This is a genomic window from Shewanella yunxiaonensis (genome assembly GCF_018223345.1).
GTDB lineage: Bacteria > Pseudomonadota > Gammaproteobacteria > Enterobacterales > Shewanellaceae > Shewanella > Shewanella yunxiaonensis.
Window position 1 is genome coordinate 1,649,803 of sequence record NZ_CP073587.1, and the last position, 57,671, is coordinate 1,707,473.

Consider the following 57,671-nt stretch of genomic DNA (forward strand, 5'->3'; position numbering starts at 1 on the left):
ACCCTGGCAGAATTAGTGCAACATCGTTGCATAGTCATTGGTACCCACCGCGACACTGAATGGCGTTTTAATGCTGGTAGTGTTCATGTTTCTGGACATATTTTATGTAACGATGGCGAAGCATGTCATGCGCTGGCACTCAGAGGGTTAGGCATCGTCATGAAGTCATATTGGGATGTCGCGGATGATTTACGCACTGGCCATTTGTTACAACTTTTGCCGCAACTGGCGGTTGCTGACGCGCCGATTAGCCTTGTTTATCCTCGAAGTCAGGATCTGGCACCGCGAGTGAAAGTTTTTATGGATTTTATACAGGAGGCCATGGCTCGGTTAGAGTCTCGTGTAAAGTCGCCCGCAGTATCAACAATCTAAGTCGCCTATTTAAAGCCCTATTTGGCAAAATCTTTACTGCAAAAATTAAGTCACGGATATATCTTGTTACCCAGAAAAATTGATACCAAGAAAGTTGGGGATAGCGGAAGTCACAGTGTAATACAGGCGACCGTATGAAACGTAGAAAATACTCAGTAAATAGCATATGTCAAAAATGATTGATTTTAATGAGTTTTTTCTAATGTCTTTAGGAGCAAAATTTATTTTATGGACACATAATATAAACTGCATGTAAGTATAATTAATTAAATTTTGCTGCTAAATTCAAAAATACATTTATTTTTATGAGATAATTAATCCCGCAAAAAATTTATTTATAAAATTTTTTACAGCGATTTTTTCTTTTATAATTTTGAAATTTAATCAAGCATTAAATATTTTTTTTGATATTGAATAAAAATGCTGTAGTGCAATGTAGTAACTACTGATTTTTACTCTATAAAATTCGCTATCTACATTTTTATTAATTGATTTTAATGAATATTTCAACATGACTTCTCTTTTTTGATTACTGGTCTGCACCTGTTTTAAATTCTGCTTATATAATAACCTTTCGCAAAAATGACATAATTAATATCATTATTTGAAATGAATGAAAATTTATCTCAATGGCGACTAAAATCCTAGATCTTCAACTTGTTCGGGAGTAAGGTAAGAACCGTTTTTTAATGATTTCGAAGGTGATGAAATCATTCTCCGTGAAATACGGAGATGTATCAGGAGGTTTTATATATGAGCTATGCAACAGTTAACCCTTATACTGGTGAACTAGTTAAAAAATTCCCAGACGCAACAGATGAACAGGTTGAGCAGGCACTGACTGATGCTCATACCGCGTTTTTGAACTGGCGTGAAACATCATTTGCCCATCGCGGTGAGATCCTGCAGCGTGCTGCTAAAATTTTGCGTGATAATAAACGTAAGTATGCAGAAGTACTGACCTTAGAAATGGGTAAAGTCATCGGCGAAGCCGAGGCTGAAGTGGAGCTGTCTGCCCAGATCCTCGAATATTATGTGAAATATGCTGAAAAGCTGCTGGCTCCGGAAAAATTACCAGTGGCGGACCCAGCAGAAGGTAATGCAACTTTGGTGCATGAACCTCTGGGTACCATTCTGGCTATCGAACCTTGGAACTTCCCTTATTACCAGATCGCCCGTATCTTGGCGCCTCAATTGTCTGCCGGTAATACGGTCATTCTGAAACACGCTTCAAATGTACCTCAGGCCGCCGCAGCGTTTGAAAGTCTGATGCGAGATGCTGGCTTACCTCATGGAGCCTTCCAAAATCTCTACGCTACCCGTTCTCAGATTGAAAAAATTATCAATGATCCACGTGTACATGGTGTGGCATTGACTGGATCTGAAGGTGCTGGTGCAATAGTTGCTGCGCAGGCCGGTAAAGCAATGAAAAAATCCACTCTGGAACTGGGCGGTGCTGATGCGTTCGTCGTTCTGGAAGATGCCGATATGCCAAAAACCGTTAAATGGGCCGTGTTTGGTCGTCATTGGAATGGTGGTCAAGTGTGCGTATCGTCTAAGCGAATGATTATCGTAAATAAAGTATATGATCAGTTCTTGAGTCAATATACTGAAGGCGTAGCCGGTTTGAAGGCGGGTGATCCGATGGACCCAACAACAACACTGGCACCTTTGTCCTCCCAGTCTGCTGCCGATGAAGTGAAAGAAAAAATTCGTCAGGCAGTCGCTCAGGGGGCAACCGCAACAGAGGTCGGCCCTAAAGTGCCAGAATCCGGAGCATTTGTGCAGCCCACCATTCTGACTAACGTAACTCCCGATAACCCAGCGTTCTACTGGGAGTTCTTCGGCCCTGTATCAATGATCCTGCGCGCTAAAGATGAAGATGATGCAGTGCGCATCGCCAATGATTCACCATTTGGTTTGGGCGGTTCAGTCTTTACCTCCGATCTGAAACGTGGTGAAAAGGTTGCCCATCGTATCTCTACTGGTATGGTATTTGTGAATCACCCAACCATGGTGAAAGCTGATTTACCGTTCGGTGGTATTCGTAATTCAGGTTATGGTCGTGAATTGTTAGGACTGGGTCTGAAAGAGTTCGTGAACCATAAATTGGTAGATGTAGTCGATATCGACGCCCCATTCTAGTGATGGACGATATTGCAGAAGGGTGGCTAAAGGCCACCCTTTTTTATGCTAGTTGTTGTTACAAAATCGATTATCGGCCGTGGCTATTTTCTTGGCATTTTCAAACCAGCCGAAACGTGCACCTGCGCGTTGATCAAATTCACCTACGTACGGTTTGATATCCAGTACTGGCGTGCCATCTAAAAGATCCAAATTACGAATGTGCAATATGTTGTTGTCAATGGACAATAGCTCAACCACAGACAGGCCAATAGGGTTTGGACGACGCGGTGAACGGGTGGCAAACAGTCCTCGCTGATTGTCATCAAGGTACGGCGTTACCTTCATCTGGAAACCGTTACATTGATGCAAGTGACACAACAGCACGATATGAGAAAATCCTTGCAGGTCTTCCAGTCCTTCGAGGAACTGAGGTAAAAGTTCGATATGTCCTTCTGCATTATTAGCGCGAGAAGGTTGCACTGGGGTGCCAGCTTGCTGAAGAAATGGGCTATGAATGATGCCTATGGGAGAATACTCAATTTTCATCCGAAAAATCCTAATGGTGGCGCGGAGAAGCTAAACGTCATCATCATGGTAATTTTTCTCCGGAACAACCGACTACATCACAAGTTATCAGGAATCATCAGTCTAATGCGAGCCATAGGCCCACAGCTATCATTAATGCCCCTGATACTCGATTCATCCAACGGATATTGTTACCGCGACTGAGAAACAGACGTAACCCTTTACCGCCGCTGGCATAGGCCATTAAACAACCAAATTCGGTGAGCATAATAATACCCACCAATGCACTTAGTTGCGGTGCTATTGCCGCATTAGCATCAATAAACGGGGGTAATAGCGAGATCATAAATGCCCAACCCTTGGGATTGGCAATGGCCGTTATAAATCCTTGAGACATTAATGCATACGGGTGCACATTTGGTAGTGTGTTGTTGTCAGCTAAATGCGCTTTTGCGCGCCACATATTGAACCCGAGCCAGATAAGATAGGCGCCGCCAAGGTATTTTAATCCTTGGAATAACTGAGGATGTTGTAACATCAATGCCGCTACTCCGAGTGCAGAGGCAACTGCAACTAAAGCGACACCTGTTAATTCTCCCAACATCATCCAAAGCGTTCGGCGAACACCTATACTCATTCCCAGTGTCATGGCCAGCGTCATGCACATGCCAGGTGTAGCTGAAACCAGAAAAAAAGTCGGAATAAATGCTGCCAGCAGTGAGTAATTTTGCATCTGCAATCGTTGTGAAAACCAAAAGAGCCACTAGTCTAAACTGGTCAGTAGTGGAAACAAGTGCTTTCAGCTTTTGTGGGGCGGGGATTGATGCATTAGCAATTATTAATGAAGATTTTAGCTGAACACGTAAATTCATCATTGTGTGTTGTGACATTTTATGTCATAACACACACGAATTTAATGCAGGACAGCGCTTATTGAACCGCTGGTCGGACAAACATGAGGGACGATAGATGAGCAAACGTTGCCATGAGGTAGATTACGAAATCCTTGGCGAAAGTATGCAGCTGGTTGAAGTCGAGCTGGACCCCGGGGAGACTGTTATTGCTGAAGCTGGTGCTATGACATACATGGAAGAGGGCATTAGTTTTGAGGCTAGAATGGGCGATGGTTCTGCACCTGAATCGGGCTTTTTTGGCAAGCTGATGGGCGCAGGCAAACGCATGTTAACTGGCGAAAGTTTGTTTATGACCCATTTCACTAACCAGGGACATGGCAAAAAGCGAGTATCATTTGCGGCGCCGTATCCAGGTACAATTCTCGCAATCGATCTGGATGATGTGGGCGGGGAGCTGATTTTGCAAAAAGACAGCTTTCTTGCGGCGGCGCTAGGCACCCATGTCAGTATGAAGTTCAATAAAAAATTGGGGGCAGGGTTCTTCGGTGGTGAAGGATTTATTCTGCAAAGTCTTAAAGGTGATGGCATGGCATTCATTCATGCTGGTGGTACTTTGATTCGTAAGGAGTTACAGGGAGAAACATTACGAGTCGACACTGGCTGTCTGGTTGGCTTCACGCCAGGTATTGACTATGACATTCAGCGGGCCGGATCTTTGAAGTCGATGTTATTTGGTGGTGAAGGCTTATTTCTGGCCACGTTGCAGGGACACGGTACTGTATGGCTACAGAGCTTGCCATTTTCCCGTATGGCAGACCGTATTATTGCCCATGCGCCATCTATGGGAGGCTCTGACAGAGGTGAGGGGTCGGTACTTGGTGGTATTGGTCGGATGCTGGATGGCCGTTAACTGAAAAACCAAAGCACCGCATAGAGGCGGTGCTTTGGGTTAGCAAGATGCGGTTAATGAGCAAGAATATCGATTATCTGACGGGTCTTTTCCTGGAGCCTAAAGAGGGTTCCGTCAATATTAACCGTTATCAGTCCATTTTTATCTAGCGGTACTACCACTTTGGCGTGACCGTAGATGTCGTTATCCAAAACATCACCCTTGTGATATTTTTTTTGCCATCCCGGTGGTAATGCTTTGCCGCTATTGGCTTTTTTTTGTAATCCTGGTGGTAAGTCATCATGTGATTTCGCTATGGCGGTAAGTGGGTTACCTAGAAATGCCAACGCAGTAGTGCCTATGATTAACGCTTTTGCCATCAAATTCATTTTTCGTCTCCCATTTTCGTTATCCTTTGCCATTCCTCGCAGGTTACTGGTTGAATACTCAGCCTTGAACCTTTTTTTTTCAAATACATTTCGGCAAATGCTGCATCTGCTTTTAGCCGTTTAAGTAATACGAGTGTGCTAAATCGATGTTGGAAGCGGATATCTACCATCAGCCAACGCGGTGTTTCAGGTGTCGATTTAGCATCATAATATTCTGAATGTAGATCCCAAGCACTATCATCGGCATACGCTTCTTTGATGACGGTTGCGATACCTACCTCAGCCGGTTATTTACAGCTGGAATGATAAAACAGAACACCATCGCCTGTTTTCATCTGATCCCGTGTCGTTTCTTGCTTGATAATTACGAATGCCGTGCCAAGCCGTGGTTTAGTTGGGGGCTTGTTGCAGATCATCGATACTGAATTCATTGGGTCCAGATTTCATCAACCCGTAATTCAACTTATATGCTCCTCGGTGATATCAATACCATTTAGCACCTTTTTACCATTGCGGACATCGGCTCTGGTTAACACCATACGGATTGTTAGTGGATTCGACAAATCCTTTATGGATGAATGTAAAATAAATGTTAATTAATCAATTGAAATGTAAATAGTAAGAGGTAAAAAGCGCCACTGCCGTGGCGCTTTTGATCGCAAATCTTAAATCTGCATCATTGTTCGAACGGCTGCGGTTTAGGCGTTTCGGCAGTAGATGGGGGCAAAATCGGCAAGGTAATATGAGGTTGATCACCGGTTAACGTTTTTAAAAATGCCACCACTTGCGCGGTTTCTTCCGGTGTGAACTGCTGACCTAACTGCACATTGGACATGGTGTTGACTGCTTCTGCCAACGACCAAACACTCCCATCGTGGAAGTAGGGATAAGTCAGCTCAATATTTCTGAGCGTTGGGACTTTAAATACCATTTTATCTGCTTCTTTGCCGGTAACGGCCTTACGACCTTCGGCAGGATTATTAGTATGAAAGGGCTTTATCAGGCCCATTTTCATATACATGGTTCCCCCCACGGCCGGGCCGTTATGGCATGCAACGCAACCGCGATTTTTGAAAATGTTATAGCCAGCCTTGGCGTCGGTGGAAATGGCTTGCTGGTCACCCGCTAAGTATTTATCAAATGGACTATTCGGGGTAACAAGTGTCTTTTCAAAGGCGGCAATGGCATCAGTAATACGAGTAATATCAATCTTATCGTTGCCATATATTTTGACGAATCGTTCACGATAACCGGGCATTGATGCAACGGTTGTTACGGCAAGTTGGTGAGTAAATCCCATCTCTTTGGGGTTGGCGATGGGGCCGCCTGCTTGCTCTTGCAAATCTTTTGCGCGACCGTCCCAGAATTGCGCCAGCATAAAATCTGCGTTGAGTACGGTAGGCGCATTAATCGGGCCTTGCTGCCAGCGATCACCAATGGAAGTGGATAATGCATCCACACCACCTGTGGAAAGATTGTGGCAGGAGTTACAAGAAATAAATCCTGATTTTGATAGTCGGGGTTCAAAGTACAACATTTTGCCCAGTTCTACTTTATCTGGGTCGGTAATTTTCACCGGCTGAATGATCTCAATGGGTTCAGCCGCATTGGCTACCTGGTTGCCGATGATGGCTGATAACGCCAACATCAATGCTTGGTATTTCATTTTCAACTCCCTTTAAACTGCCTTATGAAATGTAAGGACATGTCAGGATCATAAATCGTGACGATTGGTGAAGGAAGTGAAAAAGACCTTATGGAACAAAATAATTACCTTTATTATCAGTAAATTAATATAATTTTAAGGTTGCTACGCCTGCCGACGAATATGGCCCCCAAGTCTGTGGTGGGCCATCAAAGCATTAACGTGCGGCAACGACTGTTTTGCCGATAGGGGTAAGGCTTAATAGCGCCAGTTTCAGGTGCTGAATGCCAAAGGGGATGCCGATGATGGTGATAAAGCACCCTAATGCATGTGCAATATGACCAATAGCTAACCAGATGCCGAACAGAATAAACCACACAATGTTGCCAATCAGCCCAAGTGGCCCGGTACCAATATCTTCTCGTCCGTATAGCTCGTCACGGCTAACTTGCTCCTGACCAAAAGGCCAAAAGGTCATTTCACCAATGACAAAACAGGCTCTGCCGAAGGGAATACCAATAATGCTGATAAAACAAATCAGTCCCGCAAACCACCAGGCTAGCCCCATCACAAAGCCACCTAATACGAACCAGGCTACATTAAAGATAAATCGCAAAACGGCCATTTTTACTCGCCTCATTATTATTTAAAATATCTGATGGTAGGCTTAGCGATAAATATGCCAAAATTTAAGATATTGAATTTAATAATATTCTATACTCGCATTTTGTTCGATTGGCGAAATTCACCAATAATTAGGCTTTTGGTTACTATGGTGTTGATCGCGGCATCATCTTACAATGATGGCAAGAAAAATCTGTTTGTTATTTATGCTAATAACCCCATCTTTGCTGGCTCAGACGCCGGTACAACATATCGAGTTTGATGGTTATGATTTCTATGTGAAGCGAGATGACTTGCTGCACCCTGAATTCAGCGGCAATAAGGCCAGAAAATTTCGTTATTTTCTCGACCACGATTTCCCTGATATCCAACTGCTTATTGGGTACGGTTCGGCGCAGGCCAATTCTTTATACTCAATGGCGGCGTTAGCAAAACTCAAAGGTTGGCAGTTACACTTTTATGTGGATCATCTGCCGCAGTGGTTAGTACAACGTCCACTTGGTAATTATCGTGCGGCTCGATTGTTGGGCGCAGAGATCTTAGCGGTTGCCAATCAGTTGTCTGGCTTGTCTATGGAACAATATTTAGCACAACAGGTATTAGCTGGCACCACCAATACCTTATTCGTGCCGGAGGGCGGCCGCTGCCGTGCAGCCGAATATGGCGTAAGACTATTAGCACAGGAAATTCAACAATGGTCAGAACAACAAAAAGTTGAAGGTTTAAAAGTTTTCTTACCCTCGGGAACCGGTACAACGGCATTATATTTAGCCAAGTATTTTCATGAAATTAACAGTGATATCGAAGTGTTGACCTGTGCCGTGGTTGGCGGTGACCATTATTTATTGCAGCAATTTGCTGGTTTATCTGACGACCGCAGATGCTATCCCAGCGTAATTACGCCGACAAAAAAATATCATTTCGGCAAACTCTATCGAGAGTTCTATCAGATTTGGCAACAATTAAATAAAACGGGAATAACCTTTGAGCTTTTATACGATCCATTGGGCTGGTTAATGCTGCTTAATTATAAACGACAACATCCGCAGCGGCCGATTATGTATATTCATCAGGGCGGCTTATTAGGAAATGAATCTATGTTGCCGCGATATGTCAGAAAGTATGGTGAGTGTTAACTTAAACTAAGTGATTACGATGCAGTATTTTAAAAGTGCGTAGCGCTAATAACTGCAAATTTTTCAAATCTGCCAAGGTTGGAACTTGTTGGTCAATCATGGACTCCCAGTAACTGGCTTCTGTATCTAATAATTCCAACATTTTTTTGGAACAACCTCGGCAGTCGCCGCCACAAATGGTTGTTTCTGGCAAATCAAATGGGATTTTCAATCTGATCTCTTTTAACATCAGTGTCATTGCATCATGACAGTTAGGTTTGCTCAAAATTATTTTTGGTAATCAGTAGCAGAATGGCGTCAGTATAACGCTTTCCTGATTAGTTTAGGTGATGGTGATAAAACTTTTAGGGATTCTCCCATTTGGTCAGGCGTTCATCCTCAATGGGATCCTGCCTGAGCCAAATGTGATACTGCCCGATTGCTGATCTTTGTTATCAGTCCAATCTGCAAAAATGCTTTCGGTAGGTGAGAGGATTAATTACCGAAGGGCGATAACGCGGGGGTTATTTATTAGTACTTACAAGCCATTTCATAAATGAAATGACATCACTACGTTTATCAAAAGTTTGCATTTTTTTGCCTTTCCTGTCGGTGAAGGCAATTGAGTTTTTATTTACGGAGATTGAATCTACAGGGAAGTTTACTGTAATTTCATGTCCATCGATTTTGTATGACATAGGCCACACTCCTTTTTTACTGTAAGCCGCGGGGGCTTTTAAGTTTAACTATAGAATATCCTTAGCTTTTTTAGCGAAAGAACTCGTTGTCTGACAGATCACTCTAATCACCTTCGAAAAAAATATCAAGTATCTACCGCATTAAAGTTATTCAATATTTTTCTGTATAGATTGTCGTGCCTGTTTAAACGGACAAAGTTCAACACAACTTTATGACAGATGTGTGATACCCATAAAGGTATCGGTAAGATTATATCTGGAATGGCCCGTATTTCATGGCACTTTAACCTTAATGTTATGACAGCGTATGATGTATTAAGTTGTCCAGATAAAGATAAATAAATGTGAATGGAACCCGAGGAGCAGTATGAAGCTAAATAAGCTGGAACGTTATGTTGTGCGTCATCCTTTAAGACAATGGTTGCAACAGCGACTGGAACAACCATTATTGCTTGGTCTATTCGAACACGGTTTACCCGTAGTGGAACACGCGTTAGAAATCGGCTGCGGCTTTGGCCAGGGGATCAGCATGATCCATAAGGGGTTTGGTGCCAGCAATGTGACAGCGGTAGATTTAGACGAAGAGATGTTATCTTACTGCGCTAAGCGCTATGTTGATGTGCCATGGCTGACTTTGGCGCAGGCTGACGCAACAACATTGCCATTTGCGGATAGCAGCTTTAATTTGGTGTGTGATTTTGCAGTGTTTCACCATGTTCCCGACTGGCAGCAGGCCGTATCGGAGGTTTTCCGAGTATTACGTCCCGGCGGCTCATTTGTGATTGAAGAACTCTATCGCGCCGCAATCTGTAATCCCGTCAGTCGCCGACTGTTTGAGCATCCGCCGCAGAATCGCTTTAATCACCGGGAAATGCATGATTGTTTACGATTGGCCGGTTTTGAAATCGCTAAGAGCCATCATGTATTGGGGCTCGCAGGTGTAACATTAGCGATAAAACCCGTGGGCGCAAATGCCATCAGTTAATTTTTTAATTCAGGCTGCGGGGTTTGGGTTACCCAAATAAGTTTGTTGGGATCAATTCCCAATTGTTGAACTTGGTGTATAAAATCGGCTTTAATTTCTGGGGTGACTTGTCGTGTGCGAGACAGTAGCCACAGGTACGAGTCATTTGGTCCCATCACAATCGAATTTTGATAGTTTCCGTTGACGGGATTGTGCGGCAATAAAGCATGCACCTGATACGCGCCATAAAAAGGCCTGAAAAAACTGACTTTTAATAGACCGGTATTGCGTCCTTTCATAAAGTAGGCGATACCTTCCGCCTCTTTCCAGGTTCTCGATACTGGATTAAAGCCCCTATTGATCACCTGTAAAGCATCCCCTTTGAGATTGTAAGTGGCCGTCACATGCGTTAACCCACGCTCAAAACTGTGGTCTAAACGGGCAATTTCATACCATGTTCCAACATAGGCATCTGCCTTAAAATCGGTAACAACTGGAATTTCTTTGTCGATAATAGTGCACGCACTCAATGCTAGAACAATGATGGGTATGGATAGGTGTTTGAGCGTTCTAAACATAATTGAGCTCCATTGATTGCAAATAGGTTTCTGCTTAGCTGTGAACATACTATATACCATAAGAAAATTTGTCATGGCTCATATAAGACAATTCAGCATGTCGTTATACTACTGAGCAAATTGGTAAATTTTGCAGTTATTCAGGAACTTTCTTTCATGGCAAATATTTTGGAATCAGTGGATCAGCACACTCAGTTAGTGGGTGAAAATCGTCTGGAACTGTTGTTATTCCGCATTAATTCAACACAGTTGTTTGCCATCAATGTGTTTAAAGTAAAAGAGGTGGTTAAGTTACCGCGATTGTCACAGATGCCTGGCAGCCATCCTTGCATTTCTGGCGTTGCAAATATTCGCGGTACGTCGATACCTGTCATTAATTTGCGGCAGGCCATAGGTTTCAAGCCGATGCCGCTAGACGGTGACTCCAATCTGATTATTACCGAATATAATCGTAGTGTGCAGGGATTCCTGGTGGGCAAAGTCGAACACATTATCAATATGAACTGGAATGAGGTGATGCCTCCACCTCAAAATGCGGGGCACAACCACTATCTGACGGCGCTCACTAAGTTGCAGCAGCAAGATCGTACAGAACTGGTATCAATTATTGATGTAGAAAAAGTCCTGGCAGAGATTATTCGTTACAACGTGAAGCTGGATGCCTCCAAGTTAGATGAATCATTGTTAACACAAATGCAGGGCCGTAAGGTATTGATTGTGGATGATTCCGCTACCGCCAGACACCAGGTACGAGATACTTTGCGACAGATTGGTCTGGAAGTGATTGAAGCTTGTGATGGTCAGCAGGCATTAGATTTGCTGCGCAGTTGGTGCGACAAAGGCGGTAAGATCCCCGATGAAATACTGATGATGATCACCGATGCTGAAATGCCAAAAATGGACGGTTATCGCTTAACTCACGAGATCCGTAATGATAAACGTATGGCGTCGCTATTTATCGTACTGAATACTTCGCTGAGTGGCAGTTTCAATAATGCGATGGTGGAGAAAGTGGGATGTGATCGTTTTATCTCCAAATTCCAACCAGACTTGTTGGTTGAAACAGTACAGCAGCGTATGCGTCAGTTAGCTAAAGCGTGATCTTCGGTAAGTTCGCGGATCACCTGGCGTTTGGTCGCTTTGTCAGCGGCGATATGCAGTCGAGCAAGACGGATAGCGTATGCGAAGCGTTGCTTACCAGTGATGGCCACAATCGCGGCAACAAAATCTTTATCCAATGCCATTGCCTTGCTCACGTGTTCGATGGCCACAAATAGCGAACTGTAGTTCACCCCATCAAAAGCAAAGCCAGTCTCTGGCGTGTGATCTTCTAGTGGCACGCCATTTAATACCAAGAGCCAACCAGGAAAATTTACACGATCTCTTGCCACTTCATACATAAACCAGGCGCTGCGTTGGAAGCTTTGCAGCGTTTTACAGGTAAAGTCTGCTTGTTGCAGTTCTTCTTCCGTCCAGTTCAGACCAATTGCCAAGTGTTTGGCATAGCGTTTCATTAGTGCATCTTTCACGGCAACGCGACATTCGTATATTGATGTCAGCGGAGTTTGCTTGGCTAATTCGACACACTCTTTACAGGCCGGTACCGCTAATGAGGGATGGGAGGTATGGGGCAGTGCATGATAATCAAACTGTAGGTTACAAGGTTCGCCACAGAACCAACAATGGTGGCGAACCTCAAACGGCACATCAACTTGCGGGGATCTCATCAGTCCTCTTCAGCTTCAACATCTGCCAGTAACTGGCCGATCTCAAAGGCTTCGATTTCCTCACAGTCATCATCGCTACGCCAATCAATGCCAACTAAAACATCGTCTTGGTTAAGATCGTCAACCCAATATTCGAGAAACTCATCAACACTGATGGCTGCCGGAATAAATCCCGCCCAGTCTTCATTGCAATGACTTTGTGCCAGAGCTTGTTCTGACCATAATGGCATGACGTCGGCTTCTTCAAATTGAGCAGAGTCGCATACCAACCATTCTTCATTATCGGGATCTTGCAGCCCCCACAGCTGTTGAAACTCACTGACTTTAGCGAGAAAGCTTTGCACTACCGGACTTAATTCATTCATGAGAGATGACCTAACAAAAGTAATGGCCGTTATTATACGTTATCACCAGCACCTTCCAAGGAGAAGTTGGTAACTTGGTGCAATTGGTCAAAATCCAGCTGATCGACAGAGTTTCTTTATTTAGGGACTTAAAAAATGGACGGGGTCTGGGTAGGATGAACACAAGCACCCAACAACAGTACAAGGAGTCTGTTTGTGGTCAAAATTCTTTCCTGGTTTGCGTTAGTGTGGGCTGTTCAGGCATGTGCTGCACCCACTGCTGCCGATATTGATGCTGCCGCGGCTCGCGTCGAAGCCGATTTTCCCCAGTGTATTGCCTCTTTTTCTGCAAAAGCCCGTAGCGAAGGCGTATCCGATGACACCATCAAGACTCACTTACAGAATTTGCAGTTTGTCAGGCGCGTGATAGAGCTCGATCGGCAACAACCGGAATTTACCCAGACCTTTGCCGGTTATTTCAATCAGCGTGTGACGGATTGGCGTGTTAACAAGGGTCACGAACTGTTAGCTGAAAATCGAGTGTTTTTAAACAAGTTGATGGAAAAATATGGTGTTCCGCCGCAGTATCTATTGGCGTTTTGGGGCATGGAAACTAATTTTGGTGGCTATAAAGGTAAAATGCCGGTGTTAGACTCGCTGGCAACTTTGGCCTGTGATCATCGACGTAGTGAGTTTTTCACTACGGAATTGATGACCGCGATTAAATTGAGTCAGCGTTATGGTTTCCCAGCGTCAGAAATGCAGGGCTCTTGGGCCGGGGCGATGGGCCATACCCAATTTATGCCAAGTGCTTATGCCAGTTATGCCGTGGATGCCGACGGCGATGGCAAAGCTGACTTATGGAATAGCACTGAAGACGCGTTGGCTTCAGCCGCCAACTTCTTGCAGCATCTCGGTTGGCAACGCAATGAACGTTGGGGGCGTGAAGTTAAACTTCCTGCGAAATTTGACTACAGTTTGCTCGGACAACAAAAGTCTCTGACAGAGTGGCAACAATCGGGGATAACCCTGGCTGAAGGTGGGCAACTGCCGCAGGCTGATATGCAAGCTCGACTCTACCTACCGGCAGGTCATCAAGGCCCTGCGTTTCTTGGCTATGCGAATTTTGATGTTATCAAACGTTGGAATCGTTCGGATTTCTATGCCATTAGTGTTGGCCACTTGGCGGATCGTATTGTCGGTGCCGGCAAATTAGTAAAAGCACCACCTCAACAACCACGACTTAGCCATATACAGATCAAGGCGTTGCAGCAAAAGCTCAACGAATTGGGTTTCGATACCGGTAAGCCGGACGGTATTCTGGGCAGTAACTCCCGTAGCAGTTTACAGGCGTTTCAAAAAAGCAGAGGGCTGATTGCCGACGGTTTTCCTGATCAGAATACCTTCAAAGCACTCGGGTTATAGTGTTGCTAATCAAAATGATTGCCAATAATTGAGCATTTGGGTACCTTGATGATTGCTGGTTGAACTAGAACGAGAATGCATCATGGAACCCTTGCAAGAACTGAGTCATGGTCAGCGCCAACGACTGGCCTTTATTGATTTTTGTCTCCAGTATTTCGGACAAATAAGCCGCCAGGATCTGATCGGTAAATTTGCCACCGGACTGGCAGCGGCGACACGTGACTTTGCGCTTTATCGGGAGTTAGCACCGAGTAATATGAAGCTGGTGCATCCATCACGCCACTATCAACGATTGCCCACGTTTAACGCTTTATTTCATCACGATGCTGAGGTCGTCTTAGGTGGCTTGGCCCGCGGATTTGGTGATGGATTATCGCAGCCATTGATTCCCAGTCAGGTGTGTGTCGATGCGGCAAAGTTGATCCATCCGGACACCGAGGTTATTGCCGCGTTGATGCGAGCAATTCAACAAGGAGAAGTACTGACGGTGGATTATGTGTCGACGTCCTCTGGAGAAAGTCACCGTCAGATTGTACCGCATGCTCTGGTTAACAATGGTCAGCGCTGGCACGTGCGGGCATTTGATCGTCAATCACAGCAGTTTACCGATTTTGTCGTGACGCGGATTAAGACTGTAACCACGTATGAAGATGTTGCCAAACCGGCAGAACAACCTGCTGCCGACAGCGCCTGGGCCACTAACATTGAGTTGATACTCATCCCACATCCTGGGCTAACGCATCCCGAAGCAATTATGCTGGACTACCGGATGCAGGATGGCGAATTGCACTTGAGCACTAATGCCGCGCTGGCCGGTTATCTGCTGCGTGGCTGGAGTGTCGATTGTTCGTCCAAACATCAAATTAGCTCTGGAGTGTGTCAGTTAGCATTAAAAAATCTCGAGGTGCTGGCTACAATAGAACACTTAGCGATCGTACCTGGCGCAGGTCACTAACTGGCGAAATAGTGGTGGCACCGGCCGCTATCTGATAAGCTGCCGCGAATTTTTAACATTCTCGATACTGAGGATTTTGTATGAGTATTTCCAAGGATAAAGTCGTTCAGCTGAACTATACGCTGAAAGATGAGCAGGGCGCGGTGATTGAAAGCAACGAAGGGCAGGATGCTATCGCCTATTTACACGGGCATAACAATATGATGCCCGGCGTAGAGAAAGCCCTAGAAGGCAAAGATACTGGCGATAAATTTACCGTGACTTTGCCAGCGATTGAAACTTATGGCGAGCGTATTGCCAATGCAGAGCAGCGAGTTTCTGTTAAACATCTGATGGGCGCTAAAGTATGGAAGCCTGGGATGATCGCGGTGGTCAACACAGAACAGGGACAACGGCAGGTCACCGTACTGAAAGTTGGCAAATTTATGGTGACTGTAGATACCAATCATCCGCTGGCCGGACGTGAGTTGACTTTTGATCTCGAAGTTAAAGATGTTCGCGATGCTACTGCGGAAGAAGTCGCTCATGGTCACGCTCATGGTGATGGCGGCCATCACCATTAAGCCGTTTTGATAAAATAGCCCGGCTTTAGCACGGGCTATTTTAGCTTGTTATCCAATCTTTATTTAAACAGTGGTGCGATAACGCTGATGGTCAAAGGGTGATAAGCCGCTTTCGCTTGTTCAAAAATCTGTTTTCCCCATGCTTTTTCTGGTGAAGCCGCCAGTTTTTCATACAAGGGTTTTACCAGGCGCAAACGGCCAATTCGGTTAAGGTATTCGCCTAATGCTGGTTTGACCGCATAGTCACCGTAATCCAGTGCCAATGAGAACCAGGAGAAAGCGATTTCATCATTGCCGGTATGGCTAAAATCAAACTGCTGATCCAACTGTTGTAATTGGGCCAAGCTTAACGCATTTGCGCTGGCTTTAGCCGGCATTTGATTCAGAAAATGTAACCATTGCTGGGCATTCCAATCTTTGGTTGATAACTGATTAAGTTTTTTGCTGCCGGCGAGCCAAGCGGTTCTGGCCGCTTCAACAGGTTTGAATGAATCAGAGGTAGGGATCGGCGTTGAGGCTGGCATGCCTTCACCGTACAACCAAGTATCGATCTCCTCTTTGGCAACTGTACCCGGATAAACCGACAGGAGATGTTGCTCCAGGTAGTTCTCAAAGGTCTCAGTATCAATGCTTTGGAAGGCAAAATGCGCAAAATACTGTTTCACGAAAGCATCGAAATGTTTACGACCAAATTTTTGTTCCAGATAGACCAGAAATAGCTGACCCTTGGTATAAGGAATATCGCTAAAGGAAGTGTCTGGATCCAGCCCTTTAAGATCAGGATGTAAAGAGGTGAGTGCCACCGGCAGATCTTTTATCTCTTTCAACAATTCCCCATAGGAAATGGTGCGTTCCATTTTAGCGCGTTCAACGCCGTACAGATCTTCCACCACGCGGTTTTCTACATAGCTGGTAAAGCCTTCATTTAACCAGATATCGCGCCAGCAGGCGTTTGTAACCAGATTTCCAGACCATGAATGTGCCAGTTCGTGCGCAATTACGCTAACCAGACTGCGGTCCCCGGCAATTAATGTCGGCGTGATAAACGACAGTTTAGGGTTTTCCATACCGCCGAAGGGAAAGCTAGGCGGAAGGATCAATAAGTCATAGCGTCCCCAGCGATAATGACCATAACGCTGTTCGACGGTGTCGATCATTTTAGGCGTATCTGCGAATTCATATTGCGCCTGCTTTAACTGCTCTGGCTCCGCCCAGACACCGGAACGTGCATCGAAAGCTGCAAATTTGAGGTTACCTGCGGCGATAGCGATTAAGTATGACGGGATCGCCTGTGGCATTACAAAGCGGGTAACGGTATCACTGACCGGATGCCGGTCAGCGCTCATTAATACGGTCAACCCTTTGGGGGCGGTAATGGTCGCGGCGTAGCTAGCGCGGATAGACGGTGTATCCTGCAATGGCATCCAGCTGCGTGCGTGAATAGCTTCGTTTTGACTGAACAGAAACGGTTGCTTTTTGCCAAGTGTTTGCGCCGCCGTCAGCCATTGCAACCCACTGGCATCGGGTGAGCTTAAATGGGCGATGCGTACTTGTTGTGGCTGCAATGCTTCCGTATCTATGGTGAGTTTTTGTCCTAGTACCGGGTCTTTCGCTGCCAGTGTGAACTTAAGCGGCTGCCAGTCACCATTGCTAGTGAGCCCCTCAACTTTGGTGATCGTCAGGTCACGTGTATCAAGAATTAATGGGGCTTTGGGATGCAACCATTTGAGATCTAATGTCGTCGTGCCGCGGATCTGCTTTTGAGTGAAATCCAGCGTGAGTTGCAAGTCGATGTGGCGGGTTTGCACATCCTGGGTATTCGCATAACTGAATTCATCAGTCACTACTGCGTTAGCCAGCGGCGACAGCAAGAGAAGTGACAATGTCAGCCACACTGCGCGTGAGCGTTTTAAAGAGAATAATGACAAATCAAACATCCTTAAATAAAGAAAATACATGACGGCCTGAGGCGCGCATGCCAAATTAATGCGCCCGAGATTATACTGCGGCCAGTCAAGTTAGCCATCTGGGGGTTGTTATGATCTTGCCTGAGTTTTTGTGGCTGGTTAAAACTAAAACGTAAGGAAATATCTCGATGAATCTTAATTTTTCTACTGGTCGGATATTATTGGGACAGCATGAACTGCAGGTGCGTTTGCAAGCATCCAAAGTGGTTATGACCGTGTTGCCTGATGATATCCGACTGTTGTCAGATGCCAGATTGTTATTGGCTGATGCGGGGGCAGTTCGTTGGCAGTTGACGTTAGACGATAACGAACAACTGCAACAAATTGCCGATTTTTATGGGATAGAAGTCGAGTGAGTTCAGCTTTCTAACCGATGCCGTTGATGCGGTAGTGAAAAGTCCTGCAAAGGTCCTTTAGGAACGATGCGCGTGGGATTTATTTCGCCGTGGCTATAGTAGTAATGCTGTTTGATGTGTTCAAAATTCACCGTTTCAGCAATTCCGGGGTACTGATACAGATCGCGCACATAAGCAGATAGCTGCGGATAGTCCTGTAATCGCTGACGGTTGGTTTTGAAATGACCAAAATACACAGCATCAAAGCGGATCAAGGTTGTGAACAGACGCCAATCAGCCTCCGTAAGCTGATTGCCAGTCAAATAACGGTGTTGAGCTAAGCGTTGCTCCAACCAATCAAGAGTACTAAACAGCTGATCAAATGCTTGTTCATAAGCTTGTTGACTGGTCGCAAAGCCAGCCCGGTAGACTCCGTTGTTGATATCGCGATAAATGCGGCTATTGAGAGAATCTATTTCTGTGCGCAGAGCCTTTGGATAGAAATCCAGTGTGTTCCCGGTCAGTCCATTGAAAGCGCTGTTAAACATCCGGATAATATCCGCCGATTCGTTACTGACGATGGTATTGGTTTTCGTATCCCACAAAACGGGCACCGTTACGCGTCCAGAATAGTCAGGGGCGGCTCTAAGATATAACTGGTACAGATAATCACTGCCAAATAGTGGGTCGGCTTCGGCGCCTGCGATATGGTGTGCACTCTGGCTTTGATGGGCGCCGGCAAATTCCCAACCATTTTCAAGCATGTGAGGCTCGACGACAGTCACCGGGATAATGGCTTGCAGATCTTTTAACGCTCTAAAAATCAATGTGCGGTGGGCCCATGGACACGCGAGTGACACAAACAGATGGTAGCGATTGGCTTCAGCTTTGAACCCACTATGACCACTAGGTCCAGCACCGCCATCAGTAGTGACCCAATGCCGGAAGCGCGCATCTTCGCGTAAAAATTCTCCACCAGTGTTATCAGTATCATACCATTGATCAACCCAGCGCCCTTGTTGCAGCAACCCCATGATGTAGCCTTCATTCAAATTAAATCAGTTACAGTGTATTAAGCAGTAACTCAGATATAAAGTCGCAAAAACTACCTCTTTCATACTAATAAATAGAAAGGACTTCACTTGCAGTCCAATATTCCTTGGATTGCCATTGGTTAAAAGATAGTCAATTAATCGGCTTTCACTTGAAAAGCAGTTACCAGACCTTATTTAGTCTGTGTCGATGATGAAAGTTCATCTTAGACAATGACCGCGCCATCGGGCGGTCACTTATCCAGGGCGCGATGTATTCGGCCCGTTAATTTACATATTGCTTACGAGGATATGACTATGCGTAACTATGATTTGACCCCTCTTTATCGCAGTGCAATTGGTTTTGATCGCCTTGCCCGTTTAGCTGAGCTGGCTGCCAATAATAATGGCAATGCCGGTTATCCCCCTTATAACATTGAGCTGAAGGGCGAAAACCATTATCGCATTACTATGGCTGTAGCCGGGTTCGCGATGGAAGAGTTGGAGATTACCAGTGAAGGTGAAAAACTGGTGGTAAAAGGCACTAAGAATACTGAACAACCAGAACGTCAGTATTTGTACCAAGGTATTGCTGAACGGGGCTTTGAACGTACGTTCCAGTTGGCCGATTTTGTCACTGTAGAAGGTGCTCATCTGGAAAATGGCTTGCTGAATATTGAATTGGTCAGAGAGATCCCTGAAGCAATGAAACCGCGCAAAATTGAAATTGGTGCCATTGATAGCAAAGTGTTGGAAGGCGAAGCCACCCGTCAACAGGATGCTAAAATAGCGCAGGCACAACCTGCTGCCTAATCTGCTGTTAGATATCACAAGCCAGTCCTCGCGACTGGCTTTGTGTTTTTATCGGTGTTATTGATGCGTAACCATGTTGAATAAGAGAGACCTATGGAACAGTTGATTTGCTATAAGAGCCTACCGCTATGGCACAAGGATTCTTTGCCAGAAGATGTGATGCAGAAACACAACACAACTGAAGGGACCTGGGCGCAACTAGAGATCAAAAAAGGTCAGTTATGCCTCGAGTTACTGACCGACACTGGCGAGGTTAGTGATAGTGCTGAGTTTGATGTTAAACATCAGCCAGCATTAATCGCACCACAGCAGTGGCACCGCATTCACTCCGTGACTGATGACATTGAATGCCAATTAAATTTCTTCTGCAGTGCAGAAGATTACTATATTAAAAAGCAATACGATCTCAGCAAAACGCATTCAGAAGTGGTCGCCGCAATACCGTATTTGCAAGGTGACAAGGCGCTGGATCTGGGTTGTGGGCACGGCCGGAATAGTTTATATCTCAATCTTAAAGGCTATGATGTTACCAGCTATGACAAAAACGGCGAAAGCATCGCTTATTTGCAGCAGTTGATTGCACAAGAAGCACTGGAAGGCATTCAGGCAAGTCAGCAGGATCTGGCTGAATTGCAGATTGAAGGTGATTTCGATTTCATTCTGTCTACTGTGGTCTTTATGTTTCTCAATCCGCAGACCGTGCCAGGGCTGATCGCGCAGATGCAACAACATACTCTGCCTGGTGGTGTTAATTTGATTGTGTCAGCCATGGATACAGAAGACTTTCCCTGTTCTGTGGGTTTTCCCTTCACTTTTAAAACCAATGAATTGCTCGATTATTATGAAGGCTGGGACATCGTCAAATATAATGAAAATGTCGGTGAACTGCATAAACGCGATGAGCAGGGGAATTTCATCAAGTTACGGTTTGCAACCTTGCTGGCGCGTAAACCAGAGTAATCAAACTCAGCGTTATCAATAAAAAAACCCGCATAAAGCGGGTTTTTTTGAAGCTATCAATTACTGCTGATTTTCCATATCACCAAACTGGCCAACAAACAGCGGAGATGACAGATAACGTTCGGCGGCAGACGGCAGAATGGCGACAATGGTTTTGTCTTTGAATTCTGGTAGCGCTGCCAGACGTGCGGCAGCCACCACTGCAGCACCTGAAGAGATCCCCACCAGAATCCCTTCCTCTTTCATCAGGCGATGCGCCATGGCGATTGCGTCATCAGAGGCAACAGTTTCAACACGGTCAATCAACTCTAAATCCAAGTTGCCTGGGATAAAGCCTGCACCAATACCTTGGATTTTATGTGGACCTGGTTGCACCGGTTCGCCAGCCAGGGTCTGAGTAATTACCGGTGATTCTGCAGGTTCTACGGCAACAGCGGTGATCGCTTTGCCTTGAGTCTTTTTAATATAACGACTGATCCCAGTGATAGTGCCACCAGTACCGACGCCAGCAATGACGACATCAACTTTACCGTCAGTGTCGTTCCAGATTTCTGGGCCAGTAGTCTTTTCGTGGATTTCTGGGTTAGCAGGATTAGAAAACTGTTGCAGAATAATGTACTTATCCGGATCGGTTAAACGGATTTCCTCGGCTTTTTCAATTGCGCCCTTCATGCCCTTAGCGCCTTCAGTCAGCACCAGGTTAGCCCCAAGTGCTTTCAGCAGTTTGCGGCGTTCGAGACTCATGGTGTTAGGCATGGTCAGCGTCAGCTTATAACCACGGGCTGCCGCTACATAGGCGAGGGCGATACCGGTATTACCGGAAGTCGGTTCAATCAGTTCTTTGTCTTTGGTGAGCAAACCTCTCTTCTCAGCATCCCAAATCATATTGGCGCCGATACGGCATTTAACGCTGAAACTCGGATTGCGGGACTCCACCTTGGCAAGAATGTTGCCATTGCCGATTCGATTGAGGCGTACCAGCGGAGTATTACCAATGGTATAAGAGTTGTCTTGGAAGATTTTGCTCATAGCTTTATTAGCTCCTTAATTTGCACCTCACAAGCATAAGTCCCTTTATATCAAAGAGAAGTGAAACTTTGTTCTTCTTTATTCAATTTAGTTATTACATGATTTCATGATATTAGTGAGATAAAGAAGTCACTATGCTTGAAACTCACAGGTACGAGGCTGACATTCTGCTTGAGTATAGGATACTGCATAAAAAAAATGCTCACCGGAGTGAGCATTTCGAATACACCCTATACACTATTCTGGCGCGACTTTGGCGTTGCGGTATGTGGCTCGATAACGGTCAACCCACATAGCTGTTGCGCCACAAATGGCCACAGGCATAACGATGAAGTTCAGTACGGGGACCATTGAGAATAATGTCACCGCTACGCCAAAACTGACACTGGCCCCTTTGGTTTGCTTGAGGGCAAACTTCATGTCGTTAAACGGGACTTTATGATTATCAAACGGGTAATCGCAGTACTGGATTGCCATCATCCAGGCACTGAAGAAAAACCAGAGCACCGGAAATACCGTCTGTCCGGCAACCGGAACAAAAAATAGCAGCAGCACAATAATAGCGCGCGGCAGGTAATATTTAAGCTTCTGCCATTCGCGGCCAAATATACGAGGTAAATCCTTAACTAAATCTAAAGTGCCACCTGTATATAACGGTTTACCCGTCAATAGTTGCTCGGTTTTCTCCGCTAACAAGCCGTTAAATGGCGCAGAGATCCAATTCATCACTGAACTGAATATAAACGACAGCAGTATCAATAACGTCACAATTGCCAAAGGCCAAAGGATCACATTGAGCCAACTGAGATAATCCGGCAGGTGACTTTGGATCCAGCCAAAGACGACATCAAGTTGCTGAACTGCAAAATAGATGGCAAAGCCAAAAAGAATCAAATTTACCAATAATGGGATTAACACAAAGCGCCGTAATCCTGGACGTTTGATCAGACTAAGTCCATCCCAAAAGTAGCTGATCCCACTTTTTTTGAGGTTGAGGCTAGATGGCATAAACAAACTCCCTAAAGCATCTCGTCATAGGCCTGATTTTGAGTAACCATGCGCACGAAAACAAGCGAAAATCATCGATAAGTACATAAAAAGCGTTACAAAATGCATGTTGCTTTGTTAAAGTGAGTTTACTTTTCATAAGGGCATACTGTCGTTATCGCCTTTAATTATCTTCGTTATTTTTCAAGTGATTGGCATCGGAAATAGATGAGACTCAAACAGATAAAACTTGCGGGCTTTAAATCGTTTGTCGATGCCACCAAAATCCCTTTTCTCAATCCGCTGACGGCAGTCATTGGCCCCAATGGTTGTGGTAAATCCAACGTGATTGATGCGGTACGATGGGTGCTGGGGGAGAGCTCCGCCAAAAATCTGCGCGGTGATTCCTGGGCTGATGTGATCTTCAATGGTTCAAATGCTCGTAAGCCGGTATCGGTCGCCAGCGTGGAACTGGTGTTCGATAACACGGAAGGGCGTATCGGTGGCGCTTACGCCAGTTATGATGAATTGGCGGTGCGGCGCCAGGTCTCCCGAGACGGCGAGAATTTGTATTATCTCAATGGACAAAAATGTCGTCGTAAAGACATTACCGATATCTTTATGGGAACCGGTCTTGGTCCGCGAAGTTATGCAATTATTGGCCAGGGAACGATTTCCCGACTGATCGAATGTAAACCGCAAGAGCTTCGGGTGTTTATCGAAGAGGCCGCTGGGATCTCCCGTTATAAAGAGCGTCGGCGCGATACCGAAAACCGCATTCGCCATACCCGTGAAAATTTAGACCGTCTTGGTGACATTCGCAGCGAACTGGGTAAGCAACTGGAAAAACTCACCATCCAGGCTCAGGCAGCAAAGCGTTATCGCGAATATAAGCAACAGGAGCGCTCTCTGCATGCACAATTGCTGGTGATGCGTTATTTGGAATTGCATCAACTGGCTGAAGTCGAAAATGATGAAATCAAGCGCTTGGAAACAGAGCAGTTGCGACTGCAAACGGCAGCTGAACATCTGACATTGCAACTGACAGAATTAAAGTTACAACAGGATGATCAGGAAGATATAGAACAGCGGCAGGTTGCCGATTATTACCAGTCCAATACTGATATTGCCAAAGCTGAGCAACAGATTAAATTTCTGCGCGAACGAGATCAGCATCTGGCGAAAGAGTTGCAACGACTACTGGCTCAGCAACAACAGTTGCAGCAGGCAATGCAGATTGTGGGTGAAAAAGAGCAGCAACTTACTCAAACCGTGGCCAGTCTAAAGCCGATTCAGGAACAACTGGATGAAGCCCAGTGGGAACTGACGGGGCAGTTGGAAACGCTGGAAGAGCAATTGCAGCAAATCACCATTAAATCGCAGCAAGCATCGTCAGCGTTGAGTGAACTACGGCATCAACAGGAACTGGCCGTTACTCGAGAGCAACACTTTAAACAGCAATTAGAGCAAGACCGTCAACAACTAGTCCTGCTCACTGACAGACTTTCGCAAGAGCAGGTAAGCGATAGCACCGCACAATCTGCGCTTGCGCAGCAATTAACGGCGGCGCAACAACAACTGCAGTTAGTGCAGCAACAGTCTGAGCCACTACAACAGCAAAAAGCGTCCTCACAGGCGCAGTTTGTTGAAGCGCAACAATTCCTGCAACAGCAACAACAACAGCTATCAGCATTGCAAACTCGGCACCAAATGTTGAGTCAGTGGCTGGCAGCGCAGCAACCTCAAACCGATAACGCTGATTGGTTACAGCTATGGCAAGAGATCTCTATTGCAGCCGGGTGGGAACAAACTGTCGAGCAATGGTTGCACCCGATACTGGCTAAGGTTGTTGGTGAGGATAGCGCTCAACCTGGTTTTATTCGCACTGAACTTCGAACTTGGGGGCCAGTGTCGGCACCAGTTAATCTCAGCCCTTGGTTGGCACCGATAAAATGGGTTGAAACAACCAGTGAAGCGCAAGCGCTGCAACCCACATTAAGTGCATCTGAGATTATTCTTTGCGCTGAAGGTTCTGTGTGGGGGCGCGGCTTTAACTGGCCTTTGCTAGCGGATCAGCACTCCTTAGTGGCCATGACCAACGAACAGTCGGAATTGGTGGTCGCTATTGCCGAAGCTGAACTGAGGCTAGCGCATGCGCAAGAGGGGTTGCAGCAAGCACAAGCATTGGTAACAGCGAATGCCACTGAACAAGAACAGTGGCAACAGCAATTACAGCAGCTGCGCCTTCATCACGCCAAAGCGCAGATGGCGCTGGATAATGCCCGCGAAAGAGAAATACAACTTGCGCAGCAACGCCAGCAATTACAAGATGATAAATCTGCACTGGCAGAACGTATTGCCAGCCACGAACTCGATCTTGAAGCCTTGATTGAAAGTCAATTTGCTGCAGATGACGAACTCTATCAGAAGCAAGGGGACGAACGACGCTACAGCGAGCAGGTGGCAAGTCTGACCAGCCAACGTATCGCAGTGAAGAGTAAGCTAAGCGATATTGAACGCCAACTGCGTGATATTAACCGTCAGTTGAATGAACAGCAGACGGGACTGGCATTAATTCAACAGCAAGCGACCCAATTGCAGTCTCAGCAACAGCAATTGCAGCAACAACTGACGGAACTCCAGGAAGACCGGCAGCAACATACCCCGCAGGGGGATGCTATTGATGTGCTGGAACAACAGTTACAGCAATTACTGACGATGCAACAACAGCAGAGTCAGATACTGGAGCAGACCCGGGCGCGAATAGCCGACTTGCAAAAACAAAATGAAGCTATCACTTTAAAGCAAAAACAACAGCTTGCAGATGTTGATCACTTGACTCAATCTATCAGCACGCTAAAGTTACGTCGCGAAGGGTTAAAGGGGCAGGCTGAGAGCCAACTGGTGCAATTGCAGGAGCAGCAAATTCAGTTAGCGGAAATTGCCGATAATTTACCTGCTGACGCCACTACAGAAAAGTGGCAAGCCGAACTGGATACAGTGCGTAATCGTATCAGTCGTCTGGGGGCTATCAACCTGGCTGCGATTGATGAATTCGAACAGCAAAAAGAGCGTAAAAATTATCTTGATGAACAGGATAAGGATTTAAATCAAGCGCTGGCGAGTCTGGAAGAAGCAATACGCCGCATTGATCGTGAAACGCGTAGCCGGTTTAAGACGACCTTCGATCAGGTCAATAGTGGCTTGGGTGAGTTGTTTCCCAAAGTATTCGGTGGTGGCAGTGCCTATCTGGCGTTAACTGATGATGATTTACTGGAAACTGGTGTCACCATCATGGCGCGGCCACCTGGTAAAAAGAACAGCACAATCCACCTACTTTCCGGTGGAGAAAAGGCGTTGACCGCTTTATCATTGGTGTTTGCTATCTTCAGGCTCAATCCGGCACCATTTTGTATGTTGGATGAAGTAGATGCACCACTGGACGATGCTAACGTTGACCGCTTCTGCAGACTGTTGCAGGAGATGTCACAGAATGTACAGTTTATCTATATCAGCCATAATAAAATTACCATGGAAATGGCGGATCAGCTGATAGGGGTAACTATGCATGAGCCTGGGGTATCGCGTATTGTCGCGGTCAATATAGAAGAAGCAGTCGCCATGGCCGACGCAGGATAACAACAGGAATAACAGGTAACCAATGGAAGATTTTCGACTGGTATTGGCCGTCTTGGCAGCAATCGCCATCATCGCCGTTTTAGTCCACGGGTTCTGGTCTATTCGCAAACAGCAAGCCAAACCTTTGAAAGAGAAACCCATGGCCGGGTTTTATCGGGAGCAAGTTGCGCGTCGGGACCCAGAAGGATTTGATTCAGATGGCATCGGTGAAGTCAGAATTCGTAAAGCGTCACCGGATGATAAGCCACCAAAACTGAAATCAAATCGTGTTCGGCGTGACGTCGTTCAACCAAAAACGGCACCTCTGGAAGACGATATCATTGAGGATATTGACCACGAGGATGAGGCGTTTGAGTTATCCGCCACTGAAGCGCGCCCCAGCCGTAAAGGGAGTAAATCTCTGCGACAGGAGCCATTACTCGGTGATGAGGAGCTACTTGAACAAGAACTGCAAATGGAATTGGAGCTACCTGCTGAAGATAGCGAAGCTTTAGAACCCACTGTTGCATCAGAACAATACGATGAAGAGTTGACCGCAGATATCGCAGAGCCTGCCACCACTACCGCCAATACAGAGGTGTTTGAGCCGAAAGACGTTCTGGTGTTGCATGTTGTAGCTCGCCCCGGAAAAACGCTGAGTGGTGCTGAGTTGCTGCCTTGTTTGTTAGCGTTAAATTTTAAATACGGCGACATGCAGATTTTTCATCGTCACGAAGATCATGCTGGGCATGGTAAGGTTTTGTTTTCATTAGCTAACATGGTAAAACCAGGGATATTTGATCCCGATAATATGGAACAGTTTTCCACCCATGGAATAGTGTTGTTTATGACAATTCCATGTGCCTCAGATCCGGTGATGAGTTTTTCAATCATGCTGAATTCTGCATCACAACTGGCGGATGACCTGGACGCATTGTTGCTAGATGGTGAGCGTAATCCGTGGCAGTTATCTACTAAGAAAGAATATCTGGAACGCATTAAAGCTAACAGCTGAAGCGTTGTTGGCTGGCATTCTTAGGCGTTGATTGCGCCGTAATAAATACTCATGATACTGGCCGCAGATGCGGCCTTTATTTTCAGCGGACCTTTTTATGCAACTCACTACTGAACAAGAAATCGATCAACTGATCCGCGAGATTAACGAACACAATATCCGTTACTACGTGGATGATAATCCCTCAATTCCCGATGCTGAATATGATCGCTTGATGCGACGATTGCAGTCTTTAGAGGCCGAAAATCCGCAACTTTTGCGAGCTGATTCGCCCAGTCGCCGAGTGGGCGGCGCGGCCTTGGCCAAATTTGAGCAGGTGACACATCTCAAGCCGATGTTGAGTCTGGATAACGTGTTCGATGATGCCGAATTTTCCGCATTTCACAAACGAGTCAGTGATAGGGTTGGTGATGTGCAATATTGCTGTGAGCCGAAGTTGGATGGTCTTGCAGTGAGTATGCTTTACCGTGATGGCGTATTGGAACGTGCAGCGACGCGCGGTGATGGTGCGGTAGGTGAAGATATCACCGAAAACGTGCGGACCATTAAATCGATTCCGTTGAAGTTGTGCGGCAGTGGTTATCCGCCACTGCTGGAAGTTCGTGGCGAAGTGTTTATGCCGCGGGCAGCGTTTGATGCACTCAATGAACGGGCTCGTGTACGTAACGAAAAAGTTTTTGTGAACCCAAGAAATGCAGCGGCAGGCAGTTTGCGACAACTTGATAGTAAAATCACTGCCTCAAGATCGCTGGCTTTTTATGCTTATGCCCTAGGGGTGGTTGAACCTGAAGGGTTTGCCATGGCAGATACCCATCGCGGTCAATTGGCGCAATTGCAGCAATGGGGCTTGCCGGTAAGCAGTGAGATTAAACTGGCGGATTCATTGGCGGAAGTAGAGGCCTATTACCAGCAGATAATGGCACGGCGTCCGACACTGGCATTTGATATTGATGGTGTGGTGTTTAAGGTCAATAGCATTGCCGCCCAGCAAGCATTAGGTTTTGTTGCTAAGGCACCTCGTTGGGCCATTGCGTATAAATTTCCAGCACAGGAAGAGATGACAGTGTTGGAAGGTGTTGATTTTCAGGTGGGACGTACCGGGGCGGTGACGCCTGTGGCGCGCTTAAAGCCGGTGTTTGTCGGTGGTGTCACGGTGTCCAACGCCACATTGCATAATGCCGATGAAATAGAACGTTTAGGCGTGAAAGTGGGGGATACTGTTATTATTCGGCGCGCAGGGGATGTGATCCCTCAAGTGGTCGCTGTAGTGCTGGAAAAACGTCCCGAATATGCTGAAGCTATTCAATTCCCCCACGATTGCCCAGTGTGTGGTTCATTGGTTGAACGTATTGAAGGCGAAGCCGTTGCGCGTTGTACCGGAGGTTTGTTTTGTAAGGCTCAGCGGAAAGAGGCAATCAAGCATTTTGCATCTCGAAAGGCGATGGATATTGATGGGCTTGGCGATAAAATTGTTGAGCAGTTAATCGATAAAGAACTGATCGAAAGTCCGGCGGATCTGTTTCGTCTCAGTGTCTCTACGCTAGCATCGCTTGAACGCATGGGCATTAAATCTGCGGAAAACCTCAAAGTGGCATTGAACGCAGCTAAAACCACAACACTATCCAAGTTTTTGTATTCTTTGGGGATCCGTGAGGTTGGCGAAGCGACTGCGGCCAATCTTGCCCATCATTTTAAAACGTTAGACGCACTGCGACAGGCAAGTGTTGAACAGTTAATGGCGGTGGAAGATGTGGGCAATGTGGTGGCGCAGCACGTGGTACATTTTTTTGCACAGCCCCATAACCAACAGGTAATCGATACCTTAATTAGTGCTGATATTGGTGTGCACTGGCCTATGATTGAAACGCCAGATGAAGAAGCGCAACCGCTTAAGGGCCAGACCTGGGTCCTCACGGGGACGCTCACCCAATTTAGCCGCAGTGATGCTAAAGCCAGGTTAGAAGCGCTGGGTGCCAAGGTGGCGGGCAGCGTGTCAAAAAATACCGATTGTGTGGTTGCCGGTGAAGCCGCCGGCTCTAAGTTAACCAAAGCTACCGAGTTAGGGGTGCGGGTTATAGATGAGCAGCAATTGGTGGCGCTTCTCAATGATTGACATCCCATATTTAAGCAACTGACTTGAAAAAGCCCAGCGGCAGCGCCATGTCATCTGTTCCTGACCCCAAACACCCGGAATTGAGATGTTCAGAATAGAGGATGTTCACTGGCTTGATGATCATGGACATGTGCGTCCCCCGCTGATGTTGTACCTATTGTTGCTGTTTCTGGCGCGGGGCTGGGCAATCTTTGTGATGTCACTGACGATTGCCAGTGACCGTTCTGAACTGGTGAAATTATTCTATCCTGATCGGTCAGACTTTTTGATCGCGCTGGCGGCAGGTAGTGGTGCGGTTTTCGCGTTTTTTCTGGTTATCGCTGAACGTCGGCGTAAACCTTTATGGTTGAGACCGTTATTTGGGTCTTTGCGGCTGCTACTGGCAGTGTTGCTGACAGTAGAAGCGGTTTTGTTAGTGATACGACTTAGTCATCTCACTTTCTTATTCGACTGGCCCATGGCATTAGATGGTTTATTGCTGTTTTGGTCAGCCATTTATCTGTATCACTCTCGTCATCTAAAAGCGTATGTGGCTGATTGGCCTCTCGGGGAATAACTACCAATACAGATAGGTTTGCTCCTGAACTATTTTCATCCAAAGCATCAGCGATATCATATTTTTATTGAAAAAAGCTTCCGTATTCAATCGGTTGAACTATAGTTGTAAAATTCTCGTAATATTTACCTGATTGATATCAACACAATCGTTTGCGATAGGGGAATTAAGTGGCTAAAACCGAGGAAATCCATCTGCCAGTATCGCAGTTGCAGAAGGGTATTACGGTCAAACTACCGCTATCATGGACGGATCATCCTTTTCTGTTTAATAAAATCGAGATTACCTCGGATGCGCAGATCCAGATGATCCAAAAGTTGGGTGTGCCTTATGTTATTTTGCTATCTGGCACACTTAAATCAGCAAAGTCGGTGAATGCGCCGGCCCCGCGCGTTCAGAAAAAGTCAATTAATCAACTCACTGAACAGGAACAGCAAGCGCGTAAACATATGCGCCAGAGCCAGACGCAATTTGTCGGCTCCATTAACGGCATCCGAGGTGTTTTGGGAAAAGTGGTCAGCGATCCCGAGGGCGCAATACGAGAAGCCTCGGTGCTGGTTGAGGCAATGCTGGAACAGTTATACGGCGCTGAAAACGTTAAGCTGGCATTGGTAACCTCTGGCGAAGCTCATCCGACAGCAACGCAACATGGTGTATCAGTTGCTGCGCTATCGATGATGATTGCTAAGAATCTGCAAATGTCGAAGCCTGAAATTCGTACTATTGCAACGGGGGCTTTGTTGCATGACATCGGCAAATTTAAGGTACCTGAAGCTATTCGAAATAAGCGCGGCCCGCTGACTGTGCCAGAGAAAAATTTTATCGCAATGCATCCCAATTATGGATATGAGATGTTAAAGCGCAGTGGACTTTACGGTGATGATGTATTGGATATTGTGTTACATCATCATGAGTTTGTAGACGGCAGCGGCTATCCCAATGGGTTGAAGGGCCATGAGATTTCAAAAACCACACAAATCGTGTCATTGGTAAACGATTACGACAGTTTTCTTTGGCGGGATGAAATTGCATCACCGCAAATCGCTTTGGGGTATCTGTTTAAAACCCGATCAGAGCAACATAGCGACGAGTTGATCCAAGCACTCGTTAAAATTCTTGGAATTTATCCGCCCGGTACTCTAGTCAAGCTTACCGATAATACCTTCGCGAAAGTTGTGGTAACGACAGACGACGTTAAACATCCGCAGGTTTGGTGTTGCCAACCCGATGGCAGCAAAGGCCATTATCGCTTTTTACCGCAAGAAGACGTCAGTGTTGACAGTGTGATTAAACTAGAAGATCTCAGTGAGGGCGCACGTAAAACGCTACGGTTGAATACAGGGATTAGCTTTTATTTTTGCCATCAGTAATCATTCAAGAATCATTTTTTTTAACGTCGTCAGCATAGGAGCATCAGCGTGAAACACATTGCTGTTTTTGGTTGTGGTTGGTTTGGTCTGCCGTTGGCTAAATCGTTGCGAAGTGAGCATCTGAAGGTCACTGGTAGTAAGACGACTGCAGACGGAGTGGCATCATTACAAGCGCTGGGAATAAATGGCGTGCAGCTAGCGTTGGATGGCGATTCACGGTTGCCATCTTCTCTGCTGCAGGGCTGTGATGCTTTAGTTGTTAATATTCCACCGGGTTTACGTCGTGGTGACAGTGATTATCTGACCAAGTTAATGCCATTCGCCGCGTTGGTACGTGAAAGTCAGTTATCAAGACTGATCTTTATCAGTAGCACCGGCGCTTATCAGCAGACCGAAGGTGTACTGACCGAGACCGATCTTGTCCCGGCAACTGAAGGAAGTAGTGCAGTATTACAGCAAGCTGAGCAACTTTTTTTAGGATTAGCTTCGCCAAGTTTAACGGTAACAGTGTTGCGTTTCGCCGGACTCGTTGGCCCTGGGCGGCATCCTGGACGTTTCATGGCGGGTAGAAAAGGTCTTACGGGGCCGCGTCAACCCGTTAATCTGGTGCATCTACACGACTGTATTACCGCGACTAAGCTGGTTCTCAACGCCGATAAGCCTGGGGCCGTCTATAATCTGTCAGCTCCCTTTATTATGGATAAACAAACATTCTATTGCTTGGCGGCGGAGCAGTTAGCGTTACCATTACCTGAGTTTGTGGCAGAACAAGACGCCGCGGGTAAGCGGATCGATGGTAACCTCATCTGTGAAGAGCTTGACTTTACCTATGCATACGCCGACGCTAATGCCTTGCTGTTAGCTTGTAAAGCGTAAAAACGCCATTAAGTTTATCCATATTCATCACGAGGGGGATTAATGTCTTTTTCATCTTTGGCCAAGGTTGCAGTGGCCATTTTTATGTTAGGAATGACCACCGTTGTTGCAAAAGCTGCTGATTACAAAGAGGGTCAGGATTATGTGACCGTTGAAGGTATCCCCGAACCTAGTAAGCCAATGTTAAGAGAATTTTTCTCCTACAACTGTCCTCATTGTTATCACGAAGATCCGGTTATTCAAAAGCTTGTCTCCTTGTTAAAAGGAAAGGTTGCATTTGAACGTACACCTGTCGGCGCCCACAGACCCTCGTGGATCCTCAGCCAGGAAGCTTATTATCTGGCGCAGAAGTTCAAAATTACCGAACAGGTGCATAGCAAAATATTCGAACTTATCCATGAGCAGCATAAGCCTTTTAATACCGATGCTGACCTGAAAGCCTTTTTCGAGAGTCAAGGTATTGATAAGGATGTACTTGATAAGAATATTGGTTCTGCCGATGCGAAATTAGCGATGGAAAATTATGAGACACAAACACAACTGTCAAAAATTCGTGGTGTGCCTTCTTTGTTGGTGAATGGTAAATATCTCATTAAGACGCATATGTCTGATGCAGAAGAGCTGGCAAAGTTAATCGAATATTTAGCAAATAAAGCGGATTAATCCTACTTATCCCCTAAAAAAGGACCGGAATTTCCCGGTCTTTTTTGTATTTTTTTAAGCATTTACCTTTCGACATTGGTCTAATTTGAGCGGTGTTTTCTACTCCATTCGTTTTTTCTTATAAAACCACTTCTATTTGATTTAAATCAATTTTTAAACATTGTTACTGAGTTGTAGCACGTTGGTTAGACTAAGGTCTTGATTGTGAGCTATGTCGCGGTTGCTAGATTAAATGTGACTTAATAACGTTTAGTGATGGGGAGTCGCACAATGGGCTTTGAAAATAACGAAAAGGCACTTAGCTACTGGCGCGAGAACTTGCGTCTGGTGCTGGGATTGCTGGCTGTCTGGTTCGTCGTGTCCTATGGTTGCGGAATTTTGTTTGCAGATATGCTTAACAATATTCACTTCATGGGATTCAAGCTAGGCTTTTGGTTCGCCCAGCAAGGTTCCATTTATGTGTTCGTGGCGTTGATTTTTATCTACGCCTACAAAGCGAACGCCTTAGATAAAAAATATAACGTACACGAAGACTAAGGGGATCAGATTATGGACGTTCAAGCACTGACATTTCTGATTGTAGGGTTGTCGTTCGCGCTCTACATAGGTATTGCCATCTGGTCCAGAGCTGGCTCTACCAAAGAGTTTTACGTTGCTGGCGGTGGGGTCCCGCCGGTAATGAATGGTATGGCAACTGCCGCTGACTGGATGTCTGCTGCCTCTTTCATTTCGATGGCGGGGATCATCTCGTTTGTTGGCTATGATGGTAGCGTATATCTGATGGGGTGGACCGGTGGCTACGTACTGTTGGCGCTGTGTATTGCGCCGTATTTACGTAAGTTTGGCAAGTTTACTGTGCCTGATTTTATCGGTGAGCGTTATTACTCGCAGACTGCACGTGTGGTGGCAGTAATATGTGCCATCTTCATCTGTTTTACCTACATTGCCGGTCAGATGCGCGGCGTGGGTGTGGTATTTTCTCGCTTCCTTGAAGTGGACGTTGACACTGGCGTTTACATTGGTATGGCCGTGGTATTTTTCTACGCGGTTTTGGGCGGTATGAAAGGTATCACTTACACCCAAGTAGCACAGTATTGCGTACTGATATTCGCATTCATGGTTCCAGCAATTTTCATCTCAGTGATGATGACCGGCCATGTATTACCACAAATTGGTTTCGGTTCGACTTTGGTTGATGCAGCGGGTAATGACACTGGGGTGTATCTGCTACATAAACTGGATGGACTGTCTACCCAACTTGGCTTTAACGAATATACCGAAGGTGCCAAGAGTACCATTGATGTGTTTGCTATTACCGCCGCACTGATGGTGGGAACCGCCGGGTTGCCTCATGTAATCGTGCGCTTCTTTACTGTACCTAAGGTAAAAGATGCGCGCACTAGTACCGGTTGGGCACTGGTGTTCATTGCCATCCTCTATACCACAGTACCTGCACTGTCTGTTTTCTCTCGCGTCAATATGATCGAGACGATCAACGGCGCAGACGGACAGGGCGTCGCACACGCTACTGCACCTTCTTGGATTAAAAACTGGGAACAGACTGGACTTATCAAGTGGAACGATAAGAATGGCGACGGCAAAATGTACTACGCCAAAGGTAAAATCGATGATCCAAAGAGTGCCAATGAAATGAATGTCGACCGTGACATCATGGTGTTGGCGACGCCAGAGATCGCTAACTTACCGGCATGGGTTATCGCCTTAGTCGCGGCGGGTGGTTTGGCAGCTGCATTGTCAACATCTGCGGGTTTGTTGTTGGTTATCTCGACCTCGGTGTCCCATGATTTGCTCAAGAAAAACTTTATGCCGGATATCTCCGACAAGAAAGAACTGATGTTTGCCCGACTGGCCGCCGCAATTGGTATTGTTATTGCTGGTTACTTCGGTATTAATCCGCCTGGTTTCGTGGCAGCAGTAGTAGCCTTTGCGTTCGGTCTCGCAGCGGCATCATTATTTCCGGCCATTATCATGGGGATCTTCTCTAAGTCTATGAATAAAGAAGGTGCCATTGCCGGGATGGTGTTTGGCTTAGGGTTCACTGCGGCCTATATCATCTACTTCAAGTTTGTAAATCCAGCGGCTAACGTGTCTGACAACTGGCTGTTTGGTATTTCACCGGAAGGCATCGGCATGATTGGTATGATCATCAACTTTGTTGTGGCGATTGCTGTAAGCAAGATGACTGCTGCAGTACCAACCGACGTGCAGGAAATGGTGGATTCTATCCGCTTCCCTAAAGGGTCTGGTGGCGCGCAAAGTCACTGATAACCCCAAGGATTGAAAAAGGCGCTTCGGCGCCTTTTGTTTTATATGAACTAACCATAATCAATTGGATAGAGTTTCATCTGACGCACTTTAACGCGTTTTCTGTGGTCATTTTTTGCGTTAAAAAGTTGCGGTGAGCTGCCAGTTAAAAGGTTTTCATCAGCAGCTCGTGGTTCTTTGTTAAGCATAATGTGAAGTGACTGGTTGTTTTTTGCGCGATAAGGGTTAAATTGGGCAAGGTAACATTTACTTAACAAGGACGTGGATATGGAATTTGCAGAACACTTGCAGGTACTCTCTAAGAAAGCAATCCAAATTGGAGCTTCATTGGAAACTGAAGAGGCTACCAAAAATGCACTAGTTATGCCTTTCCTTCATAGTGTGCTCGGATATGATGTCTTTGATCCTGGAGAGGTCGTTCCAGAGTTCACTGCGGATACTGCAACTAAGAAAGGTGAGAAAGTCGATTATGCAATCCTCAAGGACGGCGCAGTTCAAATCCTGATTGAGTGCAAGCGCTTCGGGGAAAAGCTTGCTCTAAAGCACGCAGGACAACTCTTTCGTTATTTTTCTGTCACTAATGCCCGTATCGCCATACTGACCAATGGTCACGAATACCAGTTATTTACTGACCTCGATGCTCCCAATAAGATGGATGAAAAGCCATTTCTGGTACTTGATTTATTGAGCATTGACGAACATCTCGTCCCAGAAGTTAAGAAGCTAACTAAGCAAGCATTTGATGTTGAGTCTGTCGTTGGTGCAGCAGGTGAACTTAAGTATTTATCAGCCATTAAGCGCTTGCTGGACAAACAGTTTCAGGAACCGGAAGAAGAGCTGGTCAAGTTTCTAGCCTCACATGTATACGATGGTGTACTGTCCCCCAAGGTAAAGCAGCAGTTTACTGTGATAGTAAAAAAGGCGCTCAAGCAGTTTCTAAGCGATAGCGTGAACGACCGTCTTAAGAATGCATTAACCTCTCAGGATACAGATGACAGCACACTAATAGCGTCTTCAGCGGAGCTAGTAGTTCCTCAAGAGGACGACAAGGACTCCAAAATTGAAACTACACAAGAGGAAATTGACGGCTACAACGTGGTTAAGGCGATACTCAGAGCGCAGTTTGAGGTCGGTCGTATCGTAGCCAGAGATACCCAAAGTTATTTTGGTGTCTTGCTTGATGATAATAATCGTAAACCATTGTGCAGGCTTCACTTTAATGGCAAGTCGACTAAGTACGTTGGCCTCTTTGATGAGGATAAGAACGAAACTGTAGTTGCCCCCACCAAAACGGACAGCTTAACTCGCCACTTTAAGAGCTCGATACTCTCTAGGTGACATCATTTTCAATCCACTGTGTGGGTGGTAATTGTTGTAATCGTCAAACCATTCAGCGAGCTTTGCAAGCACCGTGGCTGCGTCTGGACGGTCGTTCAGGTATACATAATCTCGTTTAAACGTCTTCACGAAAGCTTCTGCCATGCCATTGCTTTGCGGGCTTCTAACTGGCGTCGTGCACACCTTAAAACCGAGTGACTTGGCGAACTGCCGTGTTTCTTCGGCGATATAACAACTGCCATTATCGGTTAACCATTCGACGGTATGTGGCAACTCTCGGACATCTCCGAAGCGCTGTTCCATGCTTTCAACCAAAATGTCTTGAACCATGTCAGCGCGGATACCCGTCGTTGTGGCTACATAACTCATAATTTCACGATCACAGCAATCTAAGCTAAATGCCACGCGCACTTTTTCTTTGTTCCAGCACGTTATTTCAAAGCCATCTGAGCACCAGCGAGTGTTTGGGTGCAACGTAATAACCTGACCGTCATGAGCGCGGTGCTCACTTACACGACCGGTATGTTTGCGTAACAGCAAGTTGTTTTGTTGCATCAGGCGATAGACGCGTTTTGGATTCACTCGCGTAATTACATGCTGCTCTGCTTTCAACTGGCGATTTAAATGCGCAGTAATCCGGCGATAGCCGTTGCTTTCACGCTCCTCGCAGATGTCGATTATTAACGGCAATAACAGCGCATCATCAGCCTTGTTGTAGCGTACTGAGCGGCCTTCTCGGCGCACGGACAAACGTTGGTATAAGTTCGAACGCGACACGCCAAGAGCCGCAGCTACTCGGAGGACAGGGAATCGTCCGGTGGTAGCAATGGCATGCGCGATATCAACTTTTTTGACTGGGCTATCTCCAGCGCCTCTTTTAGAATTTCGGTTTCCATCGTTTTACGGCCGAGCAACTGCTCAAGCTGTTTCACTTTCTTTTGAAGCGCCTTATGGTCTGCAGCACTGACGACTTCGTCACCAGACTGGATAGCAGACATACCACCATCTTGCATGAGCTTTTTCCACTTAAACAATAGACTCGGGGTTATGCCGTTTTGCCTGGCAACCAGCGAAACCGAATAGCCCGGCTGCATAGTCATGGCAACGAACTTTGCTTTTTCTTGCGGAGTATAACGACGGCGACGTTGTTCGCCAGTAATAATTTCAATACGTTCCATAGACACTCCTTAAAGATAGGTCTAAGCCTATCGCTTAACTAATGAGTGTCCGTTTTAATTGGGGGCTATTACAGAAACCAGGATCCAAATTGAGTCGATTGATGGGATTTATGCTATCGCCGACAAGTTACTGGCAACAACAAAGCATTATGTTGATCAACACTGATATTAATTTTGACCGTGCTCTAGCGTATATGCCTTAAATTCAGTGTTCTGGTACAGAGTTAAAGTCCGATAGTTCGATTTTATCAACCGCTGTCGATGGTATAACAATTTGATTTTGAAATATTTTATTGGGCAGTATAAACACTCGAAAACTGTCTGATTGATAAAAATGTCTCAATGGTGGGTAATTTTTATTAGTAGACTGAAGCTGTGCAATTCAGTACACACAGTTTGTCATTAAAATATTTAACCGTATCGCCAATAAAAAACGGGTCACTTTCTGTGGAGAAGTAACCCGTTTTTTATTTCACCGCAACCTAGCAATAACTGCCTAAGTCATGCCACAACACGTTGCATTTTATGCTTTTTCTACTGCTTGCTGTGGCAATACCATGGTGTCTTCAGGTACGGATAGCTTAGGTTGGTGTGCTTTAGTTTCTTGTGTTTCTGATGATGGTTTCATCATTAATGCTACCAAAGCTGATAATAAGCAGCCGCCCATCAGATATATGGCAACGCTATGCCATACACCATTAGAGTAAGTCACTAATGCCGCTGCAATAAAAGGCGTAAATCCACCGCCTATTACACTGGCTACCTGATACCCAACGCCTGCGCCACTATAGCGGTAGCTTGCACCAAATAATTCAGTGAAAACAGGTTGTTGCACACACACCACCATATCGTGAGCTAAGTTGGCCAGCAGCAGAGAGCAGATGATGATCCCCGCGACTGAGTGTGCTTCCAATGCCATGAAAAATGGAAAGGCGCTGGCGGCGCCGACTAAGGCCCCGGTGATATAGACGCGTTTTCGGCCATATTTATCGGCGACTATTGCGAACAGCGGAATGGTCAGACAACTTAATGCCCCCACACATAGGCCAATGTGCAGGAACAGTTCCCGCGGTAATCCGAGGTTATTAGTGGAGTAATTCAACGCGAAAGTGGTGACAATATACATGGTTAATAATTCGCACAGGCGCAAACCAATAATCTGTAAAAATGCCCCAGGGTGACTTTTCAGCGCTTCTAATACGGGTAAGGCGGCACGTTTCGTTGTTGTGACATTTTTAGCTTTAGCTTGTTGTTCAAACTCAATTGACTCATCCATGCCATTGCGGATCCACCACGCAGCCAGCACCAATACAACACTCAGCAGGAATGGAATGCGCCAGCCCCAACTCAAAAACTGTTCATCGCTGGTGTAGTGGCTGATTAATGACACGAGGCCTGTCGACAATAACAGTCCCACTCCATAACCGACTTGTACACCACTACTGTAAAACGCTTTTTTCCCGGCAGGGGCATTTTCTACCGACAATAAAGCCGCACCGCCCCATTCACCGCCTACCGCAAATCCCTGAATTGCCCGAAGGATGACCAGTAACACGGGAGCCCACCAACCGATGGCATCAAAAGACGGCAGTAATCCAATGCAGGCAGTAGACAGCCCCATCAGCCACACAGTAAGCATTAACATCCGCTTACGCCCTAAAAGGTCGCCAAAATGGCCGAAAATAATGCCGCCGAGCGGACGAAATAGAAAGCCGACACCAAAAGTAGCAAACGCTGCAAGGGTGCCCATCGCGGGACTAATTTGTGGAAAGAATTCTCGGTTGAAGACTAACGCTGCGGTAATGCCGTAAAGTAAAAAATCGTACCAGTCCACGACTGCTCCGGCAAAGCTACCCCAAGCGGCGCGCTTGGCACGCATTAATGCAGTCATGCGCTCTTCGCACTTCGAAGAGTCGAGTGTTGTATCCATAGTTGTCCTGTCTAGCTACATCATTTGTTGTTATAAGAAATATAAAATTGCCTGAGGCGTTTACAATGTTTATTGCAAACGGCAAGGCTTGCTTAGCAGACTACCCTGACTTTGATCATTAGAAAACACCTTGATTGAATAATCTTCTACATTTTTTCAACTTGGATATAAGAATAATAAAATATTCCCGAAAAAAATTGATAAATATCTAACAACATAAATTTGCCAGTACTGTTTTATTAGACCAAAGAAAGATGGCTGCTTTACGGTTGAACAGCCATTATTAAGTGACTGATAATTCTGCTAACTACTACGCCTATGGATGAAACTGAACTGCTGCCTATTCGTAATTTCCTGGCGGAAATTGCGCCATTTAATGAATTATCTGCTGAGTTGCTGGAGGAATGTTGTCGGAATCTCAGCATTGGATACTACAGCAAGGCGTCAGTAGCGGTACCTCTGAGTTCAGAAAATCCCCTGTTATATATTGTCCGGAGTGGTGCTTTTGAGGTCCGCAACGCTGAAGGGGAGTTACTTGATCGTCTTGGTGCCGGAGACTATTTTGGATTTCCATCGCTAATGTCCGGCGAATCTATCAGTAACAAGGTGCTGATCCTGGAAGATGGCCTTGTTTATCATCTGTCCTTACCCTTATTTGAAAAGCTTCGAGCTGGTTGTCGTGCGTTTGATCGCTTTTTTAACCGCGCTTATGCCAAGCGGTTACGTCATCAAGAATCACATCAACATCATGCAGAGGTGATCACCGCTAATCGCATCAGCAGTTTAGTTGTGATGTCGCCTATCAGTGTGGATCATAAAACGCCAGTAAGTGATGCTGCTAAGTTGATGCGCAAAAATAGGGTGTCATCGACCTTGGTGATGGATAACCAAAAGCTGGTGGGCATTTTGACCGACCGGGATCTACGTAATCGGGTATTGGCTGAAGGACTTAATGGTGATGTTCCGGTCTATCAGGCCATGACAGCCAAACCGGTAACAATTGATGCCAATGCCTTAGTGTTTGAGGCGATGTTACAGATGAGCCAGCACAATATTCATCATCTGCCGGTTCTGGATAATGGCGATCCGGTGGGCATGGTCACCAGTACCGATATTATTCGCAGTCAGTCTTCCCAACCCATTTTATTGATCGGCGAAATTGAGCGGCAGCAAGATGTCGACAGTCTTATTCATGTCAGTAAACAGATCCCCATTTTGCTGCAAAATCTGATCAGTGCCGATGCTCGAGCAGAAGAGATCGGGCGTATTCTCACCAGCGTTACTGATGCATTAACACGCCGATTGATCCAGTTACATCAGGCGCTCTTGGGCGAGCCGCCGGTAGCGTTTTGTTGGCTGGCATTCGGTAGCCAGGGGCGGCAGGATCAAATGGCATGTTCCGATCAAGATAATGGATTGTTATTAACACACGAGCCCAATGCGGTTGAAAATGCCTATTTCGATAAGCTGACTCATGCGGTGTGCGCTGGTCTTAATGATTGCGGGTATGTTTTTTGTCCTGGCGACATTATGGCGCAGAACCCGATGTGGCGGATGTCTCTGGAGCAGTGGCAGCAAAAGTTTTCCGATTGGGTAAATGCACCAGAACCTAAAGCGCTTATGCATGCCAGTATATTTTTCGATATGCGCTGTGTCTTTGGCCCAGAAAACCTGTTTGCGGCGCTTCAAGATAACGTGTTAGCCGATACTCGCGATAACGATATCTTTTTGGCAGCGTTAACAGGTAACGCCCTTAGCGAAACCCCGCCACTAGGGTTCTTCCGGCAATTTGTACTGGAACGTGACGGCTCGGAAGAGAAGGGCATAGACCTTAAACATCGTGGCAGTGTTCTTATTAATGATATTGCCAGGGTTTATGCGTTGTCAGCAGGGCTTAAAGAAGTGAACACCGCTAAACGAATCCGCGTGCTGATAGCGAAGGGTATTCTCAACCGAAAAGATGGTCTGAATCTCGCTGATGCCTTGGAGTTTATTGCACATATGCGCTTAGCCAATCAGGGGCGTCAGTATGAAAACCGTGAGCAGCTCAGTAACTATCTGAAACCTGAAGAGTTGTCTTCACTGATGCGGCATCAATTGCGCGATGCTTTCAAGGTTGTCCACGATGCGCAGTCGGCACTGAAACTCAAATTTATGCGGAGTTTCTGATATGGCATTCTGGCAACAGCTTTATTTTGGCTGGCGAGCTTTCCGGTCACCGCCGTTGCTACAAGATTATTATCAGCGTTTAGGTCCATTATTTTCGATGCCATTGGCTGAGGTGCCGCTGGTTGCGGTGGATATGGAGATGACGGGACTGAATCCGTTAACCGATCAGATAATTTCAGTTGGTTTGGTGCCCATCTTTCAGCAGCGTTTGCAATTAGGTGATGCTGAACACCGATTAGTAGGGATCTCGGGAAGTGTTGGTCAAAGTGCAGTTATCCATGGCATCGTGGACCGCCATCTTGAGCAACAGGTATTAGATCAGCAAAGTTTATTGCGATGGATACTGCAGCAGACCCAGGGAAAGTTGATGATCTTCCATCATGCGCCGTTAGATCTGGCTTTTTTATCCATGCTGGCACAACGTACAGTCAATCATCCGCTGCAGTTCCCGGTGATAGATACCCTACAAATCGATAGACATCGGCTATTGCGAGACCGGCATATTTTACCGCAAGGAAGTTTGCGTTTAGGCGCTTGCCGAAAACGGTATCAACTACCGGTGTATGCCGCACACAATGCGTTGATGGATGCTATCGCCTGCGGTGAACTGTTTCTGGCGCAGACGGCTTCGATTCGTCCAACAGTGCCTATCAGTGAGTTTTTGTGGTGGCCGTAAAAATAGTAGATAAGACAAAGCCCCTAAATAGGGGCTTTGAAGTAATAAGTGTGACCTAAAACGCTATTTAGGTTCGCGATGGCAGAAATAATTGATGGCTTTTTCAACTATTTCTAAGCCGGTTTTATTACAAGGAGGTAAAGCGGCCTCAGAGGTTGATACCGGTGTTACCCGATCACCCCATTTCAGCAGTACTGCAGCACTGGTGAGGCCAGCGCCAAATGCACATGACAAAATATGTTGTCCGGGTTGGATCATCCCTTTTGCCAGTGCGTCACAGATAGCAATAGGTATGGTTGCTGCGGAAGTATTGCCATAATTGGCAATGTTCACGAATGCTTTTTCTGGCGGGATTTTCATCTTATGCACCAGTGTATCAATGATGCGCTCGTTAGCCTGATGCGGGATCACCCAGTCAATGTCATCCTTATCTAGTCCGCATTTATCCAGCACTTTGGCACTGAGAGTACTCATACCATGAATAGCTCGCTTAAAGATTTCTTTGCCTTCAAACTGAATATAAAAATCCAGTGACTCAGCGACATAGCGGTCCATTGAGGTACCAAAACTAGCTTTAAGAATCTCGCGGCCTTCCGGGTCATTATTCAGCTCATAGCCTAATACGCCACCGGGAATATCAGAAGCTTCTAACACTACAGCTCCTGCACCGTCACCGAATAGCACTGCAGTTTCACGGCGTGACCAATCGATATAAAAGCTGAGGCGCTCAGCACCGACAACCAGCACTTTCTGGCACTGACCACTTTTTATTTGAGCGGTCGCCAAGCCTAACCCGTATAGAAAACCACTACAGGCTGCATTGATGTCAAAGGCAGCGCAGTTAGCGCCAATATTCGCTTGCACGGTGGAGGCAATGTTGGGGATTAACGTATCCGGACTGGCGGTGGCTAGAATAATCATATCCAGCTCACTACCATCAATACCGGCTGCGGCTAAAGCGTGTTTGGCGGCAACGGTAGCCATCTCAGAGGTATCAACGTGACTAATATGGCGTTGACTAATGCCAGTTCTTGGTTTGATCCATTCATCGGATGTGTCCATGAAGGTCGCCAGATCATCATTGGTCAGAATGGCTGGTGGAACACATTTGCCCCAACCGGTAATAGTTGCATACTGCATGGAAAATCTCTCGTTAAGAAATCACCCGAGACGGTTATTTCAATTGCTGTTCACTTAATGGCTTATCTGCAACTTCTGCTTTAGTGTGGCGAGAAGTTGCAGCGAGAAGTTAGCGTCTTGACAGTTAGTGCCCTGTGTTGTCCCTATAAGAACTGACAGATTTCACCGCTTTCGTCTGACGGCTTGTGGCGATGATGGCTGAACTTTCTATGTTACACGGTTATTCGACGCCAAAATTGCTGGAACTAAGGTTACCGCTAGTGAACGCATAAATAAAGCATGTTGCCCAATGTATTGGCGCTGAATGCGGCATCTGGCAGCTTTTATGCTGTCAAAGATCCCGCATTAGCGTATGTCTCCTTTCTGGTAACATTCCGTCGATGCAATTTTTCGTTGAGGGTGGAATAATATGCGCATCCCAACATCAGGAGAGTAGGTGTGAACCGAGCTGTATTTTTGGACAGAGATGGCGTGATTAATGTTGACCATGGTTACGTTCATCAGATAGACGATTTCCAATATATCGAAGGTGTCTTTGATGCCTGTCGAGAGCTGAAACAGCAAGGATATAAATTGGTGGTTATCACTAACCAGGCAGGTATTGCGCGTGGCCTGTATAGTGAGGAGCAATTTAATCAGCTGACAGAGTGGATGGATTGGAACTTTGCAGACAAAGGTGTCGATCTGGATGGCATCTATTATTGTCCACACCATCCTGACAAAGGGATTGGTGAATATAAGCAGGATTGTGATTGTCGCAAACCCAAACCCGGAATGATCATAAGTGCCGAACGTTTTTTAAAGTTAGACCTCAGCCAAAGCGTACTTGTGGGTGATAAAGCGGATGACATGAAAGCCGGTAAAGCAGCAGGTATTCCAACTCGCATTTTGGTGAAAAGCGGCAAGGCGATCACGCAAGAAGGTATTGATGAAGCCACTGTTGTTTTGGATTCAATTGCCGATGTGCCTAGGTATTTAGCCTCGCATGGTTAATCTAAACTCGCGTTTTGACTGAAAACTGAGCATTTAATCGGTAACTGATGAATTTGGACGATTTAGGTGTTGCACAAAAAAATCGATTCCCTATAATGCGCATCCACTGACCGGCAATAACGGTTCAGAATAAGTCGCTGGCACAAGCTGATTTGTGAGGCGGCTTTTTCTTCGCTCTTTAACAAAATATCAAGCAATCTGTGTGGGCACTCGCAGTGAATGAATCGCAAAACGATTTAAAACTCACTGAAGAGTGTTCGAACAAAGAACAGTCATTCATAGAGTCTAAAACTTTTAATTGAAGAGTTTGATCATGGCTCAGATTGAACGCTGGCGGCAGGCCTAACACATGCAAGTCGAGCGGCAGCGGGAAGTAGCTTGCTACTTTGCCGGCGAGCGGCGGACGGGTGAGTAATGCCTGGGAATTTGCCCATTCGAGGGGGATAACAGTTGGAAACGACTGCTAATACCGCATACGCCCTAAGGGGGAAAGCAGGGGAACTTCGGTCCTTGCGCGAATGGATAAGCCCAGGTGGGATTAGCTAGTTGGTGAGGTAAGGGCTCACCAAGGCGACGATCTCTAGCTGGTCTGAGAGGATGATCAGCCACACTGGAACTGAGACACGGTCCAGACTCCTACGGGAGGCAGCAGTGGGGAATATTGCACAATGGGGGAAACCCTGATGCAGCCATGCCGCGTGTGTGAAGAAGGCCTTCGGGTTGTAAAGCACTTTCAGTCAGGAGGAAGGGTGTTGAGTTAATACCTCAACGCATTGACGTTACTGACAGAAGAAGCACCGGCTAACTCCGTGCCAGCAGCCGCGGTAATACGGAGGGTGCAAGCGTTAATCGGAATTACTGGGCGTAAAGCGTGCGCAGGCGGTTTGTTAAGCGAGATGTGAAAGCCCCGGGCTCAACCTGGGAATCGCATTTCGAACTGACAGACTAGAGTCTTGTAGAGGGGGGTAGAATTCCAGGTGTAGCGGTGAAATGCGTAGAGATCTGGAGGAATACCGGTGGCGAAGGCGGCCCCCTGGACAAAGACTGACGCTCAGGCACGAAAGCGTGGGGAGCAAACAGGATTAGATACCCTGGTAGTCCACGCCGTAAACGATGTCTACTCGGAGTTTGGTGTCTTGAACACTGGGCTCTCAAGCTAACGCATTAAGTAGACCGCCTGGGGAGTACGGCCGCAAGGTTAAAACTCAAATGAATTGACGGGGGCCCGCACAAGCGGTGGAGCATGTGGTTTAATTCGATGCAACGCGAAGAACCTTACCTACTCTTGACATCCAGAGAATTATCCAGAGATGGATTAGTGCCTTCGGGAACTCTGAGACAGGTGCTGCATGGCTGTCGTCAGCTCGTGTTGTGAAATGTTGGGTTAAGTCCCGCAACGAGCGCAACCCTTATCCTTACTTGCCAGCGGGTAATGCCGGGAACTGTAGGGAGACTGCCGGTGATAAACCGGAGGAAGGTGGGGACGACGTCAAGTCATCATGGCCCTTACGAGTAGGGCTACACACGTGCTACAATGGACAGTACAGAGGGAAGCAAAGCGGCGACGTGGAGCGGAACCCAAAAAGCTGTTCGTAGTCCGGATTGGAGTCTGCAACTCGACTCCATGAAGTCGGAATCGCTAGTAATCGTGGATCAGAATGCCACGGTGAATACGTTCCCGGGCCTTGTACACACCGCCCGTCACACCATGGGAGTGGTTTGCAAAAGAAGTAGCTAGCTTAACCTTCGGGGGGGCGGTTACCACTTTGTGGATCATGACTGGGGTGAAGTCGTAACAAGGTAGCCCTAGGGGAACCTGGGGCTGGATCACCTCCTTACCTAAACGATGAAATTTGTTGTGAGTGTTCACACAGATTGCTTGATAGACGAAGAGCGAAAACAGTAAGTGGGTCTGTAGCTCAGGTGGTTAGAGCGTACGCCTGATAAGCGTAAGGTCGGTGGTTCGAGTCCACTCAGACCCACCAATCTTGTTAATATTTAAACGAGATTAACCTTACAAGTGTTTTTGAGGGATTTTGGTGCAGTTCGCGGCGTGCAAGTGATGAGCGAAGGCGCATACATAAGTATGTAACTGAGCGAAGAGACGTAGCACAACAAAGAAATGCAGCAAAATAACCAAAAAGAAATGGGGCTATAGCTCAGCTGGGAGAGCGCCTGCTTTGCACGCAGGAGGTCTGCGGTTCGATCCCGCATAGCTCCACCATTTTCATGGTGAGACTGTTTTCGTTTTATGGTCATGGAAATGCCAAAGATAAGTGAACAATTTATCTTTGGCTTTTTTAAGCCCGCTCTTTAACAATTTGGAAAGCTGATAGTAGAGATTAAATAGCAATATTTAATCAAAATGAGTTCTCAAAATACTTCAATCAAGTGTTTTGATATTCATATCAAGGCGAAAGAAAAACCAACGGGTCGTGCATACGGTCTTGGTTGAGGAAACTCATCCGGGTTGTATGGTTAAGCGACTAAGCGTATACGGTGGATGCCTTGGCAGTCAGAGGCGATGAAGGACGTGTTAATCTGCGAAAAGCTGTGGTGAGGTGATAAAAGCCAATTGAGCCACAGATGTCCGAATGGGGGAACCCACTTGCATAAGCAAGTATCTGCATGTGAATCCATAGCATGCAGAGGCGAACCGGGAGAACTGAAACATCTAAGTACCCCGAGGAAAAGAAATCAACCGAGATTCCCCTAGTAGCGGCGAGCGAACGGGGACCAGCCCTTAAGTCATTGGGGTGTTAGTGGAAGGTGTTGGAAAGCACCACGGTACAGGGTGATAGTCCCGTACACGACAACTAACCGATGATGAAAACGAGTAAGGCGACACACGTGGTATGTTGTCTGAAGATGGGGGGACCATCCTCCAAGGCTAAATACTCCTGACTGACCGATAGTGAACCAGTACCGTGAGGGAAAGGCGAAAAGAACCCCTGTGAGGGGAGTGAAATAGAACCTGAAACCGTATACGTACAAGCAGTGGGAGCGGTTTTTGAGACCGTGACTGCGTACCTTTTGTATAATGGGTCAGCGACTTACATTTAGTAGCGAGGTTAAGCGAATAGCGGAGCCGTAGGGAAACCGAGTGTTAACTGCGCGAATAGTTGCTAGGTGTAGACCCGAACCCCGGTGATCTAGCCATGGGCAGGTTGAAGATTGAGTAACATCAATTGGAGGACCGAACACACGTCTGTTGAAAAAGACGGTGATGACCTGTGGCTGGGGGTGAAAGGCCAATCAAACCGGGAGATATCTGGTTCTCCTCGAAAGCTATTTAGGTAGCGCCTCGAGCGAATACCATTGGGGGTAGAGCACTGTTAAGACTAGGGGGTCATCCCGACTTACCAACTCTTTGCAAACTCCGAATACCAATGAGTACTACTCGGGAGACAGACGGCGGGTGCTAACGTCCGTCGTCAAAAGGGAAACAACCCAGACCGTCAGCTAAGGTCCCAAAGTTATTGCTAAGTGGGAAACGATGTGGGAAGGCTTAGACAGCTAGGATGTTGGCTTAGAAGCAGCCATCATTTAAAGAAAGCGTAATAGCTCACTAGTCGAGTCGGCCTGCGCGGAAGATGTAACGGGGCTAAGCAATACACCGAAGCTACGGGTTCATACTATGTATGAGCGGTAGAGGAGCGTTCTGTAAGCGGATGAAGGTGAAGGGGTAACCCACACTGGACGTATCAGAAGTGCGAATGCTGACATGAGTAACGATAATGGGGGTGAAAAACCTCCACGCCGAAAGACCAAGGGTTCCTGTCCAACGTTAATCGGGGCAGGGTGAGTCGACCCCTAAGGCGAGGCCGAAAGGCGTAGTCGATGGGAAACGGGTTAATATTCCCGTACTTCTGCTAACTGCGATGGAGAGACGGAGAAGGCTAGGCCAGCGCGGCGACGGTCGTCCGCGTTTAAGGTTGTAGGTAGTGTGCTTAGGCAAATCCGGGCACATAATACTGAGGGCTGATGACGAGTCACTAAGGTGATGAAGTGGTTAATGCCAAGCTTCCAGGAAAATCTTCTAAGCTTCAGGTTAGCAGGAATCGTACCCCAAACCGACACAGGTGGTCGGGTAGAGAATACCAAGGCGCTTGAGAGAACTCGGCTGAAGGAACTAGGCAAAATGGTACCGTAACTTCGGGAGAAGGTACGCTCTTGTTGGTGATGAGACTTGCTCTCTAAGCTGACGGGAGTCGCAGATACCAGCTGGCTGCAACTGTTTATCAAAAACACAGCACTGTGCGAACTCGCAAGAGGAAGTATACGGTGTGACGCCTGCCCGGTGCCGGAAGGTTAATTGATTGGGTCATCTTCGGAGAAGCTCATGATCGAAGCCCCGGTAAACGGCGGCCGTAACTATAACGGTCCTAAGGTAGCGAAATTCCTTGTCGGGTAAGTTCCGACCTGCACGAATGGCGTAATGATGGCCAGGCTGTCTCCAGCCGAGACTCAGTGAAGTTGAAATTGCGGTGAAGATGCCGTATACCCGCGGCTAGACGGAAAGACCCCGTGAACCTTTACTATAGCTTGGCACTGAACATTGACCCTGCATGTGTAGGATAGGTGGGAGACTAAGAAGTTGGGACGCTAGTCCTGATGGAGTCGACCTTGAAATACCACCCTTGCAGTGTTGATGTTCTAACCTTGGTCCCTTATCGGGATTAGGGACAGTGCCTGGTGGGTAGTTTGACTGGGGCGGTCTCCTCCTAAAGAGTAACGGAGGAGCACGAAGGTTGGCTAAGTACGGTCGGACATCGTACGGTTAGTGTAATGGCACAAGCCAGCTTAACTGCGAGACAGACACGTCGAGCAGGTGCGAAAGCAGGTCATAGTGATCCGGTGGTTCTGAATGGAAGGGCCATCGCTCAACGGATAAAAGGTACTCCGGGGATAACAGGCTGATACCGCCCAAGAGTTCATATCGACGGCGGTGTTTGGCACCTCGATGTCGGCTCATCACATCCTGGGGCTGAAGTCGGTCCCAAGGGTATGGCTGTTCGCCATTTAAAGTGGTACGCGAGCTGGGTTCAGAACGTCGTGAGACAGTTCGGTCCCTATCTGCCGTGGGCGTTGGAAGATTGAGGGGGGTTGCTCCTAGTACGAGAGGACCGGAGTGAACGAACCGCTGGTGTTCGGGTTGTCATGCCAATGGCATTGCCCGGTAGCTATGTTCGGAATTGATAAACGCTGAAAGCATCTAAGCGTGAAGCGAGCCCCAAGATGAGTCTTCCCTTGGACCTTGAGTCCACTGAAGAGCCGTTCGAGACCAGGACGTAGATAGGCAGGGTGTGTAAGCGTTGTGAGGCGTTTAGCTAACCTGTACTAATGACTCGAGAGGCTTAACCATACAACCCAGATGGGTTTTACTGAAAACATTCCAGATGTTTTCTAGCACTTCCTCCATCCCTGGAGGTCGTTAACCTTGAATGAATATACATGCTTGGTTGAAGTAGAGAACGAACTACTAACAGATAAGGTCGCTTAGCTCAGCTGGGAGAGCACCTGCCTTACAAGCAGGGGGTCACTGGTTCGAACCCAGTAGCGACCACCATTATTTGACAGCTTTCCGGATTGGTTGTTTTTGCAGATATGCGGAAACAACAACAGAATTTGTCTGGTGACAATAGCATTGTGGTCCCACCTGAACCCATTCCGAACTCAGAAGTGAAACACAATCGCGCCGATGGTAGTGTGGGGTCTCCCCATGTGAGAGTAGGTCATCGCCAGACGCCTAATACAATAGAAAGGCCACCCTTAGCGGTGGCCTTTTTGCTTTTCATGACCAGTTTTCTACGAGAACTTATCTTTTGTGTTTCATACCGCACTGTTATCATTATTAATTTTGTAGAATGAGTGCGCAGATTTATAACATAAGTAACTGGATCTTATTATGCTGACAAAACTTCTGCTAACAGTTCTAGTAGTGGTATTCGCATGGCGGATGCTGGCAGCTAAACGCCATATAAATGTCAATGACAAGGTAAACCCTAAGAATTCAGACAGTAAGATCCGTAAATATTTGTTTTCATTTGTGCTAGGCGCATTAGCGCTGCTCGGTAGTGGATTCATGGCGTGGCAATGGTTTGATGGTTACACTATAGTCACTGTGACTTTAGTGTCGCCAACTGAAGCCCGCCGTGATGTTTATCAAGTCAGAAAAAAAGACATTTCAGCCAACGAGTTAGTTACAGTAGATGGCCTTAAAATCCGACTTTCGCGAGAGGAAAGATTAGTAATTGATGATAAGTAAAGCAGTCTGCTCACTCGACGCTTTTCATTCATCTGTTATCGGGTAAACTAGCTGCATTTTTTGCCGATGTAACTTCTTCGGCCAGCACGTTCCTCAGGAGGGCTCATGATTACCGCCTATATCTATCAGCAGCAACAGCTAAAAATTGTTGAGCTTTCACCCGAGGACAATATTCCTGAAGATACACTTTGGCTTGACCTGTTTCGTCCAGATGATTATGAAAGAGACTGGTTAGCGCGCTTTTCTGTTGAAGAAGTTCCAGATGAGGAAGATATCAACGAAATCGAGGCGTCTGCGCGTTTCTATCAAAACAGTGATGGCTTACACATCAACTCATTGTTTCCGCAACGTGTAGGGCAAGATGTTCGCGGCGTGAACGTTTCTTTTAACCTGCGTAATAACTTTTTACTTACTATCCGTGAAGAGGATGTTGGGCTAATCCGATTACTACGTAACTATTTGCGTCTGGGCCGAATCGAGGTCGTGACCCCCCAAAGTTTATTTCTTGAACTGTTTAATCTGAAAGTAGAGTACCTTTCAGACCTCATTGAAGATGTTTACACCGTATTGGAAAACGTCAGCGAGCAGGTATTCGAAAGTGCCGAACTTGATGATGTGTTCAAGATGATCACGTTGCAGGAAGACTCAAACGGAAAAATCCGGTTGAGTTTGTTGGATACCCAGAGATCATTGCGTTATATGCAAAAGTATTATCGTAGAGAATTGAGTGAGGACGAACTCAAAGATATGCGAGAAATGCTGTCAGACATTGAATCATTGATGCCCCATAGTCAGTTTATATTCGATAAATTAAACTTTTTGTTGGACGCTGCAATGGGCTTTAGTGGTCTTCAGCAGAATAAAATCATCAAGATTTTCTCGGTAGCTGCAGTGGTATTTCTGCCACCAACACTTATTGCCAGTAGCTATGGAATGAACTTCAAACACATGCCTGAATTGGACTGGTTTGTTGGATATCCAATGGCTATTGTTATGATGTTGGCAAGTGCGGCAGGAACATACTTTTTCTTCCGCCGCAAGGGCTGGCTGTGATCAGATGGATTTTCGTTTTAACGGAATAACTTCGGCTTTTTGCTGTCGGTAGCTTTCAGGATTTTCTAATGCACTGGCGAGTGAAGCAAATTTGGCGCGCATCATTCGGATGCTTATTAGACAACGATGGTATGGATTGCTGCAGCGAGCTAAGCGTTGTTTTAAGTTATGATTTACTTTACGGAGTTGTTCACGATTGCTGTCTGATTCTGCAATCAACTCATCACTCAACGCTTGTTGCAATGAATCCAGTTTTTCCGGCTGGTTTTGTGCCAGCCACATTAAGGTGTCAAAATCTGGTAAGTCTCTCATCCCGTGTCTCCACATCGCACCATCCCTGGTGATGAACCCCAAAAACTAGGGGAGCTCTATAAGACAAGACTAGTTCAGATTAATGTAAAACGTTAGTTGACGACTGAAAGACTCCCATCAGCTTTTATTTTCAGAACCAAAATAATAAGTAATTCGTTCCCTTGGGTTTAAATATTTATAAATATTTTCAGCGAGTGCCGCAGGGGATAGGCAACGCACAATACTTAAACCTTCTGCTTCCAAATCGACGATAGGAGCCTGATCTTTCGGCACCATTGGATCGTATACCAGAATTCTCGGTAATAGGATCTTGTCTAAGTTGACTGACATCACCAGCCCGAATTGTCCTGATGATAATTCGACCACTGATCCGGGTGGGTAGATACCAAGCATCTTGATAATCTTACCGACATATTCTTGATTGAATTTCCCCTTGGAATATTTATAGAGATAACCCAGCGCTGCATAGGGGGTTCTGGCTTGTTGCGGATTACTGGGATGACATAGCGAATCGTAAAAATTTACTACCGCAGCCAGTTGTACCGGTTCGCTTAAGGCATCCGCTTTTAAACCACGTGGGAAACCACTGCCATCGAGAAGTTCATGATGATTGGTGACAACCGCTGCTGACGCTTGTGGGAAATCTTGCGCCAGTTTCAGTAGGTCAGTACCCAAAATAGGATGCTGATTATAAAGATTTTGTTCTGGTGTCGTCAGCGGTTCCTTTTTCCGGATTATCTGACTTGGCAGCTTAAGTTTACCAATGTCATGAAATAATGCGCCTAACCCTACCGTTTCAATATCCGCTCGGGCCCATCCTAATTCCTTTGCCATTAACATCGATAAAACTGCGACGTTTAACGAGTGAAAATAGATGCCATCACTTTTGTCGTCGTCTGACATTAGATGCAAGACGAGATTGTCTGACGCGAGCAATTCCTCGGTGATATCTGTGATTAACTCTTTCGCTTCATTTACTGCATTTAGGGGCCGATTACGCAATTTGCCAATCAAATTACGCATGCGTGCTAATGAACGCGAAAAGTGCTCTTCGGTCTTTTGCAAATCTCTGCGCATACGCTGCAAGATCTCGATGCGCTCTTTTTTGTACTGCTCCATTTGCCCCTGGAGCTTTTCCAGTTCTTCCGCGGATTGTTCGGGAGTTTCCTTTAACTGTTCTGCAGCTAATGGTTCAGTATCACTGCGACCAAGATCTACATATACAGCGTCAATACCGAGCTTTTTAATCAGCTCAATTTGTGCTTGTTGTTTCAGTTTGAAGCTACTGAATAAAAAGGGGTGATCCTTCCATGACACTGGTAATCGTACATAATTGCCAACTTGTAATTGTTGGACTGATACAAAGCGGCTTTTACCCATAAGACAACTACTGTTTGGTTACCTGTCAAATGCCCGGAAATGGTTAATTTATCGAATGCTTACTTAACTACCAAGATATATTGACAACAGATGCGTTAGGAGACAATAGCTCTTCAGTTGAAGTTATATCAATAGCATGAGTTAGCGAACATTTTAACAAATCGTCAATACGGCGCTGATGATACAACAGGGATTATAACGAGTGCTGCGACCTAATGCCGAGGCACGGGTCAAGTATCAGCGCAGAAACCTGCACAGTTTAGGTTGGACGTTAATGTGTAACAAATTGCTTGGGGGAGGTTAACTTAATGGGATATTGATACTGAATCGGGCACCTTCAAGATCAGAATCTTCAATACTCAGTGTACCACCATAGCTACTGACGATTTCATTGCACACCGCCAGACCAATCCCTTGTCCAGGGGATTGAGTATCCGCCCGTACGCCACGTTCAATTATTTTTTGCTTAAGACCTTCTTCTACCCCTGGTCCATCATCTTCAACCACTAACATAAAGTGGGTTTTATCCATGCTAGCGCTGATGCGCACCTCAGCGATACAGAGACGAAATGCGTTTTCCATCAGGTTTCCGCATAACTCCATCAGGTCACCTTCATCACCAGGAAAACTTAAATCGTCAGCGACATTAACTGTAAGGTGTACCTTTTTATCCTGATAGACTTTAAACAACATTTGCGTCAGCTGATCCACTAAGGGTCTAACCGGCGTTTTGATCTGTTTTAATCCCTTACGCCCCAGCATTGCTCGTTTCAGTTGATACTTGACTAACAGATCCATCTGACTGACCTGATCCATGATTTTTTCACAAATCGCCTGACGGTCCAGCGAGTTATCGTCGGTAATGGCATGTACCGCCGCCAACCGCGTTTTTAAACTGTGGGCCAGGTCATTCATCGCATTCTGATAGCGTTGTTGCTGTGAGCTGGATTGTCTTAGCAGTTGATTCAGTGCCTGCGTGACACCTTCAAGTTCCACAGGATAACCTGCGGACAAGGATTTGGTTTTCCCTTTTATGATGGACTGCAACTCAGCTCTCATGCGGGCTAATGGTTGCATTCCCCAATAGGCCGCACTAATGAGTAATAACAACGCCAGCACCAGAACTAAAGCCAGTCTTAGATAGGTGCGTTTAGCAAATTTAGTGGCTTCCAGTTCGATTTTTTCGGCATCTTTGAGGACCAAAAGATTGTAGTGAACACCCGCGATATCAACAGATAGCAAGTAAGCGAAATAACCTCGTTTGTCCGCCATATTGAGGTAATAGGGCGGTGTCCCATTACGAATATCATTAAAGCGTTCGCAGATATCAAATAAACCACGATCAACAGCAAGCGAGGAAGTCCAAACTTGTTTAAAGTTGGTATCACAAGAAGCCATGACGTAACGTTCTTGCTTGTTATTTTCCTCAAGCCAGGCGCTGGTGTCTGGAATCAGGTCATGCTCGCGCAACTCCGCAGCGACCTGCGGGATCTCCGCAATTAATTGAGCGGTTTCTTCGTTATAGCTATTTTGGGCATGAAGTATATTAACCATCCAGGCCAGACCGAACCCCACCAATGCAATAATTGACAATGAAGTCAAAAACATACGAGTGAGAAGTCGCTTTTTAGGTTTCAATCTTAGTTGCATGGAAGATTAAACTTATAACCTTGGCCGCGAATGGTGATAATGGGATTCTCTATCCCATCACGACTCAGTTTTTTCCGTAAACGGCTGACCATAACTTCTATAGTGTTCGGGTCGCCTTCTTTGTCACCATATATCACATCAAGCAATCGCTGCTTGGCAACCACTTCATGATTATGGCGCATCAGATATTCTAAAATCTGATATTCAAAAGCGGTAATGTCCATGAGTTCGTCGCCCATCATTACCTGCTTGGCCGCAAGATCTAAAGACAACTCTCCACTTTGGATGACAGGTTTGACAAAGCCAGCACTGCGGCGCACTAGCGCATCAAGCCTAGCGACTAATTCTTCTTTTTGGAAAGGCTTAACAAGGTAATCATCTGCACCAGCGTTGAGCCCTTGCACTTTATCCTGCCAGTTAACTCGCGCGGTAAGGATTAACACTGGAGCCTTGAGATCAGCTTCGCGCAGTTGCTTGATCAGTGAAATGCCATCCTGATCTGGTAAGCCTAGGTCAACGATAGCAACATCAATAGGGTAATTTGTTGCTTGATAGAATCCTTCTTTGGCTGTCCCCGCAACCTGGACTTGGTTACCCAACTCACTCAGCTGTACTTTCAGGTGATGAGACAGTAAAGGGTCGTCTTCAACTACCAGTATTCTCATAACAACCATATCCTTTTTGATATCAATTAGTCAGTGTATTCATTACATCAACATATGCCAATGCCAGCCAGTGTACTGCAAAATTACTTAACCGTGGCTGACGCTGTCACATCTGGATAGAAATTACTGGCTATTAACACGGTAAAGAAGGGCGCGACTTGTACCACTTTTAAGAAGCTACGTTGCTAGATGTTGTACGTTATAAAAAACCAACCCAAAGATCATAAAATAAAAAGTATATTTAAATCATTATGATAGTTGTATTTCATGCTTAGAGTTCAGAGAAAACAGTCAATCACAGCTGATTTTGCCTTTCGTTTTGATGACTTTTCTGAAGATGAATTTGTGGTATCGTAATCTCCTGAAGCAAAGGCCTGTCATAACAACTCTCAGATATCAGGCCGGGTGGCAGGATCAACGGATACTGCCTGTATTGCAATGTACATGAATTTTAGACGGAGCCCGCTGTGAAAGGACAAATCATTCGAGAAGAAAAAGTACTTAAAACCATAGAACCCGGGTTTGAAGTGGATCGTCGAGTCGCATTTCTCAAAGCCAAATTAAAAGAAGCAAAATGTAAGGCGCTGGTGCTAGGTATTAGCGGCGGCGTTGATTCATCCACTGCCGGCAGATTGTGCCAGTTAGCGATAGAATCTTTAAACCAAGAAACCAACAGCGATGACTACCGTTTTGTTGCCATGCGGTTGCCTTATCTCGAACAGCGGGATGAAGATGAAGCCCAGTTGGCACTGTCATTTATCAACCCGTCCCACCAAGTCACGGTGAATATTCACGATGGGGTAGAAGGTATCCATCATCAGGTGTTAGCCGGGTTAGAGTCTGCCTCAATTCTTGAACCTGATGATGCAAAAGTGGACTTTGTAAAAGGTAATGTTAAAGCGCGTATGCGTATGATTGCCCAATATGAAGTGGCTGCTGTCGTTGGTGGGTTAGTGGTCGGTACCGATCATAGCGCTGAAAACGTCACTGGTTTTTACACCAAATGGGGTGATGGGGCTTGTGATATTGCACCTTTGTTTGGGTTGAATAAACGTCAGGTTCGACAAGTCGCGGCCTTCCTTGGCGCTCCAGAGTCTTTGGTTAATAAGACACCTACAGCTGACTTGGAGACCAATCGTCCGGGTCTGGAAGATGAAGTTGCATTGGGGCTGAGTTACGAACAGATTGATGATTTCCTTGAAGGTAAAGAAGTCGCCCCCGAAGCCGAAGAGCGCATCATTAATATCTACAAAGCGACCCAGCACAAACGTCAGCCAATTCCGACTATTTATGATTAAGTAAAAGCAATGCCATCCTTCAAGGGGTGGCATTTTTACATCACCTATTGAAAAGCTGAAGCCGAAGTTGCTCAACTGTTTGATTGGAAAACTGCCGATAGTCCAGGTAAGGAACCAGCCAAATATTTTGACGTAATTGACGTAAGCACGCGGCATTAGCCAGTGGTACGGCGGTATCTACTTTTACACCTAAACTTGCGCAAACTTC

Annotated in this window: 50 protein-coding genes, 3 tRNA genes, 3 rRNA genes and 1 pseudogene (2 of these 57 only partly in view); 34 read left to right on the plus strand and 23 right to left on the minus strand. The window is 46.2% G+C overall.

Features of this window, described 5'->3' with window-relative positions; translation table 11 throughout:
• Together KDN34_RS07560 and KDN34_RS07565 are read left to right on the plus strand one after the other, a co-directional pair.
• Positions 1 to 372, plus strand: partial view of a LysR family transcriptional regulator gene (locus tag KDN34_RS07560; RefSeq protein WP_212596270.1) — the end only. The gene continues 546 nt to the left of window position 1, outside the view; only the last 372 of its 918 coding nucleotides appear in the window; its start codon lies off the left edge, out of view; the stop codon is at positions 370 to 372.
• Between the two features lie 753 nt (positions 373 to 1,125).
• Positions 1,126 to 2,517, plus strand: coding sequence for an NAD-dependent succinate-semialdehyde dehydrogenase (locus tag KDN34_RS07565; RefSeq protein ID WP_212596271.1), 1,392 nt, complete (start codon positions 1,126 to 1,128; stop codon positions 2,515 to 2,517).
• Between the two features lie 48 nt (positions 2,518 to 2,565).
• Here the strand turns inward: KDN34_RS07565 and tsaA are convergent, their stop codons facing one another.
• The gene (gene tsaA / locus KDN34_RS07570) at positions 2,566 to 3,045 is read right to left on the minus strand and encodes a tRNA (N6-threonylcarbamoyladenosine(37)-N6)-methyltransferase TrmO (RefSeq protein WP_212596272.1); all 480 of its coding nucleotides are present in this window, start codon (positions 3,043 to 3,045) and stop codon (positions 2,566 to 2,568) included.
• 97 nt (positions 3,046 to 3,142) lie between these two features.
• Positions 3,143 to 3,757, minus strand: a complete 615-nt coding sequence (locus tag KDN34_RS07575; RefSeq protein ID WP_212596273.1) for a LysE family translocator — start codon at positions 3,755 to 3,757, stop codon at positions 3,143 to 3,145.
• A 236-nt stretch (positions 3,758 to 3,993) separates the two neighbouring features.
• Here KDN34_RS07575 and KDN34_RS07580 point away from each other — a divergent pair, with 236 nt between their 5' ends.
• Positions 3,994 to 4,788 carry a TIGR00266 family protein gene (locus KDN34_RS07580; RefSeq protein ID WP_212596274.1) on the plus strand — a complete coding sequence of 265 codons (795 nt, stop codon included), beginning with the start codon at positions 3,994 to 3,996 and terminating at the stop codon, positions 4,786 to 4,788.
• 53 nt (positions 4,789 to 4,841) lie between these two features.
• Here the strand turns inward: KDN34_RS07580 and KDN34_RS07585 are convergent, their stop codons facing one another.
• The 4 genes and pseudogenes from KDN34_RS07585 to KDN34_RS07600 all read right to left on the minus strand — a co-directional run bounded on the left by KDN34_RS07585 (position 4,842) and on the right by KDN34_RS07600 (position 7,426).
• Positions 4,842 to 5,156, minus strand: coding sequence for a hypothetical protein (locus KDN34_RS07585; protein ID WP_212596275.1), 315 nt, complete (start codon positions 5,154 to 5,156; stop codon positions 4,842 to 4,844).
• Positions 5,153 to 5,618, minus strand: a pseudogene (locus tag KDN34_RS07590) (EVE domain-containing protein). Before KDN34_RS07590 ends, KDN34_RS07585 begins: the two are co-directional and overlap by 4 nt.
• 214 nt (positions 5,619 to 5,832) lie before the next feature.
• A complete protein-coding gene (locus KDN34_RS07595; RefSeq protein WP_212596276.1) occupies positions 5,833 to 6,822 on the minus strand; it encodes a cytochrome-c peroxidase in 990 nt (329 codons plus the stop codon).
• A gap of 196 nt (positions 6,823 to 7,018) precedes the next feature.
• Complete coding sequence (locus tag KDN34_RS07600; protein ID WP_212596277.1) at positions 7,019 to 7,426, minus strand: YccF domain-containing protein; 408 nt, start codon at positions 7,424 to 7,426, stop codon at positions 7,019 to 7,021.
• Positions 7,427 to 7,601: 175 nt separating this feature from the next.
• Between KDN34_RS07600 and KDN34_RS07605 the strand changes: the two genes are divergently transcribed.
• Positions 7,602 to 8,561 carry a pyridoxal-phosphate dependent enzyme gene (locus tag KDN34_RS07605; protein WP_228730452.1) on the plus strand — a complete coding sequence of 320 codons (960 nt, stop codon included), beginning with the start codon at positions 7,602 to 7,604 and terminating at the stop codon, positions 8,559 to 8,561.
• A gap of 1 nt (position 8,562) precedes the next feature.
• On the opposite strand, the gene KDN34_RS07610 is transcribed toward KDN34_RS07605, so the two are convergent.
• Together KDN34_RS07610 and KDN34_RS07615 are read right to left on the minus strand one after the other, a co-directional pair.
• Complete coding sequence (locus KDN34_RS07610) at positions 8,563 to 8,772, minus strand: hypothetical protein (protein WP_324033546.1); 210 nt, start codon at positions 8,770 to 8,772, stop codon at positions 8,563 to 8,565.
• A gap of 292 nt (positions 8,773 to 9,064) precedes the next feature.
• Positions 9,065 to 9,238, minus strand: a complete 174-nt coding sequence (locus tag KDN34_RS07615; protein WP_212596279.1) for a hypothetical protein — start codon at positions 9,236 to 9,238, stop codon at positions 9,065 to 9,067.
• 367 nt (positions 9,239 to 9,605) lie between these two features.
• Between KDN34_RS07615 and KDN34_RS07620 the strand changes: the two genes are divergently transcribed.
• Positions 9,606 to 10,223, plus strand: a complete 618-nt coding sequence (locus KDN34_RS07620) for a class I SAM-dependent methyltransferase (protein WP_212596280.1) — start codon at positions 9,606 to 9,608, stop codon at positions 10,221 to 10,223.
• Here the strand turns inward: KDN34_RS07620 and KDN34_RS07625 are convergent.
• Complete coding sequence (locus KDN34_RS07625) at positions 10,220 to 10,780, minus strand: lipocalin family protein (RefSeq protein ID WP_212596281.1); 561 nt, start codon at positions 10,778 to 10,780, stop codon at positions 10,220 to 10,222. The genes KDN34_RS07620 and KDN34_RS07625 overlap by 4 nt on opposite strands.
• A 156-nt stretch (positions 10,781 to 10,936) precedes the next feature.
• Here KDN34_RS07625 and KDN34_RS07630 point away from each other — a divergent pair, with 156 nt between their 5' ends.
• Entirely contained in the window at positions 10,937 to 11,881 is a 945-nt protein-coding gene (locus KDN34_RS07630; RefSeq protein ID WP_212596282.1) for a chemotaxis protein CheV, read from the plus strand.
• On the opposite strand, the gene KDN34_RS07635 is transcribed toward KDN34_RS07630, so the two are convergent.
• Positions 11,863 to 12,507 carry a hypothetical protein gene (locus KDN34_RS07635; protein WP_407695786.1) on the minus strand — a complete coding sequence of 215 codons (645 nt, stop codon included), beginning with the start codon at positions 12,505 to 12,507 and terminating at the stop codon, positions 11,863 to 11,865. The two genes, KDN34_RS07630 and KDN34_RS07635, sit on opposite strands and share 19 nt — an antisense overlap.
• Positions 12,507 to 12,872, minus strand: coding sequence for a DUF2750 domain-containing protein (locus KDN34_RS07640; protein ID WP_212596283.1), 366 nt, complete (start codon positions 12,870 to 12,872; stop codon positions 12,507 to 12,509). The genes KDN34_RS07635 and KDN34_RS07640 overlap by 1 nt, the downstream gene beginning before the upstream one ends.
• 204 nt (positions 12,873 to 13,076) lie before the next feature.
• Between KDN34_RS07640 and KDN34_RS07645 the strand changes: the two genes are divergently transcribed.
• The 3 genes from KDN34_RS07645 to KDN34_RS07655 all read left to right on the plus strand — a co-directional run bounded on the left by KDN34_RS07645 (position 13,077) and on the right by KDN34_RS07655 (position 15,794).
• Positions 13,077 to 14,276 (plus strand): lytic murein transglycosylase, encoded by a 1,200-nt coding sequence (locus tag KDN34_RS07645; protein WP_407695797.1) that lies wholly within the window; start codon positions 13,077 to 13,079, stop codon positions 14,274 to 14,276.
• Positions 14,277 to 14,358: 82 nt separating this feature from the next.
• Positions 14,359 to 15,231 (plus strand): WYL domain-containing protein, encoded by an 873-nt coding sequence (locus tag KDN34_RS07650; protein ID WP_212596284.1) that lies wholly within the window; start codon positions 14,359 to 14,361, stop codon positions 15,229 to 15,231.
• Positions 15,232 to 15,311: 80 nt separating this feature from the next.
• Positions 15,312 to 15,794 (plus strand): FKBP-type peptidyl-prolyl cis-trans isomerase, encoded by a 483-nt coding sequence (locus KDN34_RS07655; RefSeq protein ID WP_212596285.1) that lies wholly within the window; start codon positions 15,312 to 15,314, stop codon positions 15,792 to 15,794.
• Between the two features lie 59 nt (positions 15,795 to 15,853).
• On the opposite strand, the gene KDN34_RS07660 is transcribed toward KDN34_RS07655, so the two are convergent.
• Positions 15,854 to 17,722 carry a M1 family metallopeptidase gene (locus KDN34_RS07660; protein ID WP_228730453.1) on the minus strand — a complete coding sequence of 623 codons (1,869 nt, stop codon included), beginning with the start codon at positions 17,720 to 17,722 and terminating at the stop codon, positions 15,854 to 15,856.
• A 167-nt stretch (positions 17,723 to 17,889) separates the two neighbouring features.
• On the opposite strand from KDN34_RS07660, the gene KDN34_RS07665 reads away from it, so the two are divergent.
• Positions 17,890 to 18,117 carry a DUF3389 family protein gene (locus KDN34_RS07665; protein WP_212596287.1) on the plus strand — a complete coding sequence of 76 codons (228 nt, stop codon included), beginning with the start codon at positions 17,890 to 17,892 and terminating at the stop codon, positions 18,115 to 18,117.
• A gap of 2 nt (positions 18,118 to 18,119) precedes the next feature.
• On the opposite strand, the gene KDN34_RS07670 is transcribed toward KDN34_RS07665, so the two are convergent.
• Positions 18,120 to 19,130, minus strand: coding sequence for a glutathione S-transferase family protein (locus KDN34_RS07670; RefSeq protein ID WP_212596573.1), 1,011 nt, complete (start codon positions 19,128 to 19,130; stop codon positions 18,120 to 18,122).
• A 315-nt stretch (positions 19,131 to 19,445) separates the two neighbouring features.
• Here KDN34_RS07670 and KDN34_RS07675 point away from each other — a divergent pair, with 315 nt between their 5' ends.
• Both KDN34_RS07675 and tehB read left to right on the plus strand, forming a co-directional pair.
• Positions 19,446 to 19,940 (plus strand): Hsp20 family protein, encoded by a 495-nt coding sequence (locus tag KDN34_RS07675; RefSeq protein WP_212596288.1) that lies wholly within the window; start codon positions 19,446 to 19,448, stop codon positions 19,938 to 19,940.
• 93 nt (positions 19,941 to 20,033) lie between these two features.
• A complete protein-coding gene (gene tehB / locus KDN34_RS07680; protein ID WP_212596289.1) occupies positions 20,034 to 20,900 on the plus strand; it encodes an SAM-dependent methyltransferase TehB in 867 nt (288 codons plus the stop codon).
• 60 nt (positions 20,901 to 20,960) lie between these two features.
• On the opposite strand, the gene cysK is transcribed toward tehB, so the two are convergent.
• Positions 20,961 to 21,929: a cysteine synthase A gene (cysK, locus tag KDN34_RS07685; protein ID WP_212596290.1), complete on the minus strand. Its 969-nt coding sequence runs from the start codon at positions 21,927 to 21,929 to the stop codon at positions 20,961 to 20,963.
• 237 nt (positions 21,930 to 22,166) lie between these two features.
• Positions 22,167 to 22,937 carry a sulfate transporter CysZ gene (cysZ, locus tag KDN34_RS07690; RefSeq protein ID WP_212596291.1) on the minus strand — a complete coding sequence of 257 codons (771 nt, stop codon included), beginning with the start codon at positions 22,935 to 22,937 and terminating at the stop codon, positions 22,167 to 22,169.
• A gap of 207 nt (positions 22,938 to 23,144) precedes the next feature.
• Between cysZ and KDN34_RS07695 the strand changes: the two genes are divergently transcribed.
• The 10 genes from KDN34_RS07695 (at position 23,145) to KDN34_RS07740 (ending at position 36,751) form a co-directional block, all read left to right on the plus strand.
• The gene (locus KDN34_RS07695; protein WP_212596292.1) at positions 23,145 to 26,555 is read left to right on the plus strand and encodes a chromosome segregation protein SMC; all 3,411 of its coding nucleotides are present in this window, start codon (positions 23,145 to 23,147) and stop codon (positions 26,553 to 26,555) included.
• 22 nt (positions 26,556 to 26,577) lie between these two features.
• Positions 26,578 to 27,549 carry a cell division protein ZipA gene (gene zipA, locus KDN34_RS07700; RefSeq protein WP_212596293.1) on the plus strand — a complete coding sequence of 324 codons (972 nt, stop codon included), beginning with the start codon at positions 26,578 to 26,580 and terminating at the stop codon, positions 27,547 to 27,549.
• A 97-nt stretch (positions 27,550 to 27,646) separates the two neighbouring features.
• Positions 27,647 to 29,662 (plus strand): NAD-dependent DNA ligase LigA, encoded by a 2,016-nt coding sequence (gene ligA / locus KDN34_RS07705; RefSeq protein WP_228730454.1) that lies wholly within the window; start codon positions 27,647 to 27,649, stop codon positions 29,660 to 29,662.
• An 85-nt stretch (positions 29,663 to 29,747) separates the two neighbouring features.
• The gene (locus tag KDN34_RS07710; RefSeq protein WP_212596295.1) at positions 29,748 to 30,218 is read left to right on the plus strand and encodes a DUF2919 domain-containing protein; all 471 of its coding nucleotides are present in this window, start codon (positions 29,748 to 29,750) and stop codon (positions 30,216 to 30,218) included.
• Positions 30,219 to 30,388: 170 nt separating this feature from the next.
• Positions 30,389 to 31,588 (plus strand): HD-GYP domain-containing protein, encoded by a 1,200-nt coding sequence (locus KDN34_RS07715; RefSeq protein ID WP_212596296.1) that lies wholly within the window; start codon positions 30,389 to 30,391, stop codon positions 31,586 to 31,588.
• Positions 31,589 to 31,636: 48 nt separating this feature from the next.
• Entirely contained in the window at positions 31,637 to 32,464 is an 828-nt protein-coding gene (locus KDN34_RS07720; RefSeq protein WP_212596297.1) for an SDR family oxidoreductase, read from the plus strand.
• 42 nt (positions 32,465 to 32,506) lie between these two features.
• Entirely contained in the window at positions 32,507 to 33,127 is a 621-nt protein-coding gene (locus tag KDN34_RS07725; RefSeq protein ID WP_228730455.1) for a thiol:disulfide interchange protein DsbA/DsbL, read from the plus strand.
• A 270-nt stretch (positions 33,128 to 33,397) separates the two neighbouring features.
• Positions 33,398 to 33,664: a DUF4212 domain-containing protein gene (locus tag KDN34_RS07730; RefSeq protein WP_212596298.1), complete on the plus strand. Its 267-nt coding sequence runs from the start codon at positions 33,398 to 33,400 to the stop codon at positions 33,662 to 33,664.
• Positions 33,665 to 33,676: 12 nt separating this feature from the next.
• Entirely contained in the window at positions 33,677 to 35,413 is a 1,737-nt protein-coding gene (locus KDN34_RS07735; RefSeq protein WP_212596299.1) for a sodium:solute symporter family protein, read from the plus strand.
• 267 nt (positions 35,414 to 35,680) lie between these two features.
• Complete coding sequence (locus tag KDN34_RS07740) at positions 35,681 to 36,751, plus strand: type I restriction endonuclease (RefSeq protein WP_212596300.1); 1,071 nt, start codon at positions 35,681 to 35,683, stop codon at positions 36,749 to 36,751.
• Here KDN34_RS07740 and KDN34_RS07745 read toward each other — a convergent pair.
• Together KDN34_RS07745 and shiA are read right to left on the minus strand one after the other, a co-directional pair.
• Positions 36,713 to 37,929 (minus strand): IS3 family transposase gene (locus KDN34_RS07745; protein WP_407695771.1). Its coding sequence is split into 2 segments (ribosomal slippage): positions 36,713 to 37,614 and positions 37,614 to 37,929, totalling 1,218 coding nucleotides; the frame shifts between segments, so codons are not numbered across the junction. The genes KDN34_RS07740 and KDN34_RS07745 overlap by 39 nt on opposite strands.
• A gap of 523 nt (positions 37,930 to 38,452) precedes the next feature.
• Entirely contained in the window at positions 38,453 to 39,859 is a 1,407-nt protein-coding gene (shiA, locus tag KDN34_RS07750; protein WP_212596301.1) for a shikimate transporter, read from the minus strand.
• A 318-nt stretch (positions 39,860 to 40,177) separates the two neighbouring features.
• Here shiA and KDN34_RS07755 point away from each other — a divergent pair, with 318 nt between their 5' ends.
• Positions 40,178 to 42,028: a DUF294 nucleotidyltransferase-like domain-containing protein gene (locus tag KDN34_RS07755; protein WP_212596302.1), complete on the plus strand. Its 1,851-nt coding sequence runs from the start codon at positions 40,178 to 40,180 to the stop codon at positions 42,026 to 42,028.
• A 1-nt stretch (position 42,029) separates the two neighbouring features.
• The gene (locus KDN34_RS07760) at positions 42,030 to 42,704 is read left to right on the plus strand and encodes an exonuclease domain-containing protein (RefSeq protein ID WP_212596303.1); all 675 of its coding nucleotides are present in this window, start codon (positions 42,030 to 42,032) and stop codon (positions 42,702 to 42,704) included.
• A gap of 63 nt (positions 42,705 to 42,767) precedes the next feature.
• Here KDN34_RS07760 and KDN34_RS07765 read toward each other — a convergent pair whose 3' ends face one another.
• The gene (locus KDN34_RS07765) at positions 42,768 to 43,844 is read right to left on the minus strand and encodes a ketoacyl-ACP synthase III (protein WP_212596304.1); all 1,077 of its coding nucleotides are present in this window, start codon (positions 43,842 to 43,844) and stop codon (positions 42,768 to 42,770) included.
• Positions 43,845 to 44,282: 438 nt separating this feature from the next.
• Here KDN34_RS07765 and gmhB point away from each other — a divergent pair, with 438 nt between their 5' ends.
• The 9 genes from gmhB (at position 44,283) to corA (ending at position 52,158) form a co-directional block, all read left to right on the plus strand.
• Positions 44,283 to 44,837 carry a D-glycero-beta-D-manno-heptose 1,7-bisphosphate 7-phosphatase gene (gene gmhB / locus KDN34_RS07770; RefSeq protein ID WP_212596305.1) on the plus strand — a complete coding sequence of 185 codons (555 nt, stop codon included), beginning with the start codon at positions 44,283 to 44,285 and terminating at the stop codon, positions 44,835 to 44,837.
• A gap of 295 nt (positions 44,838 to 45,132) precedes the next feature.
• Positions 45,133 to 46,675 (plus strand): 16S ribosomal RNA (locus KDN34_RS07775).
• A gap of 70 nt (positions 46,676 to 46,745) precedes the next feature.
• Positions 46,746 to 46,822, plus strand: a tRNA-Ile gene (locus KDN34_RS07780).
• Between the two features lie 163 nt (positions 46,823 to 46,985).
• Positions 46,986 to 47,061, plus strand: a tRNA-Ala gene (locus tag KDN34_RS07785).
• Positions 47,062 to 47,313: 252 nt separating this feature from the next.
• Positions 47,314 to 50,202: ribosomal RNA gene (locus tag KDN34_RS07790) — 23S ribosomal RNA — on the plus strand.
• Positions 50,203 to 50,330: 128 nt separating this feature from the next.
• Positions 50,331 to 50,406 (plus strand) — tRNA-Val (locus tag KDN34_RS07795).
• A 62-nt stretch (positions 50,407 to 50,468) separates the two neighbouring features.
• Positions 50,469 to 50,584: ribosomal RNA gene (rrf, locus tag KDN34_RS07800) — 5S ribosomal RNA — on the plus strand.
• The 16S, 23S and 5S rRNA genes sit together here with 3 tRNA genes alongside, the layout of an rRNA operon.
• Positions 50,585 to 50,745: 161 nt before the next feature.
• Positions 50,746 to 51,105, plus strand: coding sequence for a hypothetical protein (locus tag KDN34_RS07805; RefSeq protein ID WP_212596306.1), 360 nt, complete (start codon positions 50,746 to 50,748; stop codon positions 51,103 to 51,105).
• Positions 51,106 to 51,210: 105 nt separating this feature from the next.
• Positions 51,211 to 52,158, plus strand: coding sequence for a magnesium/cobalt transporter CorA (corA, locus tag KDN34_RS07810; protein ID WP_212596307.1), 948 nt, complete (start codon positions 51,211 to 51,213; stop codon positions 52,156 to 52,158).
• On the opposite strand, the gene KDN34_RS07815 is transcribed toward corA, so the two are convergent.
• The 4 genes from KDN34_RS07815 to KDN34_RS07830 form a co-directional block, all read right to left on the minus strand.
• Entirely contained in the window at positions 52,159 to 52,470 is a 312-nt protein-coding gene (locus tag KDN34_RS07815; protein WP_212596308.1) for a DUF3135 domain-containing protein, read from the minus strand.
• A gap of 117 nt (positions 52,471 to 52,587) precedes the next feature.
• The gene (locus KDN34_RS07820; RefSeq protein ID WP_212596309.1) at positions 52,588 to 53,850 is read right to left on the minus strand and encodes an HD-GYP domain-containing protein; all 1,263 of its coding nucleotides are present in this window, start codon (positions 53,848 to 53,850) and stop codon (positions 52,588 to 52,590) included.
• Between the two features lie 300 nt (positions 53,851 to 54,150).
• The gene (locus KDN34_RS07825) at positions 54,151 to 55,500 is read right to left on the minus strand and encodes an ATP-binding protein (protein WP_212596310.1); all 1,350 of its coding nucleotides are present in this window, start codon (positions 55,498 to 55,500) and stop codon (positions 54,151 to 54,153) included.
• The gene (locus tag KDN34_RS07830) at positions 55,491 to 56,165 is read right to left on the minus strand and encodes a response regulator (protein WP_212596311.1); all 675 of its coding nucleotides are present in this window, start codon (positions 56,163 to 56,165) and stop codon (positions 55,491 to 55,493) included. The genes KDN34_RS07825 and KDN34_RS07830 overlap by 10 nt, the downstream gene beginning before the upstream one ends.
• A gap of 467 nt (positions 56,166 to 56,632) precedes the next feature.
• On the opposite strand from KDN34_RS07830, the gene nadE reads away from it, so the two are divergent.
• Entirely contained in the window at positions 56,633 to 57,463 is an 831-nt protein-coding gene (gene nadE / locus KDN34_RS07835; RefSeq protein ID WP_212596312.1) for an ammonia-dependent NAD(+) synthetase, read from the plus strand.
• Positions 57,464 to 57,503: 40 nt separating this feature from the next.
• Here the strand turns inward: nadE and KDN34_RS07840 are convergent, their stop codons facing one another.
• Positions 57,504 to 57,671: the 3' portion of a DUF6942 family protein gene (locus KDN34_RS07840; protein ID WP_212596313.1), read on the minus strand. It continues 279 nt past the right edge of the window; only the last 168 of its 447 coding nucleotides appear in the window; its start codon lies beyond the right edge, outside the window; it ends in the stop codon at positions 57,504 to 57,506.

Excerpts from the sequence above, each read along its gene's own strand:
- KDN34_RS07565 (WP_212596271.1), top strand. The coding sequence starts at position 1,126 with ATGAGCTATGCAACAGTTAACCCTTATACTGGTGAACTAGTTAAAAAA.
- tehB (WP_212596289.1), top strand. The coding sequence starts at position 20,034 with ATGGAACAGTTGATTTGCTATAAGAGCCTACCGCTATGGCACAAGGAT.
- KDN34_RS07825 (WP_212596310.1), bottom strand. The coding sequence starts at position 55,500 with ATGCAACTAAGATTGAAACCTAAAAAGCGACTTCTCACTCGTATGTTT.
- KDN34_RS07650 (WP_212596284.1), top strand. The coding sequence starts at position 14,359 with ATGGAACCCTTGCAAGAACTGAGTCATGGTCAGCGCCAACGACTGGCC.
- KDN34_RS07575 (WP_212596273.1), bottom strand. The coding sequence starts at position 3,757 with ATGCAAAATTACTCACTGCTGGCAGCATTTATTCCGACTTTTTTTCTG.
- KDN34_RS07630 (WP_212596282.1), top strand. The coding sequence starts at position 10,937 with ATGGCAAATATTTTGGAATCAGTGGATCAGCACACTCAGTTAGTGGGT.
- KDN34_RS07710 (WP_212596295.1), top strand. The coding sequence starts at position 29,748 with ATGTTCAGAATAGAGGATGTTCACTGGCTTGATGATCATGGACATGTG.
- KDN34_RS07730 (WP_212596298.1), top strand. The coding sequence starts at position 33,398 with ATGGGCTTTGAAAATAACGAAAAGGCACTTAGCTACTGGCGCGAGAAC.
- KDN34_RS07580 (WP_212596274.1), top strand. The coding sequence starts at position 3,994 with ATGAGCAAACGTTGCCATGAGGTAGATTACGAAATCCTTGGCGAAAGT.
- KDN34_RS07805 (WP_212596306.1), top strand. The coding sequence starts at position 50,746 with ATGCTGACAAAACTTCTGCTAACAGTTCTAGTAGTGGTATTCGCATGG.
- KDN34_RS07820 (WP_212596309.1), bottom strand. The coding sequence starts at position 53,850 with ATGGGTAAAAGCCGCTTTGTATCAGTCCAACAATTACAAGTTGGCAAT.
- KDN34_RS07675 (WP_212596288.1), top strand. The coding sequence starts at position 19,446 with ATGCGTAACTATGATTTGACCCCTCTTTATCGCAGTGCAATTGGTTTT.
- KDN34_RS07740 (WP_212596300.1), top strand. The coding sequence starts at position 35,681 with ATGGAATTTGCAGAACACTTGCAGGTACTCTCTAAGAAAGCAATCCAA.
- KDN34_RS07585 (WP_212596275.1), bottom strand. The coding sequence starts at position 5,156 with ATGAATTTGATGGCAAAAGCGTTAATCATAGGCACTACTGCGTTGGCA.
- KDN34_RS07670 (WP_212596573.1), bottom strand. The coding sequence starts at position 19,130 with ATGGGGTTGCTGCAACAAGGGCGCTGGGTTGATCAATGGTATGATACT.
- KDN34_RS07605 (WP_228730452.1), top strand. The coding sequence starts at position 7,602 with ATGATGGCAAGAAAAATCTGTTTGTTATTTATGCTAATAACCCCATCT.
- KDN34_RS07655 (WP_212596285.1), top strand. The coding sequence starts at position 15,312 with ATGAGTATTTCCAAGGATAAAGTCGTTCAGCTGAACTATACGCTGAAA.
- KDN34_RS07760 (WP_212596303.1), top strand. The coding sequence starts at position 42,030 with ATGGCATTCTGGCAACAGCTTTATTTTGGCTGGCGAGCTTTCCGGTCA.
- ligA (WP_228730454.1), top strand. The coding sequence starts at position 27,647 with ATGCAACTCACTACTGAACAAGAAATCGATCAACTGATCCGCGAGATT.
- KDN34_RS07735 (WP_212596299.1), top strand. The coding sequence starts at position 33,677 with ATGGACGTTCAAGCACTGACATTTCTGATTGTAGGGTTGTCGTTCGCG.
- KDN34_RS07640 (WP_212596283.1), bottom strand. The coding sequence starts at position 12,872 with ATGAATGAATTAAGTCCGGTAGTGCAAAGCTTTCTCGCTAAAGTCAGT.
- KDN34_RS07765 (WP_212596304.1), bottom strand. The coding sequence starts at position 43,844 with ATGCAGTATGCAACTATTACCGGTTGGGGCAAATGTGTTCCACCAGCC.
- KDN34_RS07830 (WP_212596311.1), bottom strand. The coding sequence starts at position 56,165 with ATGAGAATACTGGTAGTTGAAGACGACCCTTTACTGTCTCATCACCTG.
- KDN34_RS07620 (WP_212596280.1), top strand. The coding sequence starts at position 9,606 with ATGAAGCTAAATAAGCTGGAACGTTATGTTGTGCGTCATCCTTTAAGA.
- shiA (WP_212596301.1), bottom strand. The coding sequence starts at position 39,859 with ATGGATACAACACTCGACTCTTCGAAGTGCGAAGAGCGCATGACTGCA.
- cysK (WP_212596290.1), bottom strand. The coding sequence starts at position 21,929 with ATGAGCAAAATCTTCCAAGACAACTCTTATACCATTGGTAATACTCCG.
- corA (WP_212596307.1), top strand. The coding sequence starts at position 51,211 with ATGATTACCGCCTATATCTATCAGCAGCAACAGCTAAAAATTGTTGAG.
- zipA (WP_212596293.1), top strand. The coding sequence starts at position 26,578 with ATGGAAGATTTTCGACTGGTATTGGCCGTCTTGGCAGCAATCGCCATC.
- KDN34_RS07625 (WP_212596281.1), bottom strand. The coding sequence starts at position 10,780 with ATGTTTAGAACGCTCAAACACCTATCCATACCCATCATTGTTCTAGCA.
- KDN34_RS07595 (WP_212596276.1), bottom strand. The coding sequence starts at position 6,822 with ATGAAATACCAAGCATTGATGTTGGCGTTATCAGCCATCATCGGCAAC.
- KDN34_RS07600 (WP_212596277.1), bottom strand. The coding sequence starts at position 7,426 with ATGGCCGTTTTGCGATTTATCTTTAATGTAGCCTGGTTCGTATTAGGT.
- tsaA (WP_212596272.1), bottom strand. The coding sequence starts at position 3,045 with ATGAAAATTGAGTATTCTCCCATAGGCATCATTCATAGCCCATTTCTT.
- KDN34_RS07635 (WP_407695786.1), bottom strand. The coding sequence starts at position 12,507 with ATGAGATCCCCGCAAGTTGATGTGCCGTTTGAGGTTCGCCACCATTGT.
- KDN34_RS07665 (WP_212596287.1), top strand. The coding sequence starts at position 17,890 with ATGAATCTTAATTTTTCTACTGGTCGGATATTATTGGGACAGCATGAA.
- KDN34_RS07815 (WP_212596308.1), bottom strand. The coding sequence starts at position 52,470 with ATGAGAGACTTACCAGATTTTGACACCTTAATGTGGCTGGCACAAAAC.
- cysZ (WP_212596291.1), bottom strand. The coding sequence starts at position 22,937 with ATGCCATCTAGCCTCAACCTCAAAAAAAGTGGGATCAGCTACTTTTGG.
- KDN34_RS07615 (WP_212596279.1), bottom strand. The coding sequence starts at position 9,238 with ATGTCATACAAAATCGATGGACATGAAATTACAGTAAACTTCCCTGTA.
- KDN34_RS07695 (WP_212596292.1), top strand. The coding sequence starts at position 23,145 with ATGAGACTCAAACAGATAAAACTTGCGGGCTTTAAATCGTTTGTCGAT.
- KDN34_RS07725 (WP_228730455.1), top strand. The coding sequence starts at position 32,507 with ATGTCTTTTTCATCTTTGGCCAAGGTTGCAGTGGCCATTTTTATGTTA.
- KDN34_RS07755 (WP_212596302.1), top strand. The coding sequence starts at position 40,178 with ATGGATGAAACTGAACTGCTGCCTATTCGTAATTTCCTGGCGGAAATT.